Below are 56,719 nucleotides of genomic sequence, written 5' to 3'. Positions count from 1 at the left end.
TTGCCTCCGTTGACGCCCAGGGGCGCCCTAACCTTGCCCCCTATAGTTTCTTTAACTGCTTTAACTATCGGCCGCCGATCATCGGTTTTGCCAGCAGCGGCTGGAAAGATAGCGTGCAGAACATCGTCGACACCAAAGAGTTTGTCTGGAATCTAACGACTCGCGATCTGGCCGTCGCGATGAATGAAAGCTCCGCCAGCCTACCGCACGGTGAGAATGAGTTTACCCGCGCAGGGCTGACCCCCGCACCGAGCCTGCTGGTCAAAGCACCGCGCGTGGCTGAAAGCCCGGTTAACTTTGAGTGTCGGCTGTCGCAATGCATTCAGCTTACCGGCGCGGATGGCACGGCTGTCGATACCTGGCTGGTTCTCGGTGAAGTCGTTGGCATCCATATTGCGGAATCGCTGCTGGAAAATGGCATTTACCAAACGGCGCGTGCACAGCCGGTGCTGCGGGCAGGTGGCCCCTCGGCCTATTACACCATCGATGAAAGCCATCGCTTTGACTTGATTCGTCCGGATGCTCGCCAGAGCTGACCCATTCAGCCGTTTCGGCGGCTGATATTTCCCCCTCCTTGCGGCCAACGACCTACACTTATTGTATTCCCTGTTGCTATCAGGAGGGGATGCCATGAACACCCGTCATCTTTTGTCTATCGCCACGATCTTCGCGACGCTCCCTTTTTTGGCCTATGCCACCCCAGCGCCTACCGATACGCCCAGCGGGCCATTTCGCCCCGTCGGCACCGTTACGGCAAGCGGTGCCAGCAATCTGGACGACCTGCAGCGACTGCTAGCCGATAAAGCCCATCGGGCAGGAGCAAAAGCCTATGTGGTGGATGTCGCGAGCGGTAAGAACAAAATGTTTGGATCAGCGACGCTGTACGAATAACGATACTTATCCCTCGTTCCCTCTCGCCCGGAGGCTTTCTCAAGCCATGAAGCTCACCGGGCGAGCAGCCTTGCCCTCAGCGAATCCCCCTGAATTATGTAAGCTTTATGTATATAAAATGAAGAAACTGTAAATCAATGTATTTATTTTTAGTTCAATGAGTGATAAAAAGTTACGCGTTTTGATAATGCTTCTCACAATCATTATCAAATTCATTTAATAAAAATTAAGCAACCTGCAGTGGCAAAGGGGACATGACGTACCCGGTTGTCATTTTTTACATCGTAATTAAAAAATTATAAGACGCTCATTGATATGGAAAAAAATCGCACTACCCCGTTCAGTAGCTTTGGTTCGCTCACCCTTTTCACCGGACTTTGCCTCGGCTTAACGCCAGCCGCTCAGGCCGATGAAGCAAAAGAGAAGAGTTCTGGGGATACGCTGGTGGTTGAAGCCCAGGCCCCTTCCCTGTACGCGCCAACAAAATCCGCCGACCCAAAATTCAGCCGCCCGATTGCCGATACCACTCGTACCGTAACGGTCATTTCCGAGCAGGTGATTAAAGATCAAGGCGCCACCAACCTGACCGATGCGCTGAAAAACGTGCCGGGCGTGGGTGCCTTCTTTGCCGGGGAAAACGGCAGCTCATCGACCGGTGACACCATCTACATGCGCGGCGCAGATACCTCAAACAGTATCTATGTCGACGGTATCCGCGATATCGGCAGCGTCACCCGCGATACTTTCAACACTGAACAGGTAGAAGTGATTAAAGGGCCGTCCGGTTCGGACTACGGCCGCAGCGCGCCAACCGGCTCGATCAACATGATCAGCAAACAACCGCGTCTGGACTCTGGTATTGATGCGTCGGCAAGCATCGGCAGCGCGTGGTATCGCCGCGGTACGCTGGATCTTAACGAAGCGATTGGCGAAACCACCGCCGTGCGTTTAAACCTGATGGGCGAGAAAACCCACGACGCTGGCCGCGATAATGTTAAAAATGAGCGCTACGGCATTGCGCCATCTATCGCCTTTGGTCTGGGTACACAAAACCGCCTGTACCTCAACTATCTGCACGTGAAGCAGAATAATACGCCGGATGGCGGCGTACCGACCGTCGGCCTGCCGGGCTACTCCGCGCCTAACGCCAAAACGTCGGCGCTGAACTCTTCCGGTAAAGTTGATACTCATAACTTCTACGGCACCAACTCGGATTATGACGACTCGACCACCGACACGGCGACGATGCGGTTCGAGCACGATTTCAACGACACCACCACCCTCCGCAACACCACTCGCTGGTCGCAGATCAAGCAAGATTACATGATGACGGCGATGATGGGCGGGGCCAGCAACATCGGTATGCCCGATCCGAATAACGTCAATACCTGGACCTGGACGCGCAACATCAACACCAAAGATGTCAGCAACAAGATCCTGACTAACCAGACCAACCTGACCTCGAAGTTCTATACCGGTTCCGTTGGCCACGACATTAGCACCGGCGTGGAATTTACCCACGAACAGCAAACCAACTACGGCGTGTATCCGTTTACCGCTCCGCCGGTCAATCTCTATAACCCGAACAGCAATATCTCGCTGGGCGGCCTGCAGCGCAGCGGGGCAAACTCTAACGGCCAGACCGATACCTTCGGGATCTACGCCTTCGATACCCTGCAAATTACCCAGGATTTCGAGCTGAACGGCGGTATCCGTCTTGATAGCTACCACACCGAGTACGACAGCGCCTCGCTGTGCGGCGGGACCGGGCGCGGTGCTATCGCCTGTCCGGCTGGCGTCGCTAAAAATTCCCCGGTCACGACGGTTGATGCCACCAAGTCCGGCAATCTGGTTAACTGGAAAGCCGGTGCTCTCTACCACTTAACGCAAAACGGCAACGTGTACGTCAACTACGGCATCTCGCAGCAGCCTCCGGGCGGTAGCAACTTCGCGCTGGCCGCGGGCGGTACCGGCAGCAGCGCCAACCGTACCGACTTCAAGCCGCAGAAAGCCAAAACCAGCGAAGTGGGCACCAAGTGGGAAGTACTGGATAAGCGTCTGCTATTATCTGCCGCGGTCTTCCGTACCGATATTGAGAACGATGTAGAAGCCAACGACGATGGCACCTACTCCCAGTACGGTACCAAACGCGTAGAAGGCTATGAACTGTCGGTTGCCGGCAACATCACGCCGGCCTGGCAGGTGATTGGTGGCTTCACGCAGCAGCGCGCTTCGGTGCGTGAAGGCGCTGAAGTTGCACAGGACGGCACGACTTCTCTGCCATACACCCCTGAGCACGCCTTTACCCTGTGGAGCCAGTACCAGGCAACAGATGCTATCTCCGTGGGCGCCGGCGCGCGTTACATTGGCAGCATGCACCGCGGTAAAGACGGTGCCGTCGGTACACCGTCCTATACCGAAAGCTACTGGGTTGCTGATGCCAAGCTCGGCTACCGCGTCAACAGCACGCTTGACCTGCAGCTGAACGTTTACAACCTGTTTGATACCAACTATGTTGCCTCTATCAACAAAAGTGGCTATCGCTACCACCCAGGCGAACCGAGAACCTTCGCGTTAACGGCCAACGTTCACTTCTAAGTTATACGGTGGGGCGCAAGCCCCACTTTCTTTTTCAGGAGAGACCCCATGATGTACCGTATTCCCGGCGTGCTGAGCGAGCAGGAAGTCCGTTTTCTGGTTGATGAGCTGAATCACGCTGAGTGGGTAGATGGCCGGGCCACCGTCGGCGCACAGGGGGCGCAGGTGAAAAACAATCAGCAGGTCGATACCCGCAGCGAGCGCTATGCGCAGCTACAGGCGAAAGTCCTGGACGCGGTCAACCGCCATTCGCTGTTCTTCGCCGCCGCGCTGCCCAAAACCATCTCCAGCCCGCTGTTTAATCGCTACCAGCAGCACGAGACCTACGGTTTCCACGTTGACGGCGCGGTCCGTCAGCATCCGCACAGCGGCTGGATGCGCACTGACCTGTCCGCCACGCTATTTCTGTCCTCCCCGGAAAGCTACGACGGCGGCGAGCTGACCATCAACGACACCTATGGCCAGCACTCGGTGAAGCTGCCGGCGGGCGATTTAGTGCTCTACCCGTCAAGTAGCCTGCACTGCGTGACGCCGGTGACGCGCGGCGTGCGGGTGGCGTCGTTTATGTGGATCCAGTCAATGATCCGCGACGATAAACGCCGGGCCATGCTGTTTGAACTCGACGGTACGATCCAGTCGCTGAAAAACCAGCACGGAGAATCCGCTGAGGCACTTTCCCTGCTCAACCTGTACCACAATCTGCTGCGCGAATGGTCAGAGATCTAAAAAAGCCAAAAATTTCTCAAAATATATGAAGAAGATGGGCGACAAAAACGAGGCGGCGCGCGAGCCTATGCTCAGTCGCCCGAATTAGAATAAATAGCCAGACAAAAGTTTACTGACAACACACTACTAAGCATATAATGTGGAATCTACTCGGTATAACCAGTTTTGATAACGAATCTATACCGTAATATACAGAGCAATCGATTATCTTTACGAGCACGCTTTTTAGCAAAAAAAGTGGCAAATTGTGCCTTCGATTGACCAACTTTCGTGCGATCCTTGGCAAACACATTCATTCCGTGAATATTTTATTAATAATCAATAAATTAATAATCATTCAATTTTTTTGATTATCGACATCAATTCTCTTCGATTTATTCCGCCAAAGAAAAACGTGATACTTATCACATCGACAGAACATCGTCCCCTGAACGGAATAACCTGCGAGAGATTAATTATGAAAAACATTAAATATGCTGTTGCTGCTATCGCCCTGTCCGCCCTGTCATTTGGTGCTTTCGCTGCACAACCGGTGACCCAGGCTCAGGCTCAGAAAATGAATGAAATGGGTACTGTGTCCGTAGATGGCGCAAGCACTCTGGATGGTATGGAAGCTCAGCTGGCGCAGAAAGCGGCCGCAGCGGGTGCATCCGGCTATGCCATCACTTCTGCTAACACCAACAACAAAGTTAGCGGTACTGCAGTTATCTACAAATAATTGCCAACTCTGTTATACCCCGTGAGTCGACCGCTCGCGGGTGCTCCAACCCTCATTGAACTTGTTGATACCCTTTTTTGCCCGGCTGCCACGCCGGGTTTTTTTTGCCTAAAATTCGCGGCAGAGGTACTGGTCTTCCGGTGTCACTGACCGATGCCCGGAAGACGGAGGGGATTAATAGGCCTGCGCGACGCGCGCTAAACCCTCTTCAAGAGAGTTGACCTCACCGGTGGCCAGCAGGCAGCAGGCTAACTGTATTTTCAGGGAGTGCGGGACCGGCTCCACCCCAGCCACGCAGCGTTCAATCCAGCGAGCGGTGACTTCGGGATCTTTTGCCGACGGCAGCACCACCGCCTCTTCCGCCTGCTCGCTCTGCCGCTCGTTAACTACCCGTGTCCCTTGTCCATCGATGAGAGTTATTTGCGGGCAACGTTGAGGATTAGCATAAACCTCCCCTTCCGTGCCGTGCATCAGCAGACTACGTCCCCCGACATCGCTAAAGAATTTAGCGACTTTGGTAACATATTCCGGATGTGAAACGCTGGATAAACGCAGCGCCGCATCTTCAGCAAACGGCGTTATCAGCTTCGCCAGCGAATGCGCGCTATTACGCACACCCAACTGCCAGCGCATGGACAATTGTTTTTCTATCGGCGGACAAATCGCGCCGACCGGAATATAGACCGGCTGATGACCATCCAGTTTAGCCTGCGCCTGACCGGCATGAAGGGTTGGCTCAATGCCCATCAGCGCAAAAATGGTTTCCGTCAGTACGCGCGTAGGATCTTCGCTAACGCCGTGCACCACCACCGGGAATCCGAGTTTATGCAATAGCATCGCCAGCAGCGGCGTAAGATTCGCCTGCTTACGCGCGCCGTTGTAGCTAGGAATCACGATTGGCATTGGCTTACCGACCGGTGGCGTCAGGCGGATCGTCTGCTGCTGCATGGCCTCGTAAAAGCCCAGCATCTCCGCTTCGCCCTCGCCCTTAATGCGCATCGAGAGCAAAATGGCGCCCATTTCGAGATCCGGCACGTCTCCCTCAAGCATTCGGGCGTATAAGCCACGTGCGGTTTCTCTATCCAGATCGCGCGCGTGATTTTTGCCTCGTCCGATCTCTTTAATGATTTTGCGGTAATCCATTTGCGACTCCTGTTGAATGCTCATACGACGCCCGGCCGGGCTAGCGCTTTTTTCGCCGCGGCGCTTTGGCTTTCGCTTTCGGCTTCAGTTCTGCGACTTCCGGCACTTCCGTTCGCTCAATAGGAAAGACCGGTAACGCATTCAGTAAACGCTGACCGTAGTTTTTGGTCAACAACCGCTTATCGTAGATAATCACTTCCCCCCAACATCCGTGGCTACGGATTAAGCGCCCGACCTGTTGAATCAGGTTAAATGATGCGCTTGGCAGGCTCTGCACCTCAAACGGATAGCGGTTGAGGCTTTTCAGCCATTCGCCTTCGGTAATCACCACCGGGCTGTCGATAGGCGGGAAAGCAATTTTGTGAATATGCACCTGGCTTAGCAGTTCGCCTTTGAGATCAAGCCCCTCCGCGAAAGATTGCAGCCCGACCAGCACGCTGTATTCGCCGCTCTCAACCCGCTTACGGTGCAGTTCTACCAGCCGGTAGCGCGGCTGATCGCCCTGCACCAGCAGCATCAGCCGCAGATCGGTTACATGCTCAAGAAAGCGCTGCATCGCGCGTCCGCTGGCGAAAAGCACCAGCATGCCGTGGTGTTTTTTGCTCTCCACCTGCTGGCGGAAATAGGCCGCCATCTCGGCAATATGCTGCTCTTCCGTATCGATAAGCGGTTCGTACTTCATTTGCGGAATGACGATTTTGCCCTGCTCAACGTGATTGAACGGCGAATCCAGCGCCACAAAACGGTCGCCCGCTTTCTCCTTCAACCCGCTCATCTCCTGCAGGCGCGAGAAGCTATTGAGCGAACGCAGCGTCGCGGAAGTGACCACGATATGCGGTACGCTTCGCCACAGCAGGCGCTCAAGCTGATCGCTCACGCGGATCCCCACGCAGTGGAACCACACGTGCATCTGACCATCGCGTACATCGCGGGTGGCCCACTTGGTTACCGGAGCCCCCGAGGCCTGCGACAGTGACGCCAGACGCCACAGCTTGCTTTGCGATTCGAACATCCCCAGCGCGCGGTTCATCTGCAAAATGACCCGATGCAGCCGGACGATATCGTGGCTGCCGGTTTTTTCACTGAGATCGTTTAGAAACAGCTCCGATAATCCGCGCAGCATTTCGGTTAGCTTCGCCAGACGCTGGCAGATTTCCATCACCTCATCCGGCAGTTCGCCCATCGGGAAACGGTGCTCCGCCTCCTGGGTGGCGGGGAGATAGAGGTTGAGGATGTTGTTCAGCGAGGCGATCAGCTCGTCAAGCTCTTCACAATGCGCAGTCAGGCGCTCAGGAAGCGCCAGCGGCGGCGTGGTTTTGGGACGAAACTGCTCCATGCAGGTCGCCACCAGCTTGCTGAACAGGTCGAGCTGCAGGCGATACCACGGCGCGGTAATTTCAGCGCTCATCTCCAGCGCATCGCGAGCGACGTCCGGCAAATGGTGTCCTTCATCAAGCACCAGCAGCAGATTTTTCGGCTCCGGCAGCACCGCTTCACTCTCCATCGCCGCCATCACCAGCGCATGGTTGGCGACCACCACTTCCGCTTCCTGAATCTCACGGCGGGCGACAAAAAACGGGCATTCCCGATAATAATGGCAATTGCGGTTTAGACAGCTGGCTTTATCAGTACTCAGCCGTCGCCACAGGTCGTCATCGATCGGCACATCGGTGTGATCGCGCAGCCCATCCCACTTGTAGCTATCAAGATCCCCTTTAAGCCTGGCGCAGCGTTTCTGCTCTTCCTGATTGTTTGGCGTCAGTTCATCTTCGAGAAAGGCGAGCAGATCTTGCTGGGTAGGATCGGTGCTGGCAAGCGCCGACAGATTACGGGTACAGACGTAGCGCCCGCGGCCGAAAGCGGCGGTAAAACGCAGATCGGGGATAATTTTGCGCAGCAGCGGCAGATCTTTACTGTAGATCTGATCCTGCAAGGCGACGTTGGCGGTACTCACCACCAGCGTTTTTTGTTCTTCCCGGGCAATCGCGATACCGGGAATCAGATAGGACAAAGTTTTCCCCACGCCGGTCGGCGCTTCAATCGCCAGGTGTCGTCCCTCTTCCCCTGCCAGCGTTTTGGCGACGTCAGCAATCATCTGCCGCTGCGGTGCGCGGGGAATAAAGTCGGGGATCTGTTCCTGGAGCGCCTTGTACCAGGCGGCGATTTGCGCTTTTAGCGCAGCGGTCAAAGCCATGAGAAAACCTGAGATACTGTATAAACAGCCACTATTGTGACATCTTCTGCGCGCTGCGGCAAAAAAGAAAGCCCGGCTTTTAGCCGGGCTCTTATTTTACTGTGCTGCCGCCGGTTTACGCGGGCGGCGCGGTGGGCGTGGCTTATCGCCCGCCGGTTTGCCTTCCGCACTACGCGGCTTAGCCTTTGGCGCACCGCCGTCGGTACGACGCGGCTGCTGCTGACCGCGTCCGCCGCCCTGACTCTGGCCCTGGCGACCACGACCGCCGCCGTTTCCGTTACCACCGCCACGCTGCTGACGACCGTTCTGAATCGGCTCAGCCTTGATAGACGGATCCGGTTCATAACCCGGCAGCGCAATGCGTGGGATCTCTTTCTTCAGCAGACGTTCGATATCGCGCAGCAGTTTAATTTCATCGACGCACACCAGCGACAGCGCTTCGCCGGTTGCCGCCGCACGGCCGGTACGCCCAATGCGGTGTACGTAATCTTCCGGTACGTTTGGCAGCTCAAAGTTCACGACGTGCGGCAGCTCTTCGATATCCAGGCCACGTGCCGCAATGTCGGTCGCCACCAGCACACGAATATCGCCAGATTTAAAATCAGCCAGCGCGCGGGTTCGCGCACCCTGCGATTTGTTGCCATGAATGGCAGCGCTGCGAATGCCGTCTTTATTCAACTGCTCTGCCAGATGGTTAGCCCCGTGTTTAGTACGGGTGAAGACCAACACCTGCTGCCAGTTACCTTCGCCAATCATCTGCGACAACAGTTCGCGTTTACGCTTTTTGTCCACCATGTGAACATGCTGGGTCACCTGCTCAGAGGCAGTGTTACGACGCGCAACTTCAATTTCCAGCGGATTGGTCAGCAGTTTTTCTGCCAGTGCTTTGATGTCGTCAGAGAAAGTGGCGGAGAACAGCAGGTTCTGGCGTTTCGCCGGCAGCTTGGTCAGCACGCGACGAATATCATGGATGAAGCCCATATCCAGCATACGGTCAGCTTCATCAAGCACCAGAATCTCAACCTGATCGAGCTTCACGGCGTTTTGATGTTCCAGATCCAGCAGACGGCCTGGGGTTGCCACCAGTACGTCAACGCCGCTGCGCAGCTTCATCATCTGCGGGTTAATGCTAACGCCGCCGAAAACCACCAGCGAGCGAATGTTCAGGTAGCGGCTGTATTCGCGAACGTTTTCACCAATCTGTGCTGCCAGCTCGCGGGTTGGCGTCAGGATCAGCGCACGTACCGGACGGCGGCCTTTAACGTGTGGATCGCGGGAGACCAGCGTCTGCAGCAGCGGCAGAGTAAAACCTGCGGTTTTACCGGTACCCGTTTGCGCGCTCGCCATCAGATCGCGGCCCTGCAGTACAGCAGGGATCGCCTGCTGCTGAATGGGGGTGGGTTCCTGGTAGCCTTGCTCAGCAACGGCACGCAGAATATCGGGGTTCAATCCGAGGGAATCAAAAGACATAATTACTCCACACCCACCCCGACCGCATGCGGTGTAGTTTTCGAGGGGATAAAAAACGAGGAAATGACAAAAACCACAATGTCATGAAGGGGCGGAGTGTAGCAGTTTTTGTGATACACCGCATAAATTATCCCCTTAACGGTGGAAAACAAGATTATTCACCAGACTGGACAAGATTAAAAACCCGGCATAAAGTTAATCAATCGATTGATTAACTTTGAGTGGCAACGATGAACGTGACGCCAATCACCAGTAAAGGTGAGCAGGCCAAAAGCCAGCTTATCGCCGCCGCCCTCGCCCAATTCGGCGAATACGGCCTACACTCCACGACCCGCGATATTGCCGCCCAGGCTGGGCAGAATATTGCCGCCATTACCTATTATTTTGGCTCAAAAGAAGATTTATACCAGGCTTGTGCGCAGTGGATTGCCGATTTCATCGGCGAAAATTTCCGCGCCCACGCGCAGGCTGCCGAACAGCTTTTTGCCGAGCCGCAGCCCGATCGCGAAGCTATGCGCACGCTGATTTTTCAGGCCTGTCGCAATATGATCTTGCTGCTCACCCAGGACGATACGCTGAGCCTCAGCAAGTTCATCTCTCGCGAACAGCTATCGCCGACCGCCGCCTATCAGCGCATCCACGATCAGGTTATCGCCCCGTTGCATGCCCACCTCACCCGCTTAATTGCCGCCTACACCGGCTGCGACGCCAACAGCACGCAGATGATCCTGCATACCCACGCCCTGCTGGGTGAAGTGCTGGCGTTTCGCCTCGGGCGAGAAACTATTTTGATGCGTACCGGCTGGTCACAGTTTGATACCGACAAGACCGAACAGATCTTCCAGGTCGTGACCTGTCATATCGATCTTATCTTGCAAGGATTAACTCAAAGGAGCCTGAAGTGATGAAAAAACCGGTCGCCATTATCCTGGCCGTTGCCATCATCGTCGCAGCGATAGGCGGCGGGACGTGGTGGTATCAAAGTCTGCAAAATAACGGGCTGACGCTTTACGGCAACGTTGATATTCGTACCGTCAATATGAGCTTCCGCGTCGGCGGACGCCTGCAATCGCTGAACGTTGATGAAGGCGATGCCATTAAGCAAGGCCAGACGCTGGGGCAACTCGACAAAGCGCCGTATGAAAACGCCTTAATGCAGGCTAAAGCTAACGTCGCGACCGCGCAGGCGCAGTACGACCTGATGATGGCCGGCTACCGGGCGGAAGAGATAGCCCAAGCCGCCGCCGCGGTCAAACAGGCCCAGGCGGCTTATGATTATGCGCAAAGCTTCCTGCAGCGCCAACAGGGGCTATGGAATAGCCGCTTGTTATCCGCGAACGACCTGGCAAATGCCCGTTCCTCACGTGACCAGGCGCTGGCATCGCTGAAATCAGCGCAGGATAAGTTAAGCCAGTACCGCGCGGGTAACCGTCCACAGGAAATCGCCCAGGCCAAAGCCAATCTTGAACAGGCTCAGGCACAGCTGGCGCAGTCAACCCTCGATTTACAGGATACCGTACTAACCGCACCGTCTGACGGCACGTTATTAACCCGCGCAGTAGAGCCCGGCAGCATGCTCACCGCCGGCAGCACGGTCCTGACGCTGTCGTTAACCCATCCGGTGTGGGTTCGTGCTTATGTTGACGAGAAAAACCTTAATCAGGCGCAGCCGGGACGGGAAATTCTGCTCTATACCGACGGCCGCCCGGATAAACCTTATCACGGCAAAATTGGCTTCGTTTCACCCACCGCTGAATTTACGCCAAAAACGGTTGAAACGCCGGATCTGCGAACCGATCTGGTCTATCGTCTGCGCATTATCGTTACCGATGCCGACGACAGTCTGCGTCAGGGAATGCCGGTGACGCTGAAGTTTAGCGATGAGCCACGCCATGAGTGAGCATCAGATCCAGCTTCAAGGGCTGGTCAAACAGTTCGCCGACATGAAAAAACCGGCGGTCGCCCGGCTGGACTGTACCATTCAATCGGGCTACGTCACCGGGCTTGTCGGGCCTGACGGCGCGGGAAAAACCACGCTGATGCGGATGCTCGCCGGATTACTCAAACCCGACGAAGGCAGTGCAACGGTGCTGGGGCTCGATCCTATTCGTGACGACAGCGCGCTCCACGCGGTGCTCGGCTATATGCCGCAAAAATTCGGCCTGTATGAAGATCTGACGGTGATGGAGAACCTCAATCTCTACGCCGATCTGCGCAGCGTCACCGGTGAAATCCGCGAGAAGACCTTCGCGCGTCTGCTGGAGTTTACTTCGCTGGGGCCGTTTACTTCACGGCTGGCGGGCAAGCTTTCCGGTGGTATGAAGCAAAAACTGGGGCTCGCCTGTACGTTAGTGGGTGAACCCAAAGTCCTGCTGCTGGATGAACCCGGCGTCGGCGTTGACCCCATTTCCCGTCGCGAGCTGTGGCAAATGGTCCATGAGCTGGCGGGCGACGGCATGCTGATCCTCTGGAGCACCTCGTATCTCGATGAAGCCGAGCAGTGCCAGGACGTGCTGCTGATGAATGAAGGCGAGCTGCTGTATCAGGGCGAACCGACCGCCCTCACCCGCACCATGGCCGGGCGCAGCTTCCTGATGCACAGCCCGGCGGAGAACAACCGCAAGCTGTTACAGCGGGCGCTGAAGCAGGAGATGGTCAGCGACGGCATGATTCAGGGCCGCTCGGTGCGCACGATCCTGAAAAAATCTGCCACCGCGGGTGACCTGAGAAATGCGCCGGGAATGCCGGCACTGGAAATTGAAGAAACCACGCCGCGCTTTGAAGATGCATTTATCGATCTGCTGGGCGGTGCGGGGACATCGGAATCGCCGCTGGGCGCTATTTTGCATACGGTGGAAGGCTCGGCTGAGGAAACGGTTATCGAAGCGAAAGAACTGACCAAAAAATTTGGTGATTTCGCCGCCACCGACCACGTCAACTTTGCCGTTAAACGCGGGGAGATTTTTGGCCTGCTGGGGCCAAACGGCGCGGGCAAGTCCACCACGTTTAAGATGATGTGCGGTTTGTTAGTCCCCACTTCCGGCAACGCGCTGGTGCTGAATATGGACCTCAAAACCGGTTCCGGTAAGGCACGCCAGCATTTAGGTTATATGGCGCAGAAATTTTCCCTCTACGGTAACCTGACCGTGGAACAAAATCTGCGCTTCTTCTCAGGCGTGTATGGCCTGCGCGGAAAAGCGCAAAACGACAAAATCCGCAGCATGAGCGAAGCCTTTGGCCTCGATGAAATTGCTCGTCACACTACCGATGCGCTGCCGTTGGGCTTTAAGCAGCGTCTGGCGCTGGCCTGTTCGCTGATGCACGAGCCGGACATTCTGTTTCTTGATGAACCGACTTCGGGCGTTGACCCGATCACCCGCCGCGAATTCTGGCTGCACATCAACAGCATGGTTGAGAAAGGCGTCACCGTGATGGTGACCACCCACTTTATGGATGAGGCCGAGTACTGCGACCGCATTGGGCTGGTCTATCGCGGGAAGCTGATTGCCAGCGGCACGCCGGACGATTTAAAGGCGCAGGCGGCCGATGAGCAGCAGCCGGACCCGACCATGGAGCAGGCGTTTATCACCCTCATTAATGATTGGGATAAGGAGCATGCCGATGAGCGTTAAAAGCTTGTCGTGGCGGCGCGTCCGCGCGCTGTGCGTGAAAGAGACGCGGCAGATTATCCGCGATCCCAGCAGTTGGCTGATTGCGGTGGTGATCCCGCTGCTGCTGCTGTTTATCTTTGGCTACGGCATTAACCTCGACTCCAGCAAGCTCAGAGTCGGCGTGCTGCTGGAGCAGCAGAGCAAAGAGGCGCTGGATTTTACCCATACGCTTACCGGCTCGCCCTACATTGATGCCACCATCAGCGATAATCGCGGCCAACTGATTGAGATGATGCAGGCCGGGCGCATACGCGGTTTAATTGTCGTCCCGGTGGATTTCGATAAAAAGATGGCCCGCGTCGGCGACGATGCGCCGATTCAGGTCATCACCGACGGCAGCGAACCGAACACCGCGAACTTCGTGCAGGGCTATGTCGAGGGCATCTGGCAAATCTGGCAACAGCAGCGCGCCGAAGATAATGGCCAGCGCTTCGAGCCGCTGATTGATGTGCAGACTCGCTACTGGTTTAACCCGGCGGCCATCAGCCAGCACTTTATTATTCCCGGTGCGATAACCATCATTATGACGGTCATCGGGGCGATTCTGACCTCGCTGGTCATCGCCCGTGAGTGGGAGCGCGGCACTATGGAGGCGCTGCTGTCCACTGAAGTCACCCGCGTCGAACTGCTGTTGTGTAAGCTTATCCCCTACTATTTCCTCGGCATGCTCGCCATGCTGCTGTGTATGCTGGTCTCGGTATTTATTCTCGGCGTGCCGTATCGCGGATCGCTCATTATCCTGTTTTTCATCACCAGCCTGTTTTTACTCAGTACCCTCGGGATGGGGCTGTTGATTTCGACCATTACCCGCAATCAGTTTAACGCCGCGCAGGTTGCGCTAAATGCCGCCTTTTTGCCGTCGATTATGCTATCCGGGTTTATTTTCCAGATAGACAGCATGCCGGCAGCCATTCGCCTCGTGACCTACATCATCCCGGCGCGCTATTTCGTCAGTACCCTGCAAAGCCTGTTTCTGGCGGGCAACATTCCGGTGGTGTTGATTGTTAACACGCTGTTTTTAATCGCCTCAGCGGTGATGTTTATTGGCCTGACGTGGATGAAAACCAAACGTCGGTTGGATTAACTCTGGCGCTCGTTTGCGTCCCGGTGGCATGCTGCCTATCGGGTCGACGAGCCTTGACGGTCGGGAAAGTCACGCGTTACCCGCTATAAGGACGACACTATGTTTTATCGCTTATGGACTCTGATCCGCAAAGAGCTGCAATCATTGCTACGCGAACCGCAGACCCGCGCTATTTTGATAGCGCCGGTGCTGATTCAGGTTCTGTTGTTCCCCTTTGCGGCCACCCTGGAAGTGACCAACGCAACTATCGCCGTCTATAACGAAGACAACGGCAAACACGCCGTTGAGCTGACCCAGCGCTTTGCCCGCGCCAAAGCGTTTACGCATGTGCTGCTGCTGAAAAGCCCGCAGGAGATCCAACCGACTATCGACACGCAAAAAGCGCTGCTGCTGGTGCGCTTCCCGGCCGATTTCTCCCGCGATCTCGATACCTTCCAGACCGCGCCGATGCAGCTTTTACTGGACGGACGCAACTCTAACAGCGCGCAGATTGCCGCTAACTATCTGCAGCAAATCGTCAAAAATTATCAGCAGGAATTGCTGGAGGGGAAAGCGAAACCGAATAACAGCGAGCTGGTGGTGCGTAACTGGTATAACCCGAATCTCGACTACAAATGGTTTGTCGTCCCATCGCTCATCGCCATGATCACCACCATCGGCGTGATGATTGTGACTTCGCTGTCGGTGGCCCGTGAACGTGAACAAGGCACTCTCGATCAGCTGTTAGTCTCGCCGCTCGCCACCTGGCAAATTTTTGTCGGTAAAGCGGTTCCGGCGCTGATCGTCGCCACCGCGCAGGCCAGCATCGTGCTGGCAGTCGGCATTTGGGCGTATCAAATTCCGTTTGCCGGATCGCTGGCGCTGTTCTACTTCACGATGGTGATTTATGGCCTCTCGTTGGTGGGGTTCGGTCTGTTGATTTCATCGCTGTGCTCCACGCAGCAGCAGGCGTTTATCGGCGTCTTTGTCTTTATGATGCCGGCGATTTTACTGTCAGGGTACGTCTCGCCGGTGGAGAACATGCCGGTATGGTTACAGCACCTGACGTGGATAAACCCGATTCGCCACTTCACGGATATCACCAAACAGATCTATCTAAAGGATGCGAGTTTATCGATTATCTGGGGGAGTTTGTGGCCGCTACTGTTCATAGCGGCCACGACGGGCTCAGTGGCGTACGCGATGTTTCGCCGCAAGATCGCCTGAGGATTTATCTTTCACCAGCAGCGAGAACACGGCTGGCCCCGCGAGGATCGCCAGCCCAGCCAGCGCCAGCAGAAAGTGGTTTTGCAGTACGCGCGACAGCAGCCAGACGGCGATCATCGCGGCGCCAAAATACCAGGTGGTCGTCAGTTCTTCGAACACATCGGCGACATCTCGCCAGCGTTTATCGGGGTGGCGCTGTAGCGCCAGCATCAGCAGTACGCTTACGGCATACAGCACGCACAGGCCTAATCCAACGCGCACTAAGGTGCCGCTCATCCAGCCCATAACCAACACGGCGACGACCAGTAAATGCAACATAATCTGCCAGCAACCGAGCCCAGTTGCGACACGAATTCGTTGTTGCCACTTCATGGCTTCTCTCCTGAAGAATTTTATTTGCTTATTCAGAGTACTCAAGTCTACGGAAAATTCCGTAAAGGTGCTTCTTTTTGTGACAGTGGTGTCACATTTTCATCCGTATTGTGTAAAACAGCGTCTAAACATTCACCGAACGGAGGGATTAACGCGGGAAATGCGGCGAGGAAACCCGGTGCTGCCAGACAGCACCGGATGAAACGAACGACTTAACGACGATTGCCGAAGATACGCAGCAGCATCAGGAACAGGTTAATGAAGTCGAGATACAGGGTCAGCGCACCGAGAATGGCGTATTTGCGCAGATTTGATGAATCACGCACGTCAATCTGTTCGCCAATGTTTTTCAATTTCTGGGTGTCATAAGCGGTAAGACCGACAAATACGATCACCCCGATATAGGTCACTGCCCACATCAGCGCTTCGCTTTTCAGCCAGAAGTTCACTAGCGACGCCAGCACGATACCAATCAGCGCCATAAACAGCATATTACCGAAGCCGCTGAGGTCGCGCTTAGTGGTATAGCCGTACAGGCTCATGATGCCAAACATGCCGCCGGTCACGACGAAGGTGCTCGCAATCGACGAATAGGTGTAGACGATAAAAATGCTGGAGAGCGTCAGCCCGGTAAGCGCCGAATAGAGCATAAACAACGTTGTCGCCATCCCGGCGCTCAATCGCTGCACCATGCCGGAGAGGACAAACACCAGCGCCAGCTGGGCGATAATCAGCCCAAAGAAGGTGATTTTACTGGAGAAAACGAACTCCATGACTGCCGGGGTATTTGCCGCATACCACGCAATAAACGCGGTCAGCAGCAGACCGCAGGTCATCCAGCCATACACCTGAGCCATATAGGTTTGCAGGCCGCTACGCGCCTGCACGATAGAATCTGAGCGCGGGAATCGTTCCATGACGTTCTCCTGAAGTTAGTATGAACCTAAAATATTCGCCGTTATTCAGGCTGCCAGCGCATCAGCGACAACCTGAACTCCATGAATTTAAGTGTACTCTACCAGCGCTCGGCTGCCTGTTTATCGCTGTCGCGCGCTTCCACCCAACGCTCCCCTTCCGGAGTCGCTTCACGCTTCCAGAACGGCGCGCGGGTCTTTAGATAGTCCATGATAAACTCGCCTGCGTCAAAGGCGCTGCTGCGATGCGCGCTGGTCACGCCGACAAAAACGATCTCTTCGCCCGGCCATAGCTCGCCAATACGGTGAATCACCGTGACGCGGCCCAGCGGCCAGCGTTCGCGCGCGGCATCAACAATCTCCGCCAGCGCTTTTTCGGTCATACCGGGATAATGCTCAAGACTCAGCGCTTTCACGCTATCACCCAGGTTATGATTGCGGACTTTACCGGTGAAGGTCACGACCGCGCCGTCTTCATCGCGGGCAGCCAGCCACGGATATTCATCGCCTACGCTGAACGGCTCATGGCCGACGCGAATACGGGTTTCACTCATCTCAACCTCCCGTAACCGGTGGGAAAAAGGCCACCTCGTCGCCATCGGCCACCGGGTGGTCGAAGCTCACCAGCGTTTGGTTCACCGCCGCCAGCAGTTTGCCCTCTTCCAGCGCCAGCGCCCAGCGCCCTTCCTGCGCCACCAGATGCTGGCGCACGGCTTCTACCGTCGAAAACTCAGGTGCCAGGGTCAGCGAGTCGGCGCCGACCAGCTCGCGGACCTGAGCAAAAAACAGCACGTTAATCATGCGCGTCCGCCTTAAAATCTCCTGATTTACCACCGCTTTTCGCCAACAGGCGAACCGGGCCAATGACCATGTCTTTTTGTACCGCTTTGCACATATCGTAGATAGTCAGCGCCGCAACCGACGCGGCGGTGAGCGCCTCCATCTCCACGCCAGTTTTCCCGGTCAAACGGCACAGCGACTCTATCCGCACGCGGTGATGTTCCGGCTCGGCCTGCAGGTTGACTTCAACCTTGCTGAGCATCAGCGGATGGCACAGCGGGATCAGATCCCAGGTGCGTTTTGCCGCTTGGATACCGGCGATACGGGCGGTAGCAAAGACGTCGCCCTTGTGATGGCTGCCGTCGATAATCATCGACAATGTTTCCGGCAGCATGGTGACAAACGCTTCAGCACGCGCTTCGCGAACGGTTTCTGCCTTGGCGGAGACATCCACCATGTGGGCTTCACCCGCGGCGTTGATATGGGTCAGTTGCGACATCGTTTTATTTCTTCAGATGAGGGTGGAAGTTGCATGGGCGGGTGCGAGCATCCAGCTGCGGGGCAATGATGTTGTCCCATGCGGTGCGGCACGCTTTGGTGGAACCCGGCATAGCAAAAATCAACGTGCGGTTAGCCATCCCCGCCACGGCGCGTGATTGCAGCGTCGCCGTGCCAATTTCTTCAAACGAGAGCATGCGGAACACTTCGCCGAAGCCTTCAATCTCTCGGTCAAACAGCGGCAGTAGGGCTTCAGGGGCCTGATCGCCGTCGGTCAAACCGGTCCCCCCGGTGATCAACACCACCTGCACGTCATCGCGGGCAATCCACGCGGAAACCTGGGCGCGGATCTGGTAGCGGTTCTCTTTCACGATCGCTTTATCGACGATCTGATGACCCGCTTCCTGCGCCGAGTCGCGCAGGAAATGGCCGGAGGTATCATCCTCTTCGCCACGACGGTTGGAAATAGTAAGAATAGCAACGCGCGTTGGGATAAATTCAGCGCTCACCTGACTCATTTGATAGCTCCTTGATGACGAATCATCCACCAATATAGGATAAATTCTGGGTAATTCCGGTATTGCCCTGATGCAGGAAGTGGGTCTGTTTTTTATGCGTGAGCGCTTCGGCAATGCGCTCTTCCAGCGCCTGCTGCTGGGCGTCATCCGCCAGCAGTTCGCGCAGGTCAACGCCACCGTCGCCAAACAGGCACAGATGCAGTTTCCCAATGGACGATACGCGCAGACGGTTACAGCTGGCGCAGAAGTCTTTTTCATACGGCATAATTAAGCCGATTTCCCCTTCGTAGTCGGGGTGGCAAAAGACCTGCGCCGGGCCGTCGCTGCGCTGACGGATTTGATGGATCCAGCCGCGCTGAAGCAGTTGTTCACGGAGCACCATGCCTGAGATATGGTGTTGGCGAAACAGCTCGCTACCGTCGCCGGTTTCCATCAGTTCAATAAAGCGGAGTTGAATGCGGCGCGGTTTGATCCACGCCAGAAAGGTGTCGAGCTGGTGATGATTCACATCGCGCATCAGCACGGTGTTCACCTTCACTTTATCAAAGCCCGCGGTAAAGGCGGCGTCGATGCCATCCATCACCTGACGGAACTTATCCTGACCGGTAATCGCGTGAAACTGTCGTGCGTCGAGGCTGTCAACGCTGACGTTTAACGCGGTAAGTCCGGCTTCGCGCCAGGCGGCAACATCGCGCGCCATGCGATAACCGTTAGTGGTCACGGCAATCTGGCGAATTGAGGCGTTCTCTTTCACTGCGGCAATCACGTCGGTAAAGTCACGACGTAGCGACGGCTCTCCGCCGGTTAAACGAACTTTTTCCGTACCCAATGCCGAAAAGGCGCGCGTCACCCGGCGAATTTCGTCCAGCGACAGAAATCCTTTGTTGGTGACCCCATTGGGCTGGTAGCCGTTAGGCAGACAGTAGGTGCAGCGAAAGTTGCATACGTCGGTAATCGACAGGCGCAGATAAAAAAACCTGCGCGCAAACGCATCAGTGAGTTGTGAAGCCATAGACACCTTTCCAAATACGGGAGGCGAGATCATTTCTTCCTTCGCCCTGGCGACAGATTATCTGCCGCGGCCAAAGCACCGTATTTTTCAACTTAGGTGCAGAGGCTAGAGTGTGTTGTTCAGACTATTGTAGAAACAGTACTGAACCAGGTTATGCCGAATAGTAGCGCGAGAATAGCAGTTTCGCCATTCCTGCAATCGCTGTATAAAGTCATACATAACGACCTGATCGTGCACTTTCCCTACAGAATACGTAAAAATCACGCTTTTGCATTGATATACGTCATTTTGACCGGTACAGAGCATCGTCTTTTAGAGGTAGTTAGGCTAATGTAAGCACGTTTTTCACTATAAGGAAGTTGTATGCGCAATCGTACTTTTGCCGATCTTGACCGCGTCGTCGCGCTAGGCGGCGGACATGGCCTTGGACGCGTGATGTCATCCCTTTCATCGCTCGGCTCGCGCCTAACCGGCATCGTCACGACCACCGACAACGGCGGCTCTACCGGACGTATTCGCCGTTCCGAAGGCGGTATTGCCTGGGGAGATATGCGCAACTGCCTTAACCAATTAATTACCGAACCCAGCGTCGCCTCGACGATGTTTGAGTACCGTTTTAGCGGTAATGGAGAACTTTCCGGTCATAACCTCGGAAATTTAATGTTAAAGGCGCTGGATAACCTGAGCGTGCGGCCTTTAGAGGCCATCAATTTAATTAAAAACCTGCTAAAAGTTGAAGCATCACTGATTCCAATGTCCGAACAGCCGGTGGATTTAATGGCGATCGACTGCGAGGGCCATGAAATTTACGGTGAGGTGAACATTGACCAACTTAAGCTGCCGCCGCGTGAGCTCATGTTAACCCCGCAGGTATCCGCAACCCGGGAAGCGGTAGAAGCGATCGCTGACGCGGATTTGATTCTGATTGGCCCTGGCAGCTTCTACACCAGTCTGCTGCCGATCCTGCTGCTGCCGGATATCGCCCAGGCGCTGCGCCGTACGCCGGCGCCAATGGTCTATATCGATAACCTGGGCCGCGAACACAGCTCCGCGGGCGACCTCAGCATTGAAGAACGCATTGCACTGCTGGAGCACTATATCGGTAAAGCGGTTATTGATGCCGTTGTGGTGGGGCCGAAGGTCGATGCCAGCCGCGTGCAGTGTAAAGTGGTGATCCAACAACCGCTGGAAGCCGAAGATATTCCTTACCGCCACGACCGCGTGCTGTTACGTGCAGCACTAGAAGAAGCATTACAGGCCTTCGGCTGAGTTTCCTTAATTTCTTAAGGTTGTCTTAAAATAGCTCGGGCAGCATAGCGTACATTATCATTCCTGAGTCCAACGCTATGCTTTGCCTGTTACGTTACCGCCCTACCGTCAGTCGGCTGACCTATATCATTTTGTTTGCGCTCTATATTGCGCTGCCGCTGAATATCGATTTTTATCGTCAGGCATTTACCCTGCTACCCGTTGATGGCCTGCATAACGCGTTGGTCTTTCTGAGTATGCCGGTGGTGGCGTTCTCGGTCATGGCGATATTACTGACGCTCGCCTCCATTATTCGTCTGGAGAAGGTGCTCGCCTCGATCTTTATTCTCCTTAGCGCCAGCGCCCAGTATTTTATGATGAACTTTGGCGTCATTATTGACCGCTCAATGGTGACCAATATTTTCGACACCACGCCTGCCGAAAGCTACGCCCTGCTTTCAGGACAAATGATTGCTGTGCTTGCCGTTTCCGCCCTGCTGTTCATCGCGCTGGCATGGTGGATTAAAATTAAGCCGGCTGCCAGTCGTTGGCGCGGTGCGATTATGCGTGCGGGGTCGTTGGTTATTTCGGTGGCACTGATTCTGCTGGTTGCCGCACTGTTTTATAAAGATTACGCCTCACTGTTTCGGAATAATAAAGAGCTGGTCAAATCACTAAATCCATCTAACAGTATTGTGGCGGTGAACTCCTGGTATTTTCATCATGAAATGGACAATCTGCCGCTGGTAAAAATTGGTGAAGATGCCACGCAAAAAGCGGTCATGAAAAACGGTCCGCGGAAAAATCTGACCATTTTGGTGCTGGGTGAAACCTCACGCGCGGCGGATTTCTCACTGGGCGGTTACGATCGCCAGACCAACCCATTGCTGGCAAAAGATAACGTCGTCTATTTCCCGAAAACGGCCTCCTGCGGAACTGCTACCGCCGTGTCGGTCCCCTGCATGTTCTCAAACATGCCGCGTGATGCGTACAACGAGTCACTGGCCCATCATCAGGAAGGGCTACTGGACATCATCCAACGCGCCGGGATCCAGGTGCTGTGGAACGATAACGACGGCGGCTGCAAAGGCGCCTGCGATCGGGTGCCTCATCAGGATATGACGGCTTTAAATCTGCCGGGCCAGTGTATTAACGGCGAGTGCTACGATGAAGTGCTGTTCCATGATCTGGAAAAAACCATTGATACGATGCAGGGTGACGGCGTGATTGTGCTGCATACCATCGGTAGCCATGGCCCGACTTATTATAACCGCTATCCGCCGGCGTTCCGTCGCTATACGCCAACGTGCGATACCAGCGAAATTCAATCCTGTTCCCAGGAGCAGCTGAAAAATAGCTACGACAATACCATTTTGTACGTCGACTATATCGTCGATAAAGCGATTAAGCTGTTGCAGTCTAAACAGGATAAATTCACCACCAGCCTGGTTTACCTTTCCGACCACGGTGAATCATTAGGTGAAAATGGCGTCTATTTGCACGGCTTGCCCTATTCCATCGCGCCAGAAACCCAAAAACATGTGCCAATGCTGTTATGGTTATCGAATGATTATCAACAACGCTACGGCGTTAATTACGATTGCCTGCAAAAGCACGCCACACAAAATAGCTACTCGCAGGATAATCTGTTCTCTACAATGCTAGGTCTGACCGGCGTAGAGACCCGCGAATATCGGGCAACGGATGATATCTTAGCCACGTGTAAATAGAGGCCAGTAGATGAAAATTTTAGTCGTTGAAGATGATACCTTGCTATTACAAGGACTGATTCTGGCCATGCAGAGTGAAGGGTATGCCTGCGATGGTGTGGCCACCGCACAGCAGGCGGCGCTGAGTCTGGCCAACGGACATTACAGTCTGGTGGTGCTGGATTTAGGTCTGCCGGATGAAGACGGGCTGCATTTTCTCAACCGCATGCGCCAGCAAAAACTCAGCGTCCCGGTACTGATCCTCACCGCCCGCGATACCCTGGAAGATCGCGTTAGCGGTCTTGATACCGGCGCAGATGACTATCTGGTAAAACCCTTCGCGCTGGAAGAGCTCAACGCCCGTATTCGCGCCCTGCTTCGCCGCAACCTGAACCAGGGCGACAACGAAGTCACCGTCGAAAATCTGCGCCTCAACGTCACGCGTCGTCAGGTTTGGCTGGACGGAGAGCTGCTGGAATTGACGCCAAAAGAATACGCCCTGCTTTCGCGCTTGATGCTGAAAGCCGGCAGCCCGGTGCACCGCGAAATCCTCTACAACGATATCTATAACTGGGATAACGAACCGGCAACCAATACGCTGGAAGTGCATATCCATAACCTGCGCGATAAGGTCGGTAAAGCCCGCATCCGCACGGTACGCGGCTTCGGCTATCAGTTAGCAACAACCGCAAAGGCGGAATAAAGCATGGCGCTCTTTTCCGTTCGCAAATGGCCGATGCGTCATCAGCTGCTGCTGGCCATTGGCGTTATTTTGGTGGTGTTCCAGCTTATCAGCGTGTTCTGGCTCTGGCACGAGAGCAAAGAGCAGATTGAGCTGGAAGTGGCAATGCTGATTAACAATCACAACAATGCCAAACACATACGCCACGAAGTGCGAGAGGCGATTGCCAGCCTTTTGGTGCCAAGCCTGGTGATTATCGGTTTGGCGCTGTACTTATGCCTGCAGGCGGTCAAGCGTATTACGCGCCCGCTGGCCGATCTGCAAAAAGAGCTCGATGCCCGTACGCCGGGAAATTTGCAGCCCATCTATTTGCAGCATTCCACGGTTGAAGTCGAAGCAGTCACGACGGCCATCAATCAGTTGGTTGAGAATTTAACCCAAACGCTGGACCGCGAACGCCTGTTTACCGCTGATGTGGCCCACGAACTGCGTACGCCGCTGGCAGGGCTGAAGCTGCATCTGGAGCTACTGGAAAAAACGCAGCATCTGGATCTGTCGGCGCTAGTACAACGGCTCGATCAAATGACCGAGAGCGTTGCGCAGCTGCTACTGTTAGCGCGCGTGGGACAGTCGTTCTCCGCTGGTAGCTATCAGCAGGTTAATCTTTACAGCGATGTGGTTGAGCCGCTAACAGGTGAACTGGAAGCCATGCTGAGTGCGCGTGGGCAAAAGCTGGCTATTCGCGGATCCGCCTCAACCCTGACCGTCTCCGGCGATGCCACTTTGCTGCGACTGTTAGTGCGTAATCTGGTGGAAAACGCCCATCGCTACAGCCCTCAAGCATCAACGATCACACTCTCGCTGGAAACCGCATCACACCCGATGCTGGTTGTCGAAGACGAAGGACCGGGGATTGATGAATCGAAAGTCGGTGAGCTGAGTCAAGCGTTCGTCCGGATGGACAGCCGCTACGGTGGGATTGGCCTCGGGCTCAGCATCGTGACGCGTATAGCCCAGTTGCATGAAGCCGCATTCTTCTTACAAAACCGCGATACCGGAACCGGCACGCGGGCTTGGGTAGAGTTTCTGGCACCCAAGCGCTAAGAGGTGTTAGTAGGTCAACAACCAATGGCAGGCAAATCCAGCGACAATCGCGACTGAAACCAGCATGGTGAACAGCTGTTGGAAACTTAACTGAGACATGATGCTACCCCCTGAAATTTTAGGGATAGTATCAGTAGAATTTATTAAGTGAACATTAAGGATTCAGCCCGCAGCGTGATGTTCGCCACAATTCACGCCGATACTGCGCCAGGCTGGCCTCACGCTTGAACTACGGGTGACATCAAAGTCGCCCGACGCGCCGAAAGCGGCCGGGCGAAGGATGCCATCACGACGTTGCAATAAACAGTTCGCGCAGCTTATGCAGCCTGTCGCGAGCCTGTGCCGCCTCTTCGAACTCCAGGTTTTGCGCATGCTTCATCATCTGCGCTTCCAGCGTCTGAATCTGCTGCTGCAACGCTTTCGGCGTCAGTGCCTGTACATCAGGCTCGACGACGGACGATGCGCCGCGCGACTTGCCGCGACCTTTCGCTTTGGTCTTCGCCAGCCCTTCGCCCATCGACAGAATATCGACCACGTCTTTCACCAGCCCCTGCGGCACGATGCCATGCTCTTCGTTGTAGAGCTGCTGTTTCTCACGACGACGCTCGGTCTCGCCAATGGCCTTCGCCATTGAGGCGGTAATTTTATCGCCGTACAGAATCGCCTTACCGTTGATATTACGCGCGGCGCGGCCAATGGTCTGAATCAACGAGCGTTCAGAACGCAGGAAGCCCTCTTTGTCAGCGTCGAGAATTGCCACCAGCGAGACTTCAGGCATATCCAGCCCTTCACGCAGCAGGTTGATGCCCACCAACACATCAAACTCACCGAGGCGCAGGTCGCGAATGATTTCCATACGCTCGACGGTATCGATATCCGAGTGCAGATAGCGAACCCGTTCGCCGTGCTCTTCCAGATAATCGGTCAGGTCTTCCGCCATCCGTTTGGTCAGGGTGGTGACCAGTACGCGTTCGTTAATCACCGAACGTTTACGAATTTCCGACAGCAGATCATCAACCTGAGTCCCCACTGGGCGGACTTCAATAATCGGATCGAGCAGCCCGGTTGGACGCACGACCTGATCGATGACTTCACCGCCGGATTTCTCCAGCTCATAGTTACCCGGTGTCGCCGACACATAAATGGTCTGCGGCGCGAGCGCTTCAAACTCTTCAAATTTTAAAGGACGGTTATCCAACGCCGACGGCAGACGGAAACCGTACTCGACCAGCGTCTCTTTACGCGCCCGGTCTCCGCGATACATGCCGCCAATTTGCGGGATGGTGACGTGCGATTCGTCGATGACCAACAGTCCATCGGCCGGCAGGTAGTCAAACAGCGTCGGCGGCGGTTCGCCCGGGCCTCGGCCGGAAAGAAAGCGCGAATAGTTTTCAATGCCCGAGCAGTAGCCAAGTTCGTTCATCATCTCGAGATCAAACTGGGTGCGCTGGCTGAGGCGCTGTTCTTCCAGCAGCTTGTTGTTGTCCAGCAGCACTTTGCGTCTTTCCGCCAGCTCAACCTTAATCTCTTCCATCGCCTGGACAATACGTTCGCGCGGCGTCACGTAGTGACTTTTTGGGTAGACCGTATAGCGCTGCAGCGTCGATTCGATATGCCCGGTCAGCGGGTCAAACAACGACAGCCGCTCGACCTCTTCGTCAAACAACTCCACGCGCAGCGCAATGTCATCCGATTCCGCCGGGAAGATGTCGATAACCTCGCCGCGCACGCGGAACGTACCACGCTGGAAGGCTTGGTCGTTGCGGGTGTACTGCAAATCCGCCAGACGACGCAAAATGGCGCGCTGGTCGATAATGGTGCCCACCGTCAGATGCAGCATCATTTTCAGGTACAGATCAGGATCACCCAAGCCGTAGATAGCCGAAACCGATGCCACGACGATGACGTCACGCCGTTCAAGCAGCGCCTTGGTCGCCGACAGGCGCATCTGGTCAATGTGTTCGTTCACGGCGGAGTCTTTTTCGATAAAGGTATCGGAACTCGGCACGTAGGCTTCTGGCTGGTAGTAATCGTAGTAAGAGACGAAATACTCGACCGCATTCTCCGGAAAGAACGCTTTCATTTCGCCGTACAGCTGCGCTGCCAGCGTTTTGTTTGGCGCCAGCACCATCGTTGGCCGCTGGAGATCGGCAATCACATTTGCCACGGTGAAGGTTTTACCCGATCCGGTTACGCCCAGTAGCGTCTGGTGCGCCAGGCCGTCTTCCAGCCCCTCTTTCAGACGTGAGATGGCAACAGGCTGATCGCCTGAAGGACTAAACGCGGAATGCAACTTAAAGGGTTTACTCATGGGCAACGCTACCTGATGACTGATGGCCGGGCTGGAGATTAATTCTACTCGTCGCCTACGGATTTGCCAATAAAAAAGACTGGATATAAAAACAGTAGTGCATTATCGTATTTCGTGTACGCGTGGCGATAACAAGCAAGAGCGGCTGAAATTTATCCTCGGACCAGATAAAACACTAGCCGGACATGGTTATCCCCAGAACATTTTCTCTTTTAACATTTGTCAATATAGGTCATGAAAGTTTTATGGCAATTCCCGGCACTTTTTATGACGCCATTGCTTTTATTTATCCTGTTGATAATAAAAAGAAACATGGAAAAGACGCGTTTCGCGCCAATTCAGGCGAAAGCCGCATGTTCTCTCGTTTACCGCTAGTTTTCTAACCCTAATACACAGGGTTATCCACAGGAATAGTGGATAACTACCTCTAGCCCGTATCTCCCGCCACCCGGCGATTTGCGCAACACGAGCCAAAAGCCACGGCAAAAATTTTTTTTCCCGCTGATTTTGATATTTATCAGCGAAAAGGCGTAGCCATTTTAAGGTGATTTTGTTCGATTCTTTTACGTTTTCTGCGGGTTAGAGCTTCCGAATGAAGATAACCCGCAAAAAGGATCAGAGGGCGTTTAGCGAAAGATATTGTCCTAGCGATTGGCTCTCTGCCGCATCGCCCAGCCACGGTATTTCACCTAGCATCGGAGCCGGTAGCATCCGCTGCAGCGTGCTGAGGTATTCAGCGTGCCGGCGGCCCGGTGGCGTTACATCATTGGCAATCCAGCCTGCCAGACGCAGTCCAGCCTGCTGCACCGCCTGAGCAGTTAGCACCGCGTGATTGATGCAGCCCAGCTTCACCCCGACCACCAGAATCACCGGCAGCTGTTCCATCTTCACCCAGTCAGCCAGCGTCAGCGTCGGCGACAGCGGCGTAAACCAGCCACCCGCCCCTTCCACCAGCACCCAATCTGCCTGCGCTTCCAGCCCGCGTAAACCCGCCGAAAGCACGCTGGCTTCAATCGGTCGCTGCTCGTCGGCGCTGACGATATGCGGTGAGGTGGGTTCTGCGAAGGTGTAAGGGTTAACCGCATCGTAGTCGAGTGACACCACGCTGTTGCGTTGCAGCGCCAACGCATCGCTATTGCGCAATCCCTCTGCCGTCATTTCGCTGCCGGAGGCCACCGGCTTATAGCCCGCGGTACGACGCCCCAACAGGCCAGCGGCTTGCAAAAGCGCGGTACTGGCCACGGTTTTTCCTACTTCGGTATCGGTACCGGTTACATAGTAGCGTTCAATCACGCGTGATGACTCCTGTAAAAAGATGGTAAGTCAACGGGCATTCACCCGCCTGCGACGGCCATGCCAACTGGAGCTGCTGGAGCCTACCGCGTGTTAATGGCAGGCTTGCGCGCCCCTCGTGAAGATGGGTCGCACCAATCCCCTTCAGCGAACGCATGGCGCTTAACGCATCGGGAAATGGCAGAGTGATAGAGGTTGACGTCGCCTGATGGCGAAAGCCCGCCAGCGCGTCGCGCAGCGTCTTTTCAGGCAGAAAACGGTTGGCGTGCGGATGGCTGTCAATGCTACGCCAGGCCTGATTAAGTTCAGGCAGTGAACCCGCGGTCAGCGTAGTAAACGCCAGCGTGCCACCGGGACTTAGCTGGCGATAAAGCCCAGCCAGCGCCACGTGGATATCACTGCACCACTGCACCGCCAGATTGCTCCACACCAGTTCAAAGCCCCCTTCCGACAGCGGAATATCCTCGATATCCGCATGAACATAACGGTCCGCAGCCCCCTGGCGTTGCGCCTGCTGCAACATGTCGCCTGAAAGATCCAGCGCGGTGACGTGGCTACCCCGTTCGCGCCAGTAGCGGCTGTAGCTACCCGGCCCGCATCCGGCATCGAGCACTCGTGGGAATGCCTGCGCCGGAAGCTGCGCCAGCAGATGCGTCGCACTCAAACGTTGCAGCGCATCGTGCTGGTGATAGTGAGCCGCCGCACGGCCAAACGCCGCGGCGACCGCCTGTTTATCCACGCTCGCCATGCAGTACCTCCAGCAGATGCGTAATATCCTGCGGTTCATGCGCAGCGGTCAGCGTCAGGCGCAGACGTGCGGTACCGGCGGGAACCGTCGGTGGACGGATTGCCGTCACCCAACAGCCCTGCTCACGCAGCCGTTCTGCCAACGCTAGCGTGTGCTGATTATCCCCCACCACGAGCGGTTGAATGGCACTAAGCGAGTCAGACAAGGGGTAGGACAGCCCGCTGGCGCTGCGGCGAAATTCTGCCACGTGCTGCGCCAGCGTTTCACGACGCTGCTGACCTTCATCGCTACGGATAACCGCCAGCGCCGCCTGCAGCGCCACCGCCTGAGCCGGCGGCATGGCGGTGCTGTAAATCAAATGGCGGGCAAACTGCAGGAAGTAGTCTGCCACCGCGTTGCTGCACAATACCGCTGCGCCACTGAGACCAAAGGCTTTGCCAAAAGTGACAATCAGCAGCTCCGGGTGAATACCCTGCTGCTGACAGCTACCGCGCCCGTTATCACCGTCAACGCCAATACCGTGCGCATCATCAACCATCAGCCAACCGTTGGCCTCTCGCGTGGCGCGGGCAATGTCGGCCAGCGGCGCGCGGTCGCCATCCATACTGAAGACCCCTTCCGTCACCACCAGTTGCTGCCCCTCAACGGGCGCAGCCAGCAAGCGAGCGAGATGCTGGCTGTCGTTGTGCTGAAAGCGCCTGAGCTGTGCGGGGCTCATGGCCGCCGCTTCCAACAGTGAAGCATGGCTGAGGCGATCGGCCACGATACGGTCTTCCCGCCCGGCCAGTGCGGCAATCACCGCCTGATTGGCGGCGAATCCGGAGATAAACAGCAACGCACGGTCATAACCCAGCCAGCCGGCCAACTGTTCTTCCAGCTGCTGGTGAGCCTGATGATAGCCGGTAACGTGACCTGAACCGCCGGAGCCTACGCCGTAGCGCTCGGCGCCCTGCTGCCAGGCCTGAATCACCAGTGGATGCTGGCTTAAGCCCAGATAATCGTTACTGGAAAAATTCAGATAACGGCGATCGCCACGGACCAGCCAGCGTCCCGCACCCTGCGTTAGCGGCTGACGCTGGCGAAATGCCTGGGCCTGGCGGCGCTCGGCGATGGCCTGTTCAATTCGCTGCTGCCAGCTCATACCGCCGCCGCGTTGTAATATTCCTCGGTATCCGGCGTCATCAACGCCTGTTCCAGACGCTGCTGCTGTTCGTTATCGCCGGCAGTGACCATCGTCTGCTGCGGGTTGAGCCCCAGTTTGCGGAACAACTGCAGATCCTTGTCCTCTTCCGGGTTCGGCGTGGTCAGCAGTTTGCAACCGTAGAAAATCGAGTTGGCCCCGGCCATGAAGCACATCGCCTGAGTCTGCTCATTCATCTGCTCACGGCCCGCAGAAAGGCGCACGTGGGACGTTGGCATCATGATGCGCGCTACCGCAATTGTGCGAATAAAATCAAATGCATCGACATCTTCGTTATCCGCAAGTGGAGTGCCTTTCACCTTCACCAGCATGTTAATCGGCACGCTCTCCGGCGGCGTTGGCAAATTAGCCAACTGTAACAACAGACCGGCACGGTCGGTCACCGTTTCGCCCAAGCCGACGATACCGCCAGAGCAAACTTTAATCCCGGCTTCACGCACTTTGTCGAGCGTGTCGAGACGTTCTTGATAGCTGCGGGTGGTGATGATATTGCCGTAAAATTCCGGCGAGGTATCGAGGTTATGGTTGTAGTAATCCAGGCCCGCCGACGCCAGGCGCCCCGCCTGACTATCGGACAATGTACCCAGCGTCATACAGGCTTCCAGCCCCATTTCTTTCACGCCCTGCACCATCTGTTCAAGGTACGGCATATCGCGCTCGTGCGGGTTTTTCCACGCCGCGCCCATGCAAAAACGGGTGGATCCTGCCAACTTCGCTTTGCGAGCCGACTCCAGCACCTGTTCCACTTCCATCAGACGCTCGCTCTCCAGCCCAGTTTTGTAGCGCGAGCTTTGCGGGCAGTATTTGCAATCTTCCGGACAAGCGCCGGTTTTAATCGACAGCAGCGTGCTCACCTGCACCTGCTGAGGATCAAAATGCTGACGGTGAACCTGCTGCGCTTCAAACAGTAAATCCAGCAGTGGTTTATCGAAAAGAGCGGTAACCTGCGACATTGTCCAGCGTAAAGGGTGAGCCATTGGCTTCTCCGGGGGTTTTGTTAATTTTCGGATCGGTTTATACTCGTAAACCTAAAACTTTTCAAAATGGTTTACAAGTCGATTATGACAACGGACGATCTCGCCTTCGATCAACGCCACATCTGGCATCCCTATACTTCAATGACCGCACCGCTGCCGGTTTACCCGATTGTCTCCGCCGCAGGCTGCGAGCTGCAGCTGGCGAGCGGCGAGCGTCTGGTTGACGGAATGTCGTCGTGGTGGGCGACCATTCACGGCTACAATCACCCGCGCCTGAACGCGGCGATGAAAGCGCAGATTGACCAGATGTCGCACGTGATGTTTGGCGGGATAACCCACCCTTCTGCCGTGGCGCTGTGCCGTAAACTTGTTGCCATGACCCCGGAACCGCTGGAGTGCGTTTTCCTCGCCGATTCCGGTTCAGTGGCGGTGGAAGTGGCGATGAAGATGGCCTTACAGTACTGGCAGGCCAAAGGCGAGCCACGTCAGCGTTTTCTCACCTTCCGCAACGGTTACCACGGCGATACCTTCGGTGCGATGTCGGTGTGCGACCCAGATAACTCGATGCACAGCCTATGGAAAGGCTATCTGCCGGAAAACCTGTTTGCCCCGGCGCCGCAAAGCCGCTTTGACGGTGAGTTTGATGAGTACGACATGGTGGCGTTTGCGCGCCTGATGGCGGCGCATCGTTCCGAGATTGCTGCGGTCATACTGGAACCCGTCGTGCAGGGTGCGGGCGGGATGCGTATGTATCATCCCGAATGGTTGAAGCGGATCCGCAAGATGTGCGACCGCGAAGGCATTTTGCTGATTGCCGATGAGATTGCCACCGGCTTTGGCCGCACCGGCAAGCTGTTTGCCTGCGAACACGCGAACATCAGCGCCGATATTCTGTGCTTAGGTAAAGCGCTGACTGGCGGCACCATGACCCTGTCTGCGGCCATCACCACGCGTGACGTCGCAGAGACCATCAGCAATGGCGAAGCGGGTTGCTTCATGCACGGCCCGACGTTTATGGGCAATCCGCTGGCCTGCGCCGTGGCGGCGGAAAGTCTCGCGATCCTTGAGAGCGGTGAATGGCAAGCGCAGGTCGCCGCCATTGAACAGCAGCTCAAGCGCGAACTGGCTCCGGCAGCAGATTCACCGCAGGTCGCCGACGTACGCGTGCTGGGCGCGATTGGCGTCATCGAAACGCGTTATCCGGTGAACATGGCGCTGCTACAGCGTTTCTTCGTCGAACAAGGGGTGTGGATTCGTCCGTTTGGCCGTCTGATTTATCTGATGCCGCCGTATCTGGTGAGCCCGCAGCAGCTTACGCGCCTGACGCGCGCGGTCTGTTTAGCCGTCGAGCAGGAAACATTTTTTATCCTTTAAGCCGCCTCCGCACGCGCGTATGACAAACTGATGCGCGTTGCACTAAGGCGGCAACATCAGTGCATGACAGGGGTGAATCAGCACAGCCCGCGCAGAGTCAACTTGAAGGGTGACGCGTATAGCCGCTACACTCCTTTTTAATCAGTAGATTAACAAAGGAGGCAGTCAATGAAATTAGTCAGCCACGATCTGCGTGACGGTGAGAAACTCCCCCCACGCCAGGTCTTTAACGGGATGGGCTATGATGGCGAAAATATCTCTCCGCATCTGGCCTGGGACGATGTACCGGCCGGAACCAAAAGCTTTGTCGTGACCTGCTATGATCCGGATGCCCCCACGGGATCCGGATGGTGGCATTGGATCGTCGCTAATATTCCGGCGGACACGCGTGAACTGCCAGCCGGTGCCGGCTCAGATTTAGTGGCATTACCCGCGGGCGCCCTGCAAACCCGCACCGATTTTGGCAAAGCAGGCTACGGCGGCGCAGCGCCGCCACAAGGTGAAACCCACCGTTATATCTTTACCGTACATGCGCTCGATGTAGACAAAATCGATGTCGATGAAGGCGCCAGCGGTGCGATGGTCGGGTTTAACGTGCATTTCCATAGTCTGGCGAGTGCCTCGCTAACCGCACTGTTTAGCTAATTCGCCGCCAACCTTCTCAGCCCTGCATGGCAAACCGTGCGGGGCTTTTTTATATCCGTGATCTGAGATTTGTAATTTTATGACGTAAATTGACCGGGCATAGGCGAAAAACCGAGGGAGCGTGCGCTCGCGAAAAACATCTTGTGAATGTTGTCACAATTTAAAAACAAAGACGTTAAAAACAAAGGTGATTCAAATCACAAAAAATCGCTGGAAAAACCTCTTTTTTTAACATTGTAGCGAAATTACAGAAGTTAATGTGATGGCGATCACTTAAAAGGCCGGTATACGGGGGTTTAGTTAGTGATAAGCATCACAAATCCCCCTCGAGTACGCGAGATGGTAACGGCGTGATAGAGTCGATTTTGCATACAGAACGACTGGATGGTTTTTGGCGAAACCACCACAACTATTACGACGCGTAACATCTTTACGCGCACCACGAGGGGTGTTTTATGTTATCACCAGATATCAAGGTCAAGGTACAGAATTTTGGCCGCTTTCTCAGCAATATGGTGATGCCCAATATTGGCGCATTCATTGCCTGGGGTTTGATTACCGCTTTATTTATTCCAACGGGCTGGCTGCCTAACGAAACGTTAGCCAAGCTGGTTGGCCCAATGATCACCTATTTACTGCCGCTGCTTATTGGCTACACCGGTGGTCGCCTTATCGGCGGCGAGCGCGGAGGCGTAGTAGGTGCCATTACCACCATGGGCGTTATTGTGGGCGCCGATATGCCGATGTTCATGGGGGCGATGATTGCGGGCCCGCTCGGTGGCTGGGCCATTAAACGCTTTGACCGTTGGGTTGACGGTAAAATCAAAAGCGGTTTTGAGATGCTGGTGAACAACTTCTCGGCCGGTATTATCGGCATGCTGCTGGCCATGCTTGCCTTTATGGCAATCGGGCCGATGGTTGAAGTGTTGTCAAAAGTACTGGCATCCGGCGTCAACGTCATGGTGCAGAACAACCTGCTGCCGTTGACCTCTGTGTTTGTTGAACCGGCAAAAATCCTGTTCCTCAATAACGCCATTAACCACGGTATCTTCTCTCCGCTGGGCATCCAGCAGGCCACTGAAACCGGCAAATCGATCTTCTTCCTGATTGAGGCAAACCCAGGTCCAGGTCTCGGCGTACTGTTGGCATACATGTTTGTGGGCAAAGGCAGTGCCAAGCAATCTGCCGGCGGTGCGGCAATTATTCACTTCTTCGGCGGTATCCACGAAATCTACTTCCCGTATGTGCTGATGAACCCGCGCCTGATTCTGGCAGTGATCCTCGGCGGGATGACCGGCGTGTTTACCCTGACGCTGTTCAACGCAGGCCTGGTGTCTCCAGCCTCTCCGGGCTCTATCTTTGCAGTGCTGCTGATGACGCCAAAAGCGTCGCTGATTGGCGTGGCGCTGTCGATCATTGCCTCCACGCTGGTGTCATTCCTCACCGCTTCCATGCTGCTCAAACGCGTTCGCGTTGGCGATGAAGAGAGCAACGGTCTGTCTGAAGCGACACGCCGCATGCAGGCGCTGAAGCAGCAGTCCAAATCCGGCGGTAAAACCTCAGGTGAGCAGCCGCAGCCGGCTCCCGCGCTTGATTTGTCGAAAGATTTGCAGCACGTACGTAAAATTATTGTCGCCTGCGATGCCGGGATGGGTTCAAGCGCTCTGGGCGCTGGCGTCCTGCGTAAGAAGGTCAAAGACGCGGGTTTGGCCCACATTTCGGTCACCAACTGCGCCATCAACAGCCTGCCTGACGACGTGGATCTGGTGATTACTCATCAGGATTTAACCGAACGCGCCATGCGTCATGCTCCGCAAGCCATGCATATTTCGCTGAGCAATTTCCTTGATAGCGGGCTGTACACCGATCTCACCACTCGCCTGCTTGCCGCCAAAATGCCACCGGCAGCCAACGATAATCGGCTTATTAATCAGACGATTATTGCAGCAAATGACGAAACCTTCGAAGGCACTGAACGCGATGAGAATCTGTTTAAGCTCAGCGCCGACAATATCTTCCTGAACTTAACGGCCGACAATAAAGCTCAGGCCATCCGTTTCGCCGGTGAAATGCTGGTTTCCGGCGGCTACGTCGAGCCGGACTACATCGATGCCATGTTGGCACGTGAAGCATTAACCACTACCTATCTGGGAGAGTCTATCGCCGTCCCCCACGGCACCGTAGAAGCCAAAGACCGCGTGCTGCGCACCGGGATCGTCATATGCCAGTACCCACAAGGCGTTCGTTTTGGTGATGAGCCAGACGACGTGGCCCGCCTGGTTATCGGCATTGCCGCCCGTAATAACGAGCACGTGCAGGTTATCGCGCGCTTAGCTAACGCGCTGGATGATAAAGACGTTATCGAACGCCTGACACAAACCAGCAGCGTACAGGAAATCTTGCAGATCCTTTCCGGCGAGCAAGCGGCATAAGGTTTCGGGGGCCATTCGCCCCCTGACACGGATAGACTTTTTCGGAGTAATGTTTATGAAAGCAATTCATTTTGGCGCAGGGAATATTGGCCGCGGCTTTATTGGTAAACTGCTGGCCGATGCACAGGCAGAATTAACGTTTGCCGACGTCAACCAGCCGTTAATCGATCAGTTGGCCCATCAGCAGCACTATCAGGTCAACGTCGTCGGCGAGCAGGCGCGCGTCGAGCAGGTTAGCCATATCCGCGCTATCAACAGCAACAGCCCGGATGCGATTCAACAGATTGCGCAGGCCGATATGATTACCACTGCCGTTGGTCCGCAGGTCCTAAGCAAAATCGCCAGCACCCTGGCACAGGGGCTCATTGCCCGCCATGACAGTGGTAACCAGCAGCCGATGAATATCATCGCCTGCGAAAATATGGTGCGTGGCACCAGCCAGCTCAAAAACCACGTACTGGAAGCAATCCCGGCCGAGCTTCACGCCTGGGTTGAGGAACACGTCGGTTTTGTCGACTCCGCCGTGGACCGCATCGTTCCACCTGCCGCAGCAGCGAACGACGATCCGCTGGATGTGACAGTGGAAACCTTTAGCGAATGGATTGTTGATAGCACCCAGTTTAAAGGGCAATTACCAAATATTGCCGGGATGGAGCCAACAAGCAACCTGATGGCCTACATTGAGCGTAAACTGTTTACCCTCAACACTGGCCATGCGATTACCGCCTATCTCGGTCAGCTGGCGGGGCACCAAACCATCCGCGATGCCATCCTTGATCCGGCAATTCGCCAGGTTGTGCAAAGCGCAATGATGGAGAGCGGTGAAGTGCTGATTAAACGCTACGGTTTCGACCCAGCACAGCATGCGGCCTATATCGACAAGATTTTGACCCGCTTTGAAAACCCTTATCTGCAGGATGATGTGGAGCGCGTCGGCCGCCAACCGCTGCGTAAACTGAGCGAGCACGATCGTCTGATAAAGCCCCTGCGCGGGACGCTGGAGTACGGTCTTCCCCATGCGAATCTGGTGGTTGGCATCGCGGCAGCATTACGCTATCACAGCCACAATGACCCGCAGGCGCAAGAAATGGCGACCTTGCTGCGCGAGAATGGCATTGTTAACACCGTCATTCAGGTTTGCGGCCTTAACGATCAGCCAAAACTTGTCGCCCAGATAGCGAATGTGTATAACGCCATGCAACGCAAGGCATGATGCCACTCTGATGTTGGCGCTGCCGCTCAACGGCAGCGCCAGAAAAGAAGGATAAGATGAAACACAATCGCCTGCGCTTAGCTGCGCAACCAGAAGAAAACGCACATCGTCCGGCGACACCGGCGGCAGAGAAGCCGCGCGTCGCGGAATATGAAACTACGATGATGACTACAATGGACGATTCTGATCTTTATAAAAATCAGGCGGTTGAAAACCGTGTTCTGGAACGGCTTAATGCGCGTCAAACGCTCACCGGATTCATTCAGACTGCGGTTGGGCTTCTTGCAGAAGCGGTCGACCTGCTGATTTTGCAGGCCTTTCGCAAAGATGACTACGCCGTAAAATACGCGGTTGAGCCGTTGCTGGAAGGCAGCGGTCCGCTGGCTAACCTCTCGGTCCGCCTCAAGCTTATCTACGCGCTGGGGGTTATTAGCCGCGATGAATATGAAGACGTTGAGCTGTTGGTCGCGCTAAACAATGAATTGCTGACCGAGAATAAGATTTACAGTTTTACCGATGATGAAATCCTTGGGCCGATCGGAATGCTGCACTGCCTAACGGCGCTGCCACCGCCACCAACGCTGCACATGCCGGAGGATGTGGTTGATGAGTCGCTTATCACCATGCAGGAACAGCGCTATCAGCAAATGGTTCGCTCGACGCTGGTGCTCAGCATCACCGATTTAATCACCAGCTTAACGCATAAAAAAGCCTTTTAGGTGGCCATGGGAAGACGCAAGGCCACCGCTCGACGGAACCATAGTGCCGTTATTTCCTGCGGTTCTATGCCAGAAATACCTCCCTTTGCTTGTACATATCTGCATCACCCCAAAAACAGCTGATATTTTTATCGGTATATCTTCCCGTTTCGCTCAACTTAGTATAAAAAGGCTTTTTTTACAGGATTCACATTCACTTAACTAGCCTGGAGCAACATGAACACTTTATCGGTTTCTCGTCTGGCGCTGGCATTGGCTTTTGGCGTGACACTGACGGCTTGCAGCTCAACGCCTGCGGATCAGCGTCCGTCTGACCAGGCCGCACCTGGAACGTCTTCCCGCCCGGTATTGTCTGCTGAAGAAGCGCAGAACTTTACCGCCGCGCGTTATTTCTCATCGCTCGACCCTAAGGCTGCCGCCTGGTCTCCGTCGTCCGTCGCCCTCCCGGCCAAAGCGGACTTCGTGGTTGGGCCTGCCGGCACGCAGGGCGTCACGCACACGACGATTCAGGCCGCGGTTGATGCCGCCATTACCCGCCACAGCAGCGCGCGTCAGTATATTGCCGTTCTGCCAGGCGAGTATCAGGGCACCGTATATATTCCTGCGGCACCGGGCAGCGTGACGATTTACGGTACCGGCGATAAAGCTATCGACGTTAAAATCGGTCTGGCCATCGACTCTGAAATGAGCCCGGCAGACTGGCGTCGTCAGGTGAATCCAGGCGGGAAATACATGCCAGGTAAACCGGCGTGGTACATGTTTGATAACTGCCAGAGCAAACGTAATGCGACGGTTGGCGTGATGTGTTCTGCCGTAGTCTGGTCGCAAAACAGCGGCCTGCAGCTGCAAAATCTAACCATCGAAAACAATCTGGGCGACAGCGTTGATGCCGGTACACACCAGGCCGTTGCGCTGCGTACCGATGGCGACAAAACCCAGTTGAATAACGTCAACCTGCTGGGTCGTCAGAATACTTTCTTCGTCACCAACAGCGGCGTAGATAACCGTCTGCAGAACAACCGTCAGACCCGCACGCTGGTGAGCAACAGCTATCTTGAAGGTGATGTGGATATCGTCTCCGGGCGTGGCGCCGTGGTCTTTGATAACACCGAATTCCGCGTGGTGAACTCTCGCACCCAGCAGGAAGGCTACGTGTTTGCTCCAGCCACCCAGTCCAATATTTTCTACGGTTTCCTGGCCACCAATAGCCGCTTTACCGCAGCCGGTGACGGCGTGGCGCAGTTGGGCCGTTCTCTGGATGTGGACAGCAATACCAATGGTCAGGTCGTTATCCGCGATAGCGTGATTAACGAAGGCTTCAACGTGGCGAAACCGTGGGCGGATGCCGCGGTATCAAAACGTCCGTTCAGCGGCAATACCGGCGCGCAGGACGAGAAAGGCCAGATGAAACGTGATCTGAACGATCGCAACTTCAACCGCATGTGGGAATACAACAACCGCGGCGTGGGCAGTCACATCGTGGCTGAACCGAAAAAATAATCTCGCTGTAAAGCTAAAAGGCCCATGAAATCATGGGCCTTTTTTATTAGCGCTGTGCAAAACGGGGAAAGCCAATAGGCTTTGTCAGCTCCGTATCAATCGGCAAATCAATGCGCGTTAACCACCACCCACATCGGTCCCTGGCCAACCGCGTAGCGCCCTTTCTCCTGCAATAGCCCCTGCTCGCCGGCAATTTCATATACCGCGATATGGTGAGATTTCTGTCCCGCCGCCACCAGATACTTACCGCTGTGATCGATGTTAAAGCCACGCGGCTGGGTTTCGGTTGGCTGGAAACCTTCCAGCGACAGTACGCTACCGTCTTCGGAGACGCTGAAGATAGTAATAAGGCTGGAGGTACGATCGCAGGCGTACAGATGACGGCCGTCCGGCGTAATGTGAATATCAGCCGCCCAGCGAGTATCCGAGAAGTCGGCAGGCATCATATCCAGCGTCTGCACGCATTCAATTTCGCCGTGTGGGTTTTTAAGCTCCCAAACGTTAACGGTGCCGTTAAGCTCATTCACGCAGTAGGCATACTGTTCATTCGGGTGGAACACCAGATGACGCGGGCCTGCGCCTTCTACGGTCGTCACTTCTGCCGGGCACTGCTCGGCCAGGAAGCCATCATCGCTGAGGGTGAACAGGCAGATGCGATCCTGCTTCAGCGCAGGAACCCACAGCGTACGGTTATCCGGCGTGATATTGGCCGAGTGACACCCCTCAAGCCCTTCAACGACGTTGACGGTATCGCGCGGCAGGCCATCTTCCAGACGGATCACGGCGACGTTAGCCTGATTGTAGGAGGCGCTGAAGACGAAGTTGCCTTTACGATCGGTAGAAATATGGGTTGGGCTGCCCGGCAGCGGCGCTTCAGCGGCAAAGGTCAGTGCACCATCATCCGGCGCGATGCGGTAGGCCAGCACGCGGAATTCCGGGCGTACGCCGACATACAGAAAGCGTTTATCAGGGCTGACGACCATCGGCTGTACCTGGCCTGGGACATCCACCACCTGCACCAGCGTCAGACTGCCGTCTTGGTTCAGCGTCCAGACGTGGATCTGCTGGCTTTCCGGGCTGGCGGTATAAACGGTCTGTTTCATGACTACTCCTTTTACGAAATCGTAGAATTTGCGGCGGGTTATCATCGCCTGCTTCACACCATTTTGCCGCACAGGTATCTCGGTGTACCATCCTGCACAGCGAATTTTCTCTTTTACTTCGGACATGACTATGACTGCACGTGTAATTGCCCTGGATCTGGACGGAACGCTCCTGACGCCAAAGAAAACCCTGCTCCCTTCTTCTCTGGAAGCGCTGAATCGAGCCCGGGCCGCTGGGTATCAATTAATGATCGTGACCGGTCGTCACCACGTTGCCATCCATCCTTTTTATCAGGCACTGGCGTTAGATACACCTGCAATTTGTTGTAATGGCACTTACTTGTATGATTATCAAGCGAAAAAAGTACTGGATGCCGATCCGATGCCGGTAGAAAAAGCCCAGCTGTTGATTAATTTACTTGATGAGCATCGCATTCACGGCCTGATGTACGTCGACGATACCATGATGTACCAGCACCCCACCGGGCACGTCACCCGCACCAGTAACTGGGCATTGACGTTGCCGGAAGACCAGCGCCCATCCTTTACCCAAGTCGACTCCCTGGCGCAGGCCGCACGTGAGGTCAAAAACGTGTGGAAATTTGCCCTAACGGATGAAAATGGCCAGAAACTGCAGGATTTCGCCAAACACGTTGAGCAGACGCTGCAGCTAGAGTGCGAATGGTCATGGCACGATCAGGTCGATATCGCCCGCCAGGGCAACAGCAAAGGTAAGCGTCTGACCCAGTTTGTCACCGCGCAGGGCTGGTCAATGCAGGACGTTATCGCCTTTGGCGATAACTTTAACGATATCAGTATGCTGGAAGCTGCCGGAACCGGCGTGGCGATGGGGAATGCCGATGACGCGGTGAAAGCTCGCGCCAACGTGGTGATCGGCGAAAACACCACGGATGCTATCGCCGATTATATCAACCAACACCTGCTGTAATCAGGCGGTGATGGAGACGCTCTTCACCTGGGCGTAGAGCCACTGGCCTGGTTTCACTGCCAGGTCATCTCTTGCCCACGGGCTGATGCGGGCCCACAGCGTGCGCCCGCTAACGTCGAGCTGAACTTCAACCTGGCCGTTATCGTCGTAGCACTGCAGCACTTTGGCGTGCAGTACGTTACGAATACTGGTGTGCGGAGAAGGCTGAAGTACCAGCGAGACATCGGTGGCCTGAATGCGTATACGCACCGCACTTTGCAGCGGCTTCTCCAGCTTATTCACCCAAATATGTTGGTCGCCTAGCGCCAGTGCGGTCATCGCATAGTGCGGATGATGTTCCAGCACCGTCACGCGCAGAATGCTGCTTTGCTGATCCTGCGGCAGCCACGGGTGCATCACGCTGCTGCCCCATACCTCTTCCAGATTACCGAAAGCTTTGACCTGCCCGCCTTCCAGCACCAGCACTTTATCGGCCAAATGCAGGATCTCATCCAGCGAGTGGCTGACATAAAGCATCGGAATATTAATCTCGCGCGCCAGCCGCTGCAGGTAAGGCAGCAGTTCACGTTTACGTGGAATGTCGAGTGACGCCAGCGGTTCGTCAAGCAGCAACAGTTCTGGCGCGGTGAGCAGCGCACGACCAATGGCGACGCGCTGTTTTTCACCACCGGAGAGACTGCCGGGCAGGCGATCGAGCAGCGCTTCAATACCCAGCAACGCCACCAGCTTATCGAACTGACCAGCCATGCTTTTCGCCATGCCGTAGCGAAGATTGCCACGCACTTTATAGTGCGGGAAGAGTCGAGCATCCTGAAAAACATAGCCAATGCGACGCTTCTCCGGCGCCAGGCTCACGCCCTGCTCCGCATCGTTCAACACCCGGCCATTAAGGACGATACGCCCCTGCTGCGGTTGCGTCAGGCCGCTGATGGCATTGATAAGCGAGGTTTTTCCCGCGCCCGAAACGCCAAATACGGCGGTAATACCGGACGCCGGCAGAGATTCATTAATGTGCAGACAGTGCGTGCCCAGCGTCTGGCTAAAGTTCAGCTCCAGCATCGGTTACGCTCCTATCCGCTGACGGCTAATCCGCGCCAGCCATTCAGAAATCATCAGGGAAATCAGCGCCAGCACGATAGAAATCAGGCACAGCCGTGCCGCCGCGCTTTCGCCGCCCGGGGTTTGAATCAGCGTATACATGGCAGACGGGATCGTGCGGGTTTCGCCGGGAATATTGGAGACAAACGTAATGGTCGCGCCAAATTCACCCAGTGAACGAGCGAACGCCAGCACGGTGCCGACGATAATACCGGGCAACATTAGCGGTAGCGTGATGGTGCAAAACACCCGCCAGCGTCCTGCGCCCAGCGTGCGTGCCGCCTGTTCGAGCTTGATGTCGACGCCTTCCAGCGCCAGGCGAATGGCCCTGACCATCAGCGGGAATGACATTACCGCCGCCGCCAGAACCGCCCCACGCCAGCTAAAGGCAAAGGTCAGGCCGAACCAGTCATACAGCCAACTGCCAATAAAACCGCGACGCCCCATTGATACCAATAACAGGTAACCGACCACCACCGGCGGCAGCACCAGCGGCAGATGGATAAGGCCGTCGAGTAGCGCCTTACCGGGGAAGTTGCGGCGCACCAGCAACCAGGCAAAAAAGATCCCAAACGGCAGGCTAAATACCACGGCCAGGGATGACACTTTCAGGCTCAGCAGAACCGCTTGCCATTCGGGATCGGACAATATCATTAGCGAGTCGTAAATCCGTAACGTTTAAAGATTTCAGACGCCTGCGGCCCTTTCAGGTAGTCATAAAACGCCGAGACGGTTGCATTTTTATGGCCATCGGTGATGGCAATCGGGTATTCGACTTTCTTGTGCGAATCTTCCGGGAAAGTCCCGACAACTTTAACACCTTTGCTGGCAACAGCGTCAGAACCGTAAACAATGCCCAGCGGCGCTTCGTTACGTTCAACCAACGCCAGAGCGCCACGCACGTCTTCCGCAGGTGCCAGTTTTGACGACAGCGTTTCCCACGCACCCAGTTTTTGCAGCGCTTCTTTCGCGTAGATGCCTGCCGGAACGTGCTCTGGATCGCCAACCGCCAGACGGCCGCCTTTCAGCAGGCTGGTCCAGTTAGTTTTCGCATCAATGGTGATATCGCCCTGCGCGCTGGCTTTCGGCGCTACAACCACCAGGCTGTTACCCAACAGCGTTTCGCGCGTGGCGGTGTCGATAGCTTTTTTCTCTACCGCGTAATCCATCCACTTTTGATCCGCCGAGATAAACAGATCCGCCGGTGCACCGGCTTCAATCTGGCGAGCCAGCGTTGAAGAAGAAGCAAAAGAGGAGACAACCTCAACGTTTTTCTCTTTTTTGTACTCTTTCGCAATATCCTGCATCGCGTTGGTCAGCGACGCGGCGGCAAATACGGTAATTTTAGCGTCATCCGCCAGCGCGTGACCCGCGACGGAAAGCGTTAATGTCGCCCCTGCAAATAAACGTAACCATGAACCTGTCATTTAAAACTCCTGTGAGTGCCGTTGTATACAGAAAAATACAGCGCTGAGTATAGGGGTTTTCTGGCATTAATGCATTACAGATACATGAATGATTGTGGGTATTACAGGGAGTTATCGGCAGAAATGTGGAATGCTTAATAGTAAAACGCCCGGCAGAAGCGGGCGTTTTGGGGAAATCAGTGGTTTTGCTGGCTGCGGTCTTTGTGACCGACGCCGGAGAAGATGTTAAACACTTCACCCAGACCGTAAATCAACCCCAGGATGATAGCCATCACTACGGGTACCATGATTACGGCAAATACCAGACTTTTCAACAGCTCTAACATGGTTTACTCCAGACATTGTGATGCGGCTATTGTAACCGTATAGCGCAGAAATACACTCCCTTTTGTGCGGTGCGCTTTGCGTCTGCCTCCATTTGGGTCAAAATACCCTTTTTCTGACCAGGATACTCTTATGCAGGCTGAAATCCTTCTTACCCTCAAGCTTCAGCAGCGCCTGTTTGCCGATCCGCGCCGCATTTCACTCCTCAAACAAATAGCACAGACTGGTTCTATCAGCCAGGGGGCGAAAAACGCCGGCATCAGCTATAAGAGCGCCTGGGACGCCATTAATGAAATGAATCAGCTTAGCGAACAGTCGCTGGTTGACCGCGCGACCGGTGGTAAAGGCGGCGGCGGCGCGGTGCTAACCCGCTATGGCCAGCGACTGATTCAACTCTACGATTTGCTGGCGCAAATTCAGCAAAAGGCTTTTGATGTCCTCAGCGATGACGATGCGCTACCGCTGGACAGCCTGTTGGCCGCCATCTCTCGCTTCTCGCTGCAAACCAGCGCCCGAAACCAGTGGTTTGGTACGGTCACCCAGCGCGACCACCAGCAGGTACAGCAGCACGTCGATATTCTGCTGGCCGACGGTACCACTCGCCTAAAAGTGGCAATTACCGCGCAAAGCGGTGAGCGCCTTGGCCTGGATGAAGGAAAAGAGGTGCTGGTGCTGTTAAAAGCGCCGTGGGTCAACGTCACCCGCGATCCATCCGTCGCCGCCGAAGCCGACAACCAACTCACCTGCCGCATTAGCCATATTCAGCGCGGCAACGAACAGTGCGAAGTGCTAATGGCGTTACCGGATGGCCAAACCCTGTGCGCCACCCTGCCGCTGAGCGATGCCGAAACGCTGGAAGAAGGCGCTGATGTCATCGCATTCTTTAACGCCGACAGAATCATTGTTGCCACCTTGTGCTGATAACATTGACATTCCGCGCCTGAAGACGTATCCCTGATGCATATCGCTGCAAAAAATGGGATACATCATGTCATCATTGCATATTTCGCAAGGCACGTTTCGTCTTAGCGACACAAAAACATTAAAAATTGAGCAATTGACGCTGCGCGCTGGCGAGAGCTGGGCGTTTGTCGGCAGCAACGGTAGCGGGAAATCCTCCCTTGCCCGCGCGCTGGCGGGCGAGCTCACGCTGCTGTCCGGCAGCCGTGAATGCCAGTTCACACGCATTACCCGTCTCTCCTTCGAACAGCTACAAAAGCTGGTCAGCGACGAGTGGCAGCGTAACAATACCGATATGGTAAGCCCTGGTGAGGATGATACTGGGCGCACAGCCGCCGAGATTATCCAGGACGAAGTGAAAGACCCGGCGCTGTGCGCAACGCTGGCTGCGCAGTTTGGCATCAGCCACCTGCTTGAGCGCCGCTTCAAATATCTCTCCACCGGCGAAACCCGCAAAACGTTACTCTGTCAGGCACTGATGGCACAGCCCGATCTGTTGATTCTTGATGAGCCTTTTGACGGCCTCGACGTCGCCTCACGCCGCCAGTTGGCGGATCATCTGGCGACGCTCCATGAAGCGGGCTATACGCTGGTGCTAGTGCTTAACCGCTTTGACGATATTCCTGAATTTGTGCCCTTTGCTGGCGTGTTGGCCGACTGTACGTTAACGGAAACTGGCGCAACCAAAGCACTGCTGGCACAAACGCTGATCGCGCAGCTGGCGCACAGTGAGAAACTTTCCGGCATGACGCTGCCTGAGCCAGATGCACCGTCGGCGCGTCTCTCACTGCCCGATGATCAACCGCGTATTGTGCTCAATGATGGCGTGGTGTCCTATAACGATCGGCCGATAATTAACCACCTTAGTTGGACGGTCGCACCCTATGAACACTGGCAGATTGTCGGCCCAAACGGGGCGGGGAAATCGACGCTGTTAAGCCTTGTCACCAGCGATCACCCGCAGGGCTACAGCAACGACCTAACGCTTTTTGGTCGCCGTCGCGGCAGTGGGGAAACCATTTGGGATATCAAAAAGCATATCGGCTACGTCAGCAGTAGCCTGCATCTTGATTACCGAGTCAGCACTAACCTGCGCAATGTGATCCTCTCTGGCTATTTTGACTCAATTGGAATTTATCAGGCCGTTTCCGATAAGCAACGCAAACTGGTTGACGAATGGCTGCACATTCTCGGCATGGACGCGCGTACCGCAGATGCTCCGTTCCACAGTTTATCGTGGGGCCAGCAGCGTTTGGCGCTGATTGTCCGCGCGCTGGTGAAACACCCTACGCTGCTGATTCTTGACGAACCGTTACAGGGGCTTGATCCGCTTAATCGTCAGGTCGTACGCCGTTTCATCGATGTGTTGATTAGCGAAGGAAAAACACAGCTGCTGTTTGTTTCACACCATGCAGAAGACGCCCCGGAGTGTATTACTCATCGTCTGGAATTTGTCGCCGACGGCGATGGATATCGCTATGAGGTGGGACCACTGTAACTCACCGTCACCGGGGCGTCGCGTTCGCCCCGGCTCTTCATTGCCCAGTTCCGTACGACTCGGCAACGCTGCCATCTTCACTCATTTCCCCTTTGCGCCTCTTTTTCGGATTATGTGCACAATACAGCGGTAGCGCCTTTGATTTACAATGTAAATTCTGCGGTCAATGACCCGTGCTGCGTCAGTGTAAGCGATTCCACTAATATAGCCCATGTCACACTTTTGGCTTCTCTGTTATGCTAAGGTTCTTCCATGCCATAAGCTTAACGGAGCTAAAAATGAAAGTATTGGTTACAGGTGGTAGCGGTTACATAGGAAGCCACACGTGTGTACAACTGCTGCAACAAGGCCACGACGTCATCATCCTCGACAACCTGTGCAACAGTAAGCGCAGCGTCCTGCCGGTTATTGCTCGCTTGGGCGGTAAGCAGGCGACCTTTGTCGAAGGCGATATCCGTAACGAAGCGCTACTCACCGAAATCCTGCACGATCACGCCATTGACGCGGTGATCCATTTCGCGGGTCTGAAAGCCGTTGGCGAGTCGGTGCAAAAACCCCTGGAGTACTATGACAACAACGTCAACGGTACCCTGCGTCTGATTGCCGCGATGCGTGCAGCCAACGTCAAAAACTTCATTTTCAGCTCTTCCGCAACCGTCTATGGCGACCAGCCGAAAATCCCTTACGTCGAAAGCTTCCCAACCGGTACACCGCAGAGCCCTTACGGCAAAAGCAAACTGATGGTGGAGCAAATCCTCACCGACCTGCAAAAAGCACAGCCAGACTGGAGCATCGCGCTGCTGCGCTACTTCAACCCGGTTGGCGCACATCAGTCCGGTGATATGGGCGAAGATCCGCAAGGCATTCCAAATAACCTGATGCCTTATATCGCTCAGGTGGCGGTAGGTCGTCGCGAATCGCTGGCTATTTTCGGCAACGACTACCCAACGCCTGATGGTACCGGGGTGCGCGACTATATCCACGTTATGGATCTGGCCGATGGTCACGTTGCAGCGATGGAAAAACTGGCGAATAAAGCGGGCGTCCACATTTACAACCTCGGCGCTGGCGTTGGCAGCAGCGTGCTTGACGTGGTCAACGCGTTCAGCAAAGCCTGTGGCAAACCGATCAACTATCACTTCGCGCCGCGTCGCGATGGCGATCTCCCGGCCTATTGGGCCGATGCCAGCAAAGCCGATAAAGAGCTGAACTGGCACGTAACTCGTAATCTTGATGAGATGGCGCAGGACACCTGGAACTGGCAGTCCCGTCACCCTCAGGGCTATCCGGACTAAGGATTTTGTGATGACACCATTTAACCCCGTCGACCATCCGCATCGCCGTTTTAATCCATTAACCGGCCAGTGGATCCTCGTTTCACCGCATCGTGCAAAGCGCCCATGGCAAGGGGCGCAAGAGACGCCCGCAAAACAAACGCTGCCCGCGCACGATCCGGATTGCTTTTTATGCCCGGGTAATACTCGGGTGACGGGCGATAAAAATCCCGACTACACCAGCACATACGTCTTTACTAACGATTTTGCCGCGCTGATGACCGACACGCCGGATGCGCCGGAAAGCAACGATCCGCTGATGCGTTGCCAGAGCGCACGCGGCACCAGCCGGGTTATCTGCTTCTCGCCGGATCACAGCAAAACGCTGCCAGAGCTAAGCCTTAGCGCACTGCAATCGGTGGTCAAAACCTGGCAAGAACAGACGGCCGAACTGGGCCAACAATATCCATGGGTGCAGGTCTTTGAAAACAAAGGCGCGGCGATGGGCTGCTCCAACCCACACCCGCATGGCCAGGTGTGGGCTAACAGCTTCCTGCCCAACGAGATTGAGCGTGAAGACCGTTTGATGCGTGAGTATTACGCCGAACACCGTGCACCAATGCTGATGGATTACGTCACCCGCGAGCTTGCCGATGGCAGCCGTACCGTGGTGGAAACCGAACACTGGCTTGCCGTCGTGCCTTACTGGGCGGCCTGGCCATTTGAAACGTTGTTGCTGCCAAAAACCCACGTGCTGCGCATCACCGATTTAACTGACGCTCAGCGCGACGATTTGGCGCTAGCGCTGAAAAAATTGACAAGCCGTTACGACAACCTGTTCCAGTGCTCATTCCCCTACTCCATGGGCTGGCACGGCGCGCCGTTCAACGGTGAAGAGAACGCACACTGGCAACTGCACGCGCACTTCTATCCGCCGCTGCTGCGCTCCGCCACCGTGCGTAAATTTATGGTCGGGTACGAAATGCTGGCAGAGACCCAGCGTGACCTGACGGCAGAACAAGCGGCCGAGCGACTGCGCGCGGTCAGCGACATCCATTTTCGCGAATCCGGAGAATAACCATGAGTCTGAAAGATAAAACACAAACCCTGTTTGCTGAAAAATTTGGCTACCCTGCCACTCACGTGATTCAGGCTCCGGGCCGCGTAAACCTTATCGGCGAGCACACTGACTATAACGATGGCTTTGTGCTGCCGTGCGCTATTGATTATCAAACCGTGATCAGCTGCGCGCCGCGCACCGATCGCCAGGTGCGGGTTATCGCCGCTGACTATGATAACCAGATTGACCAGTTCTCTCTGGATACGTCCATCGTTGCCCATGACACCCAGCAGTGGTCCAACTACGTCCGCGGCGTGGTGAAGCATCTGCAAAAACGCAACAACGCGTTTGGCGGCGCGGATCTGGTGATCAGCGGTAACGTGCCACAGGGCGCGGGATTAAGTTCCTCAGCCTCGCTGGAAGTGGCGGTCGGCACCGTGTTCCAGCAGCTTTATCAGTTGCCGCTCGATGGCGCGCAGATTGCCTTGAATGGCCAGGAAGCTGAAAACCAGTTTGTCGGCTGTAACTGCGGCATCATGGATCAGCTGATTTCAGCACTGGGTAAAAAAGACCACGCGCTGCTGATTGACTGTCGCTCTTTAGACACCAAGGCCGTTTCTATGCCTGATGGTGTCGCGGTAGTCATTATCAACAGTAACTTTAAACGCACCCTGGTCGGCAGCGAGTACAACACCCGTCGCGAACAGTGCGAAACCGGCGCGCGTTTCTTCCAGCAGCCGGCGCTGCGTGATGTCACCCTCGAGCAGTTTAACGCGGTGGCTAACGAGCTGGATCCTATCGTCGCCAAACGCGTCCGCCACGTACTGACGGAAAATGCCCGTACCGTGGAAGCGGCCTCGGCGCTCGAGAAAGGCGACCTGCTGCGCATGGGTCAACTGATGGCAGAATCACACGCTTCGATGCGCGATGACTTCGAAATTACCGTCCCGCAAATCGACACCCTGGTGGAGATTGTCAAAGCGACCATCGGCGATAAAGGCGGCGTACGTATGACCGGCGGCGGCTTTGGCGGCTGTATTGTCGCACTGATGCCAGAAGCGCTGGTTCCTGCGGTGCAGCAAGCCGTGGCCGAGCAGTACGAAGCGAAAACCGGCATCAAAGAGACATTCTACGTGTGCAAAGCGTCACAAGGAGCCGGCCAGTGCTAACTTCATCTTCTGCGCTGGCCGCCGACGGCCAGCCTTACCAGCTAATTACGTTACGCAATGCGCATAACGTTGTCGTAACCTTAATGGACTGGGGGGCTACGCTGCTGTCCGCGCGTATTCCACTGCAGGACGGCAGCGTGCGTGAAGCGCTGCTCGGCTGTGCTGAACCTGAGCAATACGCCAGGCAGTCGGCGTTCCTTGGTGCCTCCATTGGTCGCTACGCTAACCGTATCGCCAACAGCCGTTTTACGTTGGATGGCGCTACGGTCAACGTTGAACCTAGCCAGGGCGAACACCAGCTGCACGGCGGCCCGCAGGGTTTTGACAAACGCCGCTGGGCTATCGCATCTCAGGCTGCTGCTGAAGTGGTGTTTACTCTCTTCTCTGCAGATGGCGATCAGGGTTTCCCCGGCGCGCTGCAGGCAACCGCAACTTATCGTCTGACTGACGATAACCGTATTTCAATTGAATATCGTGCGACGGTAGATAAAGCCTGTCCGGTAAACCTGACCAACCACGTTTACTTCAATCTCGACGGGGCACAAACCGACGTGCGTCACCATACGCTGCAGCTGCTGGCGGATGCTTATCTGCCGGTAGATTCCAGCGGTATTCCGCACGAGGTTTTGAAAGACGTCACCGGAACCAGCTTCGATTTCCGCAAGCCTAAAACCGTGGTCAGGGATTTCTTAAGCGATGCCGATCAGCAAAAGGTGAACGGCTACGATCACGGCTTCCTGCTTCAGGCGAAAGGCGATGCTTCTCAGGCCGTTGCTCACGTCTGGTCTCAGGATAAGAAGCTACAGATGGCGGTCTATACCTCAGCTCCGGCGATCCAGTTTTACTCCGGTAATTTTCTCGAAGGCACCCTCTCCCGTACCGCTCAGCCCTATGCCACCTGGCAGGGCCTGGCGCTGGAGAGCGAATTTCTGCCCGACAGCCCAAATCATCCGGAATGGCCGCAGCCTGATTGCATCCTGCGTCCGGGCACAGAGTACGTCAGCCTGACGGAATATCAGTTTATTGCGCTTTAACCGCTAATGTCTCCCGGCTGAGCGACGCGACGCCGGGAGCCTGACCGCCCGCTTCAAAGGCAATAACACGTTCTGGACTAGCGGCGAGCGCTGCCCCTTCTGCCCATCTCGCCGATCTTTTCGCCATTTCGCTGATTTTAACGTCACCCACAGACAAAATAATAACGCCGAGTTCACATGCGTCTTACACTGGGGCACTATTTTCGCTATGGTTATGCATAAGCGTTGCTGCTGAGGCAATCACGGCAATATAATGAGAATTGTTATCATTCAATAAAGCTTGAGGAGTGAGAGTATGGCTGTAACTAAGCTGGTACTGGTTCGTCACGGTGAAAGTCAGTGGAACAACGAAAACCGTTTCACCGGTTGGTACGACGTTGACCTGTCTGAGAAAGGCGTTAGCGAAGCAAAAGCGGCAGGTAAACTGCTGAAGGCTGAAGGCTTCAGCTTTGATTTTGCTTATACCTCTGTGCTGAAACGTGCCATCCACACGCTGTGGAACGTTCTGGATGAACTGGACCAGGCCTGGCTGCCGGTTGAGAAATCCTGGAAACTGAACGAACGTCACTACGGTGCGCTGCAGGGTCTGAACAAAGCCGAAACCGCTGAAAAATACGGTGACGAGCAGGTTAAACAATGGCGTCGTGGCTTCGCGGTGACTCCACCAGAGCTGACCAAAGACGATGAACGCTTCCCAGGCCACGACCCGCGCTATGCGAAACTGACCGATAAAGAATTGCCTACCACCGAGAGCCTGGCGTTGACCATCGAGCGCGTAGTGCCTTACTGGAATGAAACCATTCTGCCTCGTCTGAAAAGCGGTGAGCGCGTCATCATCGCCGCTCACGGTAACTCCCTGCGTGCGCTGGTGAAATACCTGGACAACATGGGCGAAGATGAAATTCTCGAGCTGAACATTCCTACCGGCGTTCCACTGGTCTACGAGTTCGACGAAAACTTCAAACCGATCAAGCACTACTATCTGGGCAACGCGGACGAAATCGCAGCGAAAGCCGCAGCGGTAGCGAACCAGGGTAAAGCGAAGTAATTCGTTCCCGGTTAAAAATGAAAAAGCGTGGGATATCCCACGCTTTTTTTATCTCTGATGCGCCTGATAACGCCAGCATCAGCGAAACCCGGAGGCGGAGCGCCAAGCCGGGCCACGATGTGAATTAACCGCGACGCGCTTTAACCGCGCCCGCCAGTTGGCGCAGGATCGTATCGGTATCATCCCAGTTAATGCAGGCATCGGTGATACTCTTGCCATAAACCAGCGGCTCGCCGCTGTCTGGGTTCTGGTTCCCTTCCACCAGATGACTTTCGATCATCACGCCCATAATCGCTTTCTCGCCGCCAGCAATCTGCTGACAGACATCGGCACCCACGTCCATCTGCTTTTTGTACTGCTTGCTGGAGTTAGCATGGCTGAAGTCAATCATGATTTGCGCCGGAAGACCTGCTTTCGCCAGCCCTTCTTTCACCGCAGCCACATGGGACGCACTGTAGTTTGGCTCTTTACCGCCGCGCAGAATGATATGGCAATCGCCGTTACCACTGGTGTTCACAATTGCGGAATGACCCCATTTAGTCACCGACAGGAAACAGTGAGCCGCGCCGGCAGCATTGATCGCATCGATAGCGACTTTGATGGTGCCGTCAGTACCATTTTTGAAGCCAACCGGGCAAGAAAGGCCGGAAGCCAGTTCGCGGTGAACCTGTGATTCGGTCGTACGCGCACCAATGGCACCCCAGCTCATCAGATCGGCCAGATACTGCGGGGTGATCATATCGAGGAACTCGCCCGCCGCAGGTAAACCAGTATCGTTGATATCCAGCAGCAGCTTGCGGGCAATACGCAGGCCGTCGTTAATCTGGAAGCTGTTATCCATGTGCGGATCGTTGATAAGCCCCTTCCAACCCACAGTGGTGCGCGGTTTTTCAAAATAGACGCGCATGACGATTTCCAGCTCACCGTTCAACTCTTCACGGATTTTCAGCAGGCGTTGCGCATATTCTTTCGCGGCAACCGGATCGTGAATCGAGCATGGACCAATCACCACCAGCAGGCGATCGTCATCCCCTCTCAGGATCTGGTGGATCGCTTTGCGTGCATGAGAAACGGTGTTGGCAGCGTTTTCTGTCGCGGGAAATTTTTCAAGGAGTGCTACAGGAGGTAATAACTCGTTGATCTCTTTAATGCGTAAATCGTCGTTCTGATAATTCATGACTGTTCCAGTGTTGCCATACTTATACAATTGAGTGCAATCCCTTCAATCTATATCGTCAGCAAAAAAGTGTAAACTGGCTTTTACACTTTAACCGGTTAATGACTAAAAAAACCCTACATTTTAGAATTTAATAGCAAATAAAAGCGATAAAAAGCCTTATGCATGGAATTTAAAACCACAAAATACATCAAAAACAATATATATCAGTCATACATGCCTAAGGACGCGCTATAAATGCCCAGCCATTCATCGCATCTATTTCTGTGCGCAAAAAGCAAAGATCTGCAATGATGTCAGGTAGTCACACTTAATTAACGAAGGACGACGCTCATGCCGCACCAGCATGATTCACATACCCATGCCGCCCCGGATAATGGTAACGGCCGCCGCTTACTGCTGGCTTTTGGCGTAACCGCAGGCTTTATGGTCATCGAGGCCATTGGCGGGGTGATCTCCGGCTCGCTGGCGCTGCTGGCCGATGCCGGGCATATGCTGACCGATTCCGCCGCACTGCTGTTTGCGCTGCTGGCCGTACATTTTGCCCGCCGCCCGCCTAGCGTACGGCACACTTTTGGCTGGCTAAGGCTTACTACCCTGGCCGCCTTCGTTAACGCCATCGCCCTGCTGTTTATTATTGTGTTAATCGTCTGGGAAGCGGTGAAGCGTTTCTATACACCGCAGCCGGTGGCCGGCGTCACCATGATGGTGATTGCCGTTGCCGGACTGCTGGCGAACATTCTGGCCTTTTGGATACTGCATCGCGGCAGCGAAGAAAAGAATCTAAACGTGCGAGCAGCGGCGCTACACGTGATGGGCGATCTCTTAGGATCCGTTGGCGCCATTATTGCGGCGATAGTGATCATGACCACCGGCTGGACGCCAATTGATCCGATATTATCGGTGCTGGTTTCCTGCCTCGTGCTGCGCAGCGCGTGGTCGTTGCTAAAAGAGAGCCTCAATGAACTGCTGGAGGGGGCTCCGCAGGCAATTGATGTTGCCGCATTAAAGCGCAATATGCGCCGTTCTCTGCCAGAAGTCCGCGACGTACACCATGTCCACGTTTGGCTAGTCGGTGAAAAACCGTTAATGACCTTGCACGTCCAGGTGGTGCCGCCGCACGATCATGATGCCCTTCTGGATAGGATCCATCATTTTCTCGAACAGCAGTATCAGATTGACCACGCTACGGTACAAATGGAGTATCAGCCGTGTAGCGGCCCGGAATGCCACCTTAACGAGGCGCACTCCGGAACCGGACATCATCACCATCATTAATGGGATAGCGCGCGAGAGCCGCGCTCACGCGCGCTGTTAATCCACATCCGACTACCGTTAAGGGCAATAAAGGTCAGGATCAAGTATTCCAGCGCCATGGCATAGACACCCTGCAGGGTGAAAATAGCCACGCTTATCACGTTAATCACCACCCAAAGCAGCCAGTTCTCAACGTATTTGCGCGTCATCAGGACCATCGCCGCAATCGACAGCACCATCATGCAGGAATCCCAGAACGGGAACGCATCGGGTTGCAGCTCCGGCATCACCACATTCATTCCCAGCGTCTGCATCACACTCACGGCAACCTGAGTCAACACGGCGAAGACCGGGTCGATATAGACGGTCATCAGGCCAATGGCAATCACGCAGGCAGCAAGCCAGGCGAGCGCTTTCCGCAGCGGCAGCCAGCGAATGTGCAGCTCCGCTTCATGATGGCTGGTTTGCCGCGACCACGCGTACCAGCCATAAATATTGGCGGCGAAGAAAAAGAGCTGCAGCAGCAGGCTGGCGTAGAGTTGGATCTGGAAAAAGATAATGGCGAACAGCGTGACGTTAATCAGCCCAAACAGGTAGTTAACGATCTTCTCAAGGCTCGCCAGCCAGATACACAATAGGCCCGCGATAGTGCCTATCGCTTCAATCCACGACAGGTCATACCCCCCGGCCCCAATGGGAATGTGCACCAGAATATTTTGCGTACTTAAAAAATCCATTTTAACTCCAGCGTGTTAGACGGTTACCCTCGAAGTGTAGCCGCAAAATCCAGCATGCGGTTAAGCGGAATTAACGCGCCTTTTCGCAATGCTTCATCCACGTGAATTTCGTGCGCTGCACCACCGTTTTCGAGGCTGTCAGCGATCGCTTTTAGGCCATTCATGGCCATCCACGGACAGTGCGCGCAGGTGCGACAGGTTGCCCCTTCACCGGCCGTCGGTGCTTCAAACAGCGCTTTATCAGGTACGGCCTGCTGCATTTTGTAGAAAATCCCGCGGTCGGTAGCCACAATTAGCTGCTGATGCGGCAAGGTTTTCGCCGCGTTAATCAACTGGCTGGTTGAACCAACCGCATCGGCCATATCCACAATGGCCTGAGGAGATTCCGGGTGCACCAGTACCGCTGCCTGCGGGTAAAGTGCTTTCATCCGGCTTAACGCCTGAGTTTTAAACTCATCGTGGACGATACACGCCCCCTGCCAACACAAAACATCGGCGCCAGTTTGCTTTTGCACATAGCGGCCCAGGTGACGATCCGGTGCCCAGATAATTTTCTCTCCCAGACTGTCGAGATGCTCAATCAGCTCCACGGCGATGCTCGAGGTCACTACCCAATCTGCACGAGCTTTTACCGCCGCTGACGTATTGGCATAAACCACCACGGTGCGATCGGGATGTGCATCGCAGAAATCGTTAAACGCGTCGATTGGACAGCCAAGATCCAGCGAGCATTCCGCATTGAGCGTCGGCATAAGGATGGTTTTTTCCGGACTCAGAATTTTGGCGGTCTCGCCCATAAAACGCACGCCCGCGACCAGCAGCGTTGAAGCTTCATGCTTTGCGCCAAAACGCGCCATCTCCAGTGAGTCAGAAATACAGCCACCGGTCTCTTCTGCCAGCTGCTGAATCTCCGGGTCGGTATAATAGTGCGCCACCATCACGGCATTGCGCTCTTTGAGTAACCGTTTTATTTTTTCGCGATAAAACTGCTTCTCATCACGACTTAACGGCGTCGGCTTCGGAGGAAACGGGTAAATCGCTGCTTCTGGATCAAACATCACGCTCATCATGCTTCTCGTTTTACTGGCTTAACGAAATAAGCGGCTATAAGGCAATGCATCGCCTTTACCGCGGCAATATGTTTTATATGCTAAACAAGATAGCGGATTGCAGAAAAAAAGTCGTGGTGAATTTTGGGCATTTAAGGGCATTGGCCTAAATGGACGGATAGGATGAGAAATGCGTTTGAGGCTAACCCCGAGTGGGAAAAGAAATGGCTGAATTGCAGATAGCAAAAAGGCGCCTTTAGGGCGCCTTTTTACACTGGTGGGGCGTGCAGGATTCGAACCTGCGACCAATTGATTAAAAGTCAACTGCTCTACCAACTGAGCTAACGCCCCCTTATGGGGTTTACTGCTTTAATCTCTTCAGGATGGTGGGGCGTGCAGGATTCGAACCTGCGACCAATTGATTAAAAGTCAACTGCTCTACCAACTGAGCTAACGCCCCATTCGGGTGTTGCCTGAAAGATTTAACTCGGGACCATCAATAAAGATGGTGGGTCGTGCAGGATGACTCGACTTCGTCTCGCCCTACGGGCCATTGCTAAAGCAATGTTATCCTTCACGGTTAACATCTGAGTGTGATGTTAAT

53 protein-coding genes, 2 tRNA genes and 1 riboswitch (1 of these 56 cut by a window edge) are annotated in these 56,719 nt (G+C 55.1%); of the genes, 30 read left to right on the top strand and 25 right to left on the bottom strand.

All coding sequences use genetic code 11. The annotated features are described in order from the left end of the window. The 5 genes from KCR01S_RS10705 to ybiJ all read left to right on the top strand — a co-directional run. Positions 1 to 536, top strand: partial view of a flavin reductase family protein gene (locus tag KCR01S_RS10705; RefSeq protein WP_061282730.1) — the 3' portion only. The gene continues 85 nt to the left of window position 1, outside the view; only the last 536 of its 621 coding nucleotides appear in the window; the start codon falls outside the window, past its left edge; its stop codon occupies positions 534 to 536. 94 nt (positions 537 to 630) lie between these two features. Beyond that, entirely contained in the window at positions 631 to 891 is a 261-nt protein-coding gene (locus KCR01S_RS10700; protein ID WP_061282728.1) for a YdgH/BhsA/McbA-like domain containing protein, read from the top strand. 315 nt (positions 892 to 1,206) lie between these two features. Then, positions 1,207 to 3,489 (top strand): catecholate siderophore receptor Fiu, encoded by a 2,283-nt coding sequence (locus tag KCR01S_RS10695; RefSeq protein WP_061282726.1) that lies wholly within the window; start codon positions 1,207 to 1,209, stop codon positions 3,487 to 3,489. Between the two features lie 48 nt (positions 3,490 to 3,537). After that, positions 3,538 to 4,215 carry a PKHD-type hydroxylase YbiX gene (gene ybiX, locus KCR01S_RS10690; RefSeq protein WP_061282724.1) on the top strand — a complete coding sequence of 226 codons (678 nt, stop codon included), beginning with the start codon at positions 3,538 to 3,540 and terminating at the stop codon, positions 4,213 to 4,215. A 457-nt stretch (positions 4,216 to 4,672) separates the two neighbouring features. After that, positions 4,673 to 4,933 (top strand): DUF1471 family protein YbiJ, encoded by a 261-nt coding sequence (ybiJ, locus tag KCR01S_RS10685; protein WP_052284742.1) that lies wholly within the window; start codon positions 4,673 to 4,675, stop codon positions 4,931 to 4,933. A 174-nt stretch (positions 4,934 to 5,107) separates the two neighbouring features. Here the strand turns inward: ybiJ and ybiB are convergent, their stop codons facing one another. The 3 genes from ybiB to rhlE all read right to left on the bottom strand — a co-directional run bounded on the left by ybiB (position 5,108) and on the right by rhlE (position 9,740). Further along, positions 5,108 to 6,076 (bottom strand): DNA-binding protein YbiB, encoded by a 969-nt coding sequence (gene ybiB / locus KCR01S_RS10680; protein WP_061282722.1) that lies wholly within the window; start codon positions 6,074 to 6,076, stop codon positions 5,108 to 5,110. A gap of 40 nt (positions 6,077 to 6,116) precedes the next feature. Continuing rightward, positions 6,117 to 8,270, bottom strand: coding sequence for an ATP-dependent DNA helicase DinG (gene dinG / locus KCR01S_RS10675; protein ID WP_061282721.1), 2,154 nt, complete (start codon positions 8,268 to 8,270; stop codon positions 6,117 to 6,119). 96 nt (positions 8,271 to 8,366) lie between these two features. Further along, positions 8,367 to 9,740, bottom strand: a complete 1,374-nt coding sequence (gene rhlE, locus KCR01S_RS10670; protein WP_061282719.1) for an ATP-dependent RNA helicase RhlE — start codon at positions 9,738 to 9,740, stop codon at positions 8,367 to 8,369. A gap of 230 nt (positions 9,741 to 9,970) precedes the next feature. Between rhlE and cecR the strand changes: the two genes are divergently transcribed. From cecR to KCR01S_RS10645, 5 genes are all read left to right on the top strand, one after another. Next, entirely contained in the window at positions 9,971 to 10,645 is a 675-nt protein-coding gene (cecR, locus tag KCR01S_RS10665) for a transcriptional regulator CecR (protein WP_061282717.1), read from the top strand. Then, positions 10,645 to 11,640, top strand: a complete 996-nt coding sequence (hlyD, locus tag KCR01S_RS10660) for a secretion protein HlyD (protein WP_061282715.1) — start codon at positions 10,645 to 10,647, stop codon at positions 11,638 to 11,640. The genes cecR and hlyD overlap by 1 nt, the downstream gene beginning before the upstream one ends. Then, positions 11,633 to 13,372: an ATP-binding cassette domain-containing protein gene (locus tag KCR01S_RS10655; RefSeq protein WP_061282713.1), complete on the top strand. Its 1,740-nt coding sequence runs from the start codon at positions 11,633 to 11,635 to the stop codon at positions 13,370 to 13,372. Before hlyD ends, KCR01S_RS10655 begins: the two co-directional genes overlap by 8 nt. Then, positions 13,362 to 14,495, top strand: a complete 1,134-nt coding sequence (locus KCR01S_RS10650) for an ABC transporter permease (RefSeq protein ID WP_061282711.1) — start codon at positions 13,362 to 13,364, stop codon at positions 14,493 to 14,495. Before KCR01S_RS10655 ends, KCR01S_RS10650 begins: the two co-directional genes overlap by 11 nt. A 99-nt stretch (positions 14,496 to 14,594) precedes the next feature. Next, the gene (locus tag KCR01S_RS10645) at positions 14,595 to 15,701 is read left to right on the top strand and encodes an ABC transporter permease (RefSeq protein ID WP_061282709.1); all 1,107 of its coding nucleotides are present in this window, start codon (positions 14,595 to 14,597) and stop codon (positions 15,699 to 15,701) included. Here KCR01S_RS10645 and KCR01S_RS10640 read toward each other — a convergent pair. The 7 genes from KCR01S_RS10640 to moaA all read right to left on the bottom strand — a co-directional run bounded on the left by KCR01S_RS10640 (position 15,663) and on the right by moaA (position 19,795). Next, the gene (locus KCR01S_RS10640; RefSeq protein ID WP_052284734.1) at positions 15,663 to 16,073 is read right to left on the bottom strand and encodes a YbhQ family protein; all 411 of its coding nucleotides are present in this window, start codon (positions 16,071 to 16,073) and stop codon (positions 15,663 to 15,665) included. The genes KCR01S_RS10645 and KCR01S_RS10640 overlap by 39 nt on opposite strands. Positions 16,074 to 16,285: 212 nt before the next feature. Beyond that, entirely contained in the window at positions 16,286 to 16,990 is a 705-nt protein-coding gene (locus KCR01S_RS10635) for a Bax inhibitor-1/YccA family protein (protein ID WP_052284733.1), read from the bottom strand. A 98-nt stretch (positions 16,991 to 17,088) separates the two neighbouring features. Then, entirely contained in the window at positions 17,089 to 17,541 is a 453-nt protein-coding gene (gene moaE / locus KCR01S_RS10630) for a molybdopterin synthase catalytic subunit MoaE (protein ID WP_061282707.1), read from the bottom strand. A 1-nt stretch (position 17,542) separates the two neighbouring features. Continuing rightward, on the bottom strand, positions 17,543 to 17,788 hold the full coding sequence (gene moaD, locus KCR01S_RS10625; protein WP_061282705.1) for a molybdopterin synthase sulfur carrier subunit: 246 nt from the start codon (positions 17,786 to 17,788) through the stop codon (positions 17,543 to 17,545). After that, positions 17,781 to 18,266: a cyclic pyranopterin monophosphate synthase MoaC gene (gene moaC, locus KCR01S_RS10620; protein WP_061282702.1), complete on the bottom strand. Its 486-nt coding sequence runs from the start codon at positions 18,264 to 18,266 to the stop codon at positions 17,781 to 17,783. Before moaC ends, moaD begins: the two co-directional genes overlap by 8 nt. A gap of 4 nt (positions 18,267 to 18,270) precedes the next feature. Beyond that, entirely contained in the window at positions 18,271 to 18,783 is a 513-nt protein-coding gene (moaB, locus tag KCR01S_RS10615; protein WP_061282700.1) for a molybdenum cofactor biosynthesis protein B, read from the bottom strand. 22 nt (positions 18,784 to 18,805) lie between these two features. Beyond that, complete coding sequence (moaA, locus tag KCR01S_RS10610) at positions 18,806 to 19,795, bottom strand: GTP 3',8-cyclase MoaA (RefSeq protein WP_061282698.1); 990 nt, start codon at positions 19,793 to 19,795, stop codon at positions 18,806 to 18,808. Continuing rightward, positions 19,783 to 19,920: riboswitch (molybdenum cofactor riboswitch) on the bottom strand. It overlaps the preceding gene by 13 nt. Before the next feature lie 238 nt (positions 19,921 to 20,158). Here moaA and yvcK point away from each other — a divergent pair. The 4 genes from yvcK (at position 20,159) to pmrB (ending at position 24,538) form a co-directional block, all read left to right on the top strand. Further along, positions 20,159 to 21,064, top strand: coding sequence for a uridine diphosphate-N-acetylglucosamine-binding protein YvcK (yvcK, locus tag KCR01S_RS10605; protein ID WP_061282697.1), 906 nt, complete (start codon positions 20,159 to 20,161; stop codon positions 21,062 to 21,064). A gap of 77 nt (positions 21,065 to 21,141) precedes the next feature. Continuing rightward, a complete protein-coding gene (eptA, locus tag KCR01S_RS10600; protein WP_061282695.1) occupies positions 21,142 to 22,773 on the top strand; it encodes a phosphoethanolamine transferase EptA in 1,632 nt (543 codons plus the stop codon). A 10-nt stretch (positions 22,774 to 22,783) separates the two neighbouring features. Then, complete coding sequence (gene pmrA / locus KCR01S_RS10595; protein WP_061282692.1) at positions 22,784 to 23,455, top strand: two-component system response regulator PmrA; 672 nt, start codon at positions 22,784 to 22,786, stop codon at positions 23,453 to 23,455. Between the two features lie 3 nt (positions 23,456 to 23,458). Further along, positions 23,459 to 24,538, top strand: a complete 1,080-nt coding sequence (gene pmrB / locus KCR01S_RS10590) for a two-component system sensor histidine kinase PmrB (RefSeq protein ID WP_061282690.1) — start codon at positions 23,459 to 23,461, stop codon at positions 24,536 to 24,538. Positions 24,539 to 24,824: 286 nt separating this feature from the next. Here the strand turns inward: pmrB and uvrB are convergent, their stop codons facing one another. Continuing rightward, entirely contained in the window at positions 24,825 to 26,849 is a 2,025-nt protein-coding gene (gene uvrB, locus KCR01S_RS10585; RefSeq protein ID WP_061282688.1) for an excinuclease ABC subunit UvrB, read from the bottom strand. 245 nt (positions 26,850 to 27,094) lie between these two features. Here uvrB and KCR01S_RS25135 point away from each other — a divergent pair, with 245 nt between their 5' ends. Then, a complete protein-coding gene (locus KCR01S_RS25135; RefSeq protein ID WP_156478757.1) occupies positions 27,095 to 27,232 on the top strand; it encodes a hypothetical protein in 138 nt (45 codons plus the stop codon). 232 nt (positions 27,233 to 27,464) lie between these two features. On the opposite strand, the gene bioD is transcribed toward KCR01S_RS25135, so the two are convergent. The 4 genes from bioD to bioB are packed head-to-tail and all read right to left on the bottom strand — an operon-like array spanning position 27,465 to position 31,068. Continuing rightward, on the bottom strand, positions 27,465 to 28,142 hold the full coding sequence (gene bioD / locus KCR01S_RS10580) for a dethiobiotin synthase (RefSeq protein ID WP_061282686.1): 678 nt from the start codon (positions 28,140 to 28,142) through the stop codon (positions 27,465 to 27,467). Further along, the gene (gene bioC, locus KCR01S_RS10575) at positions 28,135 to 28,890 is read right to left on the bottom strand and encodes a malonyl-ACP O-methyltransferase BioC (protein ID WP_061282684.1); all 756 of its coding nucleotides are present in this window, start codon (positions 28,888 to 28,890) and stop codon (positions 28,135 to 28,137) included. Before bioC ends, bioD begins: the two co-directional genes overlap by 8 nt. Further along, positions 28,874 to 30,031, bottom strand: coding sequence for an 8-amino-7-oxononanoate synthase (gene bioF / locus KCR01S_RS10570; RefSeq protein ID WP_061282683.1), 1,158 nt, complete (start codon positions 30,029 to 30,031; stop codon positions 28,874 to 28,876). Before bioF ends, bioC begins: the two co-directional genes overlap by 17 nt. Further along, entirely contained in the window at positions 30,028 to 31,068 is a 1,041-nt protein-coding gene (gene bioB, locus KCR01S_RS10565) for a biotin synthase BioB (RefSeq protein WP_061282681.1), read from the bottom strand. The genes bioF and bioB overlap by 4 nt, the downstream gene beginning before the upstream one ends. A gap of 84 nt (positions 31,069 to 31,152) precedes the next feature. Between bioB and bioA the strand changes: the two genes are divergently transcribed. From bioA to KCR01S_RS10535, 6 genes are all read left to right on the top strand, one after another. Next, positions 31,153 to 32,442 carry an adenosylmethionine--8-amino-7-oxononanoate transaminase gene (gene bioA, locus KCR01S_RS10560; RefSeq protein WP_061282679.1) on the top strand — a complete coding sequence of 430 codons (1,290 nt, stop codon included), beginning with the start codon at positions 31,153 to 31,155 and terminating at the stop codon, positions 32,440 to 32,442. Between the two features lie 168 nt (positions 32,443 to 32,610). Continuing rightward, a complete protein-coding gene (locus tag KCR01S_RS10555; protein WP_061282677.1) occupies positions 32,611 to 33,087 on the top strand; it encodes a kinase inhibitor in 477 nt (158 codons plus the stop codon). A 455-nt stretch (positions 33,088 to 33,542) separates the two neighbouring features. Further along, a complete protein-coding gene (locus KCR01S_RS10550) occupies positions 33,543 to 35,519 on the top strand; it encodes a PTS mannitol transporter subunit IICBA (protein ID WP_061282676.1) in 1,977 nt (658 codons plus the stop codon). A 55-nt stretch (positions 35,520 to 35,574) separates the two neighbouring features. Then, the gene (locus KCR01S_RS10545) at positions 35,575 to 36,732 is read left to right on the top strand and encodes a mannitol-1-phosphate 5-dehydrogenase (protein ID WP_061282845.1); all 1,158 of its coding nucleotides are present in this window, start codon (positions 35,575 to 35,577) and stop codon (positions 36,730 to 36,732) included. Between the two features lie 161 nt (positions 36,733 to 36,893). Beyond that, entirely contained in the window at positions 36,894 to 37,451 is a 558-nt protein-coding gene (locus KCR01S_RS10540) for an MltR family transcriptional regulator (protein WP_233269621.1), read from the top strand. A 216-nt stretch (positions 37,452 to 37,667) separates the two neighbouring features. Continuing rightward, positions 37,668 to 38,951, top strand: coding sequence for a putative acyl-CoA thioester hydrolase (locus tag KCR01S_RS10535; protein ID WP_061282672.1), 1,284 nt, complete (start codon positions 37,668 to 37,670; stop codon positions 38,949 to 38,951). 107 nt (positions 38,952 to 39,058) lie between these two features. On the opposite strand, the gene pgl is transcribed toward KCR01S_RS10535, so the two are convergent. Then, a complete protein-coding gene (gene pgl / locus KCR01S_RS10530) occupies positions 39,059 to 40,054 on the bottom strand; it encodes a 6-phosphogluconolactonase (RefSeq protein ID WP_061282671.1) in 996 nt (331 codons plus the stop codon). A 130-nt stretch (positions 40,055 to 40,184) separates the two neighbouring features. Here pgl and KCR01S_RS10525 point away from each other — a divergent pair, with 130 nt between their 5' ends. Further along, positions 40,185 to 41,003, top strand: coding sequence for a pyridoxal phosphatase (locus KCR01S_RS10525; RefSeq protein WP_061282670.1), 819 nt, complete (start codon positions 40,185 to 40,187; stop codon positions 41,001 to 41,003). Here KCR01S_RS10525 and modC read toward each other — a convergent pair whose 3' ends face one another. From modC to KCR01S_RS24130, 4 genes are all read right to left on the bottom strand, one after another. Then, on the bottom strand, positions 41,004 to 42,062 hold the full coding sequence (gene modC / locus KCR01S_RS10520) for a molybdenum ABC transporter ATP-binding protein ModC (RefSeq protein WP_061282669.1): 1,059 nt from the start codon (positions 42,060 to 42,062) through the stop codon (positions 41,004 to 41,006). Positions 42,063 to 42,065: 3 nt separating this feature from the next. After that, entirely contained in the window at positions 42,066 to 42,755 is a 690-nt protein-coding gene (gene modB, locus KCR01S_RS10515) for a molybdate ABC transporter permease subunit (RefSeq protein WP_061282668.1), read from the bottom strand. Beyond that, positions 42,755 to 43,528, bottom strand: a complete 774-nt coding sequence (gene modA / locus KCR01S_RS10510; RefSeq protein WP_061282667.1) for a molybdate ABC transporter substrate-binding protein — start codon at positions 43,526 to 43,528, stop codon at positions 42,755 to 42,757. Before modA ends, modB begins: the two co-directional genes overlap by 1 nt. A gap of 176 nt (positions 43,529 to 43,704) precedes the next feature. Beyond that, complete coding sequence (locus KCR01S_RS24130) at positions 43,705 to 43,854, bottom strand: AcrZ family multidrug efflux pump-associated protein (protein ID WP_072129149.1); 150 nt, start codon at positions 43,852 to 43,854, stop codon at positions 43,705 to 43,707. Between the two features lie 130 nt (positions 43,855 to 43,984). Here KCR01S_RS24130 and modE point away from each other — a divergent pair, with 130 nt between their 5' ends. From modE to gpmA, 7 genes are all read left to right on the top strand, one after another. Continuing rightward, positions 43,985 to 44,773 carry a molybdenum-dependent transcriptional regulator gene (gene modE, locus KCR01S_RS10505; protein ID WP_061282666.1) on the top strand — a complete coding sequence of 263 codons (789 nt, stop codon included), beginning with the start codon at positions 43,985 to 43,987 and terminating at the stop codon, positions 44,771 to 44,773. 67 nt (positions 44,774 to 44,840) lie between these two features. Beyond that, positions 44,841 to 46,310: a molybdate ABC transporter ATP-binding protein ModF gene (gene modF, locus KCR01S_RS10500; RefSeq protein WP_061282665.1), complete on the top strand. Its 1,470-nt coding sequence runs from the start codon at positions 44,841 to 44,843 to the stop codon at positions 46,308 to 46,310. A gap of 278 nt (positions 46,311 to 46,588) precedes the next feature. Continuing rightward, complete coding sequence (gene galE, locus KCR01S_RS10495; RefSeq protein WP_061282664.1) at positions 46,589 to 47,605, top strand: UDP-glucose 4-epimerase GalE; 1,017 nt, start codon at positions 46,589 to 46,591, stop codon at positions 47,603 to 47,605. A 10-nt stretch (positions 47,606 to 47,615) separates the two neighbouring features. Continuing rightward, on the top strand, positions 47,616 to 48,662 hold the full coding sequence (gene galT / locus KCR01S_RS10490; protein WP_061282663.1) for a galactose-1-phosphate uridylyltransferase: 1,047 nt from the start codon (positions 47,616 to 47,618) through the stop codon (positions 48,660 to 48,662). 2 nt (positions 48,663 to 48,664) lie between these two features. Next, positions 48,665 to 49,813, top strand: coding sequence for a galactokinase (galK, locus tag KCR01S_RS10485; RefSeq protein ID WP_061282662.1), 1,149 nt, complete (start codon positions 48,665 to 48,667; stop codon positions 49,811 to 49,813). Further along, positions 49,807 to 50,847: a galactose-1-epimerase gene (gene galM / locus KCR01S_RS10480; protein WP_061282661.1), complete on the top strand. Its 1,041-nt coding sequence runs from the start codon at positions 49,807 to 49,809 to the stop codon at positions 50,845 to 50,847. The genes galK and galM overlap by 7 nt, the downstream gene beginning before the upstream one ends. Positions 50,848 to 51,142: 295 nt before the next feature. Continuing rightward, a complete protein-coding gene (gpmA, locus tag KCR01S_RS10475; protein WP_052284702.1) occupies positions 51,143 to 51,895 on the top strand; it encodes a 2,3-diphosphoglycerate-dependent phosphoglycerate mutase in 753 nt (250 codons plus the stop codon). 124 nt (positions 51,896 to 52,019) lie between these two features. Here gpmA and aroG read toward each other — a convergent pair whose 3' ends face one another. Next, entirely contained in the window at positions 52,020 to 53,072 is a 1,053-nt protein-coding gene (gene aroG, locus KCR01S_RS10470) for a 3-deoxy-7-phosphoheptulonate synthase AroG (protein ID WP_061282660.1), read from the bottom strand. A gap of 333 nt (positions 53,073 to 53,405) precedes the next feature. On the opposite strand from aroG, the gene zitB reads away from it, so the two are divergent. Next, positions 53,406 to 54,350, top strand: a complete 945-nt coding sequence (gene zitB / locus KCR01S_RS10465) for a CDF family zinc transporter ZitB (protein WP_061282659.1) — start codon at positions 53,406 to 53,408, stop codon at positions 54,348 to 54,350. Here zitB and pnuC read toward each other — a convergent pair. The 4 genes from pnuC to KCR01S_RS10445 all read right to left on the bottom strand — a co-directional run bounded on the left by pnuC (position 54,347) and on the right by KCR01S_RS10445 (position 56,575). Further along, positions 54,347 to 55,066 (bottom strand): nicotinamide riboside transporter PnuC, encoded by a 720-nt coding sequence (pnuC, locus tag KCR01S_RS10460; protein WP_061282658.1) that lies wholly within the window; start codon positions 55,064 to 55,066, stop codon positions 54,347 to 54,349. The genes zitB and pnuC overlap by 4 nt on opposite strands. Positions 55,067 to 55,089: 23 nt before the next feature. Beyond that, on the bottom strand, positions 55,090 to 56,133 hold the full coding sequence (gene nadA, locus KCR01S_RS10455) for a quinolinate synthase NadA (RefSeq protein ID WP_061282657.1): 1,044 nt from the start codon (positions 56,131 to 56,133) through the stop codon (positions 55,090 to 55,092). A gap of 257 nt (positions 56,134 to 56,390) precedes the next feature. Further along, positions 56,391 to 56,466 (bottom strand) — tRNA-Lys (locus KCR01S_RS10450). A 33-nt stretch (positions 56,467 to 56,499) separates the two neighbouring features. Then, positions 56,500 to 56,575 (bottom strand) — tRNA-Lys (locus KCR01S_RS10445). Between the last annotated feature and the right edge of the window lie 144 nt (positions 56,576 to 56,719).

It is taken from the genome of Kluyvera cryocrescens NBRC 102467, from assembly GCF_001571285.1.
Lineage (GTDB): Bacteria > Pseudomonadota > Gammaproteobacteria > Enterobacterales > Enterobacteriaceae > Kluyvera > Kluyvera cryocrescens.
Note: the sequence above shows the minus strand (reverse complement) of the source record. Positions and strands in the feature narration are given on the sequence as shown.

Excerpts from the sequence above, each read along its gene's own strand:
- KCR01S_RS10635 (WP_052284733.1), bottom strand. The coding sequence starts at position 16,990 with ATGGAACGATTCCCGCGCTCAGATTCTATCGTGCAGGCGCGTAGCGGC.
- ybiX (WP_061282724.1), top strand. The coding sequence starts at position 3,538 with ATGATGTACCGTATTCCCGGCGTGCTGAGCGAGCAGGAAGTCCGTTTT.
- cecR (WP_061282717.1), top strand. The coding sequence starts at position 9,971 with ATGAACGTGACGCCAATCACCAGTAAAGGTGAGCAGGCCAAAAGCCAG.
- KCR01S_RS10645 (WP_061282709.1), top strand. The coding sequence starts at position 14,595 with ATGTTTTATCGCTTATGGACTCTGATCCGCAAAGAGCTGCAATCATTG.
- KCR01S_RS10525 (WP_061282670.1), top strand. The coding sequence starts at position 40,185 with ATGACTGCACGTGTAATTGCCCTGGATCTGGACGGAACGCTCCTGACG.
- modF (WP_061282665.1), top strand. The coding sequence starts at position 44,841 with ATGTCATCATTGCATATTTCGCAAGGCACGTTTCGTCTTAGCGACACA.
- pgl (WP_061282671.1), bottom strand. The coding sequence starts at position 40,054 with ATGAAACAGACCGTTTATACCGCCAGCCCGGAAAGCCAGCAGATCCAC.
- KCR01S_RS24130 (WP_072129149.1), bottom strand. The coding sequence starts at position 43,854 with ATGTTAGAGCTGTTGAAAAGTCTGGTATTTGCCGTAATCATGGTACCC.
- galT (WP_061282663.1), top strand. The coding sequence starts at position 47,616 with ATGACACCATTTAACCCCGTCGACCATCCGCATCGCCGTTTTAATCCA.
- uvrB (WP_061282688.1), bottom strand. The coding sequence starts at position 26,849 with ATGAGTAAACCCTTTAAGTTGCATTCCGCGTTTAGTCCTTCAGGCGAT.
- KCR01S_RS10655 (WP_061282713.1), top strand. The coding sequence starts at position 11,633 with ATGAGTGAGCATCAGATCCAGCTTCAAGGGCTGGTCAAACAGTTCGCC.
- modB (WP_061282668.1), bottom strand. The coding sequence starts at position 42,755 with ATGATATTGTCCGATCCCGAATGGCAAGCGGTTCTGCTGAGCCTGAAA.
- bioF (WP_061282683.1), bottom strand. The coding sequence starts at position 30,031 with ATGAGCTGGCAGCAGCGAATTGAACAGGCCATCGCCGAGCGCCGCCAG.
- KCR01S_RS10640 (WP_052284734.1), bottom strand. The coding sequence starts at position 16,073 with ATGAAGTGGCAACAACGAATTCGTGTCGCAACTGGGCTCGGTTGCTGG.
- pmrB (WP_061282690.1), top strand. The coding sequence starts at position 23,459 with ATGGCGCTCTTTTCCGTTCGCAAATGGCCGATGCGTCATCAGCTGCTG.
- KCR01S_RS10545 (WP_061282845.1), top strand. The coding sequence starts at position 35,575 with ATGAAAGCAATTCATTTTGGCGCAGGGAATATTGGCCGCGGCTTTATT.
- galK (WP_061282662.1), top strand. The coding sequence starts at position 48,665 with ATGAGTCTGAAAGATAAAACACAAACCCTGTTTGCTGAAAAATTTGGC.
- KCR01S_RS10695 (WP_061282726.1), top strand. The coding sequence starts at position 1,207 with ATGGAAAAAAATCGCACTACCCCGTTCAGTAGCTTTGGTTCGCTCACC.
- KCR01S_RS10650 (WP_061282711.1), top strand. The coding sequence starts at position 13,362 with ATGAGCGTTAAAAGCTTGTCGTGGCGGCGCGTCCGCGCGCTGTGCGTG.
- modA (WP_061282667.1), bottom strand. The coding sequence starts at position 43,528 with ATGACAGGTTCATGGTTACGTTTATTTGCAGGGGCGACATTAACGCTT.
- bioA (WP_061282679.1), top strand. The coding sequence starts at position 31,153 with ATGACAACGGACGATCTCGCCTTCGATCAACGCCACATCTGGCATCCC.
- moaB (WP_061282700.1), bottom strand. The coding sequence starts at position 18,783 with ATGAGTCAGGTGAGCGCTGAATTTATCCCAACGCGCGTTGCTATTCTT.
- bioB (WP_061282681.1), bottom strand. The coding sequence starts at position 31,068 with ATGGCTCACCCTTTACGCTGGACAATGTCGCAGGTTACCGCTCTTTTC.
- pnuC (WP_061282658.1), bottom strand. The coding sequence starts at position 55,066 with ATGGATTTTTTAAGTACGCAAAATATTCTGGTGCACATTCCCATTGGG.
- yvcK (WP_061282697.1), top strand. The coding sequence starts at position 20,159 with ATGCGCAATCGTACTTTTGCCGATCTTGACCGCGTCGTCGCGCTAGGC.
- KCR01S_RS10700 (WP_061282728.1), top strand. The coding sequence starts at position 631 with ATGAACACCCGTCATCTTTTGTCTATCGCCACGATCTTCGCGACGCTC.
- modE (WP_061282666.1), top strand. The coding sequence starts at position 43,985 with ATGCAGGCTGAAATCCTTCTTACCCTCAAGCTTCAGCAGCGCCTGTTT.
- moaD (WP_061282705.1), bottom strand. The coding sequence starts at position 17,788 with ATGATTAACGTGCTGTTTTTTGCTCAGGTCCGCGAGCTGGTCGGCGCC.
- KCR01S_RS10555 (WP_061282677.1), top strand. The coding sequence starts at position 32,611 with ATGAAATTAGTCAGCCACGATCTGCGTGACGGTGAGAAACTCCCCCCA.
- KCR01S_RS25135 (WP_156478757.1), top strand. The coding sequence starts at position 27,095 with ATGGCAATTCCCGGCACTTTTTATGACGCCATTGCTTTTATTTATCCT.
- zitB (WP_061282659.1), top strand. The coding sequence starts at position 53,406 with ATGCCGCACCAGCATGATTCACATACCCATGCCGCCCCGGATAATGGT.
- gpmA (WP_052284702.1), top strand. The coding sequence starts at position 51,143 with ATGGCTGTAACTAAGCTGGTACTGGTTCGTCACGGTGAAAGTCAGTGG.
- rhlE (WP_061282719.1), bottom strand. The coding sequence starts at position 9,740 with ATGTCTTTTGATTCCCTCGGATTGAACCCCGATATTCTGCGTGCCGTT.
- pmrA (WP_061282692.1), top strand. The coding sequence starts at position 22,784 with ATGAAAATTTTAGTCGTTGAAGATGATACCTTGCTATTACAAGGACTG.
- ybiB (WP_061282722.1), bottom strand. The coding sequence starts at position 6,076 with ATGGATTACCGCAAAATCATTAAAGAGATCGGACGAGGCAAAAATCAC.
- aroG (WP_061282660.1), bottom strand. The coding sequence starts at position 53,072 with ATGAATTATCAGAACGACGATTTACGCATTAAAGAGATCAACGAGTTA.
- KCR01S_RS10540 (WP_233269621.1), top strand. The coding sequence starts at position 36,894 with ATGATGACTACAATGGACGATTCTGATCTTTATAAAAATCAGGCGGTT.
- hlyD (WP_061282715.1), top strand. The coding sequence starts at position 10,645 with ATGAAAAAACCGGTCGCCATTATCCTGGCCGTTGCCATCATCGTCGCA.
- galE (WP_061282664.1), top strand. The coding sequence starts at position 46,589 with ATGAAAGTATTGGTTACAGGTGGTAGCGGTTACATAGGAAGCCACACG.
- modC (WP_061282669.1), bottom strand. The coding sequence starts at position 42,062 with ATGCTGGAGCTGAACTTTAGCCAGACGCTGGGCACGCACTGTCTGCAC.
- KCR01S_RS10535 (WP_061282672.1), top strand. The coding sequence starts at position 37,668 with ATGAACACTTTATCGGTTTCTCGTCTGGCGCTGGCATTGGCTTTTGGC.
- moaE (WP_061282707.1), bottom strand. The coding sequence starts at position 17,541 with ATGAGTGAAACCCGTATTCGCGTCGGCCATGAGCCGTTCAGCGTAGGC.
- KCR01S_RS10550 (WP_061282676.1), top strand. The coding sequence starts at position 33,543 with ATGTTATCACCAGATATCAAGGTCAAGGTACAGAATTTTGGCCGCTTT.
- dinG (WP_061282721.1), bottom strand. The coding sequence starts at position 8,270 with ATGGCTTTGACCGCTGCGCTAAAAGCGCAAATCGCCGCCTGGTACAAG.
- eptA (WP_061282695.1), top strand. The coding sequence starts at position 21,142 with ATGCTTTGCCTGTTACGTTACCGCCCTACCGTCAGTCGGCTGACCTAT.
- nadA (WP_061282657.1), bottom strand. The coding sequence starts at position 56,133 with ATGAGCGTGATGTTTGATCCAGAAGCAGCGATTTACCCGTTTCCTCCG.
- bioC (WP_061282684.1), bottom strand. The coding sequence starts at position 28,890 with ATGGCGAGCGTGGATAAACAGGCGGTCGCCGCGGCGTTTGGCCGTGCG.
- moaA (WP_061282698.1), bottom strand. The coding sequence starts at position 19,795 with ATGGCTTCACAACTCACTGATGCGTTTGCGCGCAGGTTTTTTTATCTG.
- ybiJ (WP_052284742.1), top strand. The coding sequence starts at position 4,673 with ATGAAAAACATTAAATATGCTGTTGCTGCTATCGCCCTGTCCGCCCTG.
- moaC (WP_061282702.1), bottom strand. The coding sequence starts at position 18,266 with ATGTCGCAACTGACCCATATCAACGCCGCGGGTGAAGCCCACATGGTG.